Source organism: Magnetovibrio blakemorei (assembly GCF_001746755.1).
GTDB classification, from domain to species: domain Bacteria; phylum Pseudomonadota; class Alphaproteobacteria; order Rhodospirillales; family Magnetovibrionaceae; genus Magnetovibrio; species Magnetovibrio blakemorei.
The window spans coordinates 1-56,567 of record NZ_MCGG01000078.1; the positions used below are offsets into that span (position 1 = coordinate 1).

The window sequence follows — 56,567 nt, forward strand, 5'->3', positions numbered from 1 at the left end:
CAAATTTCTCAAAGCCTGCGCAATAGCCTTGGCTTTCCCCTCGGTGTATTGAGCGATTTGGGCGTCTTCCTTTAAAATATGACCGGATAACCATTTGCGCAAAAACCGCCTCAGGTGGTGGAGCACCTCAGGATTTTGCTTCGCGTACCACCCGCCAACGATTTCACTCACTTGAGAGGCAAGCTCTTGATGGAGACGGCGATGGTTTTCCAGGTCGGGATAACCGCAAGCTTCCATGACCGCTTCTTCGCGTCTGAAGTGGTACAAGGTGTAATCGATCAATTCCTGGGTGGCGTCGTTCAAACTTTGCATATTGCTGGATTCGTGGAAAATTTTATTCGCCAGTATAACGAGTTGATGATGATCCTCGTCTATGGCGTCGACACCGATCTGCAGGTTGTTGGCCCAAATCAAAACTTCCTCATTTGAGGCCAATGGCAGTTCGATCCAGAACGTGGTTCCGTGATCTTTTTTGCTTTCAAAACCGATTTGTCCGGACAGCTGCTCCACCAATTTCTTGGTCACCGTTAGGCCGATGCCGGTGCCGTCCTGCGCCACCATAGCGTCTTCGCCAAAACGATTGAACATTTTGAACACTCTGTAAAAATTATCTTCAGAAATCCCAACGCCGGTATCCGCTATGGAGAGATGGTAAAAACCGTCGGAGGTTTCTCGACCCGCGATGGTCACGGTCCCGCCCTCTTTGTTAAATTTTATGGCGTTGGAAAGAAGGTTCAAAACGATTTGCTTGAAGCGTATTGGGTCGGTTCGAAGACGAACCGGCAAACCATCTGCTATTTGATCGATGATCCGTATATCCCGCGGCGTTCCGAGGCTTGTTGTAAAGGACACACACTCCGCCACAATGGCATTTACGTCCGTATTCTTCAGATAAAGCGGGTTTTGGTTGGCATCAATTCTGGCCAAATCGAGGATATCATTGACGAGCAACAGAAGATGATTGCCCCCGGACAGAATGCATTCGATGTGTTCATTTTGGGACGGCGTGAGAGGGTGCCTGGGGTCAAGCTGCATCATCTGGGCAAACCCCAAAATGGCGTTCAAAGGCGTTCTCAACTCGTGGCTCATACTCGCCAGAAACTCCGACTTTGCCTTATCGGCGCGTTCAGCCTCTTCCTTGGCCTGCACCACCATTTTCTCCGCTTCCCTGCGTTCGGTGATATCGATAAAGGTCACCACGGCGCCAACCAACTCCGTATCTTTCCACAAGGGATATGACCAATACTCTACGGGAAAACTGGTTCCGTCTTTACGCCAAAAAACTTCCGTGTCGTTGTGAACGCTCTCACCCTCTTGAAACGCCACAATAATATGACAGCCTTCTTCGGGGTAAGGTGTTCCGTCCGCGTGGGTATGGTGGATTATATTGTGCAAGCTTAGACCCAAAAGGTCTTCTTCCCGCTCGTACCCCAGCATTTTGAGACAGGCTGGATTGCAAAACGTGCAGTGACCCTGGCTGTCGAGACCGTAAATACCTTCCGCCACTGAAATGAGAAGACGCTGGTAGTCCTGTTTGGATTCCTGAACAAGCCGCATCCTGACATGGGCGTCCTGCGTCAGGTATGCCGACAAACCCAGCGCCGCCCCAAGCAACACACCAAATGCCAAGATGAGGTACTGCGCCAAATCACGTATTTGCACCGAGACCCCGGCACCTTCTTCAAGGCTGAAGTTCATCGCCTGCTGCAGGGCGATGGTCGCCGTTATAACCCCGATGACAAGTGCCCCCGAAAACCACCGTGGAAAAAGGTGGCGCGCGGCGCCTTCTCTTGTCCAAGACGCCGCCATCAGGCCACCACCAATGACCATGAACGCAACGGCGGTATGAACCGCCATACTGGTCATATGACCCCACCCATAGGCCGCTTCGAGATGAAAGAAATAGCCTGTGTAGGCAACCGTGCCGAGCGCGAGAACAAGCGTGCCAATAATACCGCCCGCAAAATTATTCAAAAATGCATTGGGCGCGCGCCCGACCACCACCAGCGCAGCCCCCACAAGAACAAAACAAAGCGCCGTGTTGGGGGCCATTCGACCGGGATTTGAGGTCTTGAGCGTGATGTAGTGTTCCATGAACAACTCGTCGATACCAAGGTTCATGCCGCTCATATATTGGATGAGTGCCAACGCCCCGATCACACCGACAAGACCGCCAAACACCATGGTTACCTGATGCTTGTGGAAAAAGAAGGCCACCACCGCGAAGCCGGAAAGACAAAAGCCCAGTGCCGTATTGAACTGCATGGGAACAAAAGCCGGGGAAACCTGAATGAGGAGGATATTGTGGCTGTACCAACCAAACAAGACTATGGCGCCCAGAAACAGCGACAAGACCCCCGCAACAAGGGCCACAATACGCGAAGGGTCGTTATAGGAAACTCTAACCGGACCAGGCAACGCCCACCCCCTTATATTCACCCTGCTAAGTTTCTCAATCAGTTGTGAGATAAGTTGGGCATTTTACTATGATCGACAACACGATGAGCCCTTACATAGCTCTTCATTCGTCTCGACTGTATCATCTTTATTGGGCAACGTTCCAGCAACTTTGGCGCGGCGGTCTTCATTGATTTGGATTGACCGGCCCCAATTCAGCCGGGAACCAAAGCGTTACCGTCGTCCCCACATCGGGTTGGCTGTCGAGGATCATTTTGCCGCCGTGGAGCTCCATAATTCTTTGCGACAGCGAAAGTCCTAAACCCGTTCCCTGATAGCGTCGCGCATAGGCATGACCATGGATCTGCTGGAAGGGTTTTAAGGCCAAGACCATTTGCTCTTCGGTCATGCCGATGCCCGTATCGGCTATGGAAATTTTGTGCCCAGTGTCGTCGCAATGATTGAAGATCGTTATCGACCCGTTGTCGGTAAATTTGATGGCGTTGCCCAAGATGTTCAGAAACAGCTGCTTCATGCGCAATTCATCAACAAAGAGCGTGTGCATGTTTGTCGTCTGGTTCTTCACTTCAATATTTTTTGCCTTTACCAAGACATCCACGGTGGCGATGACATCATCGACAACCTTGCCCATGTTGACGTTTTCACATTCCAACTCCAACTTGCCCGCTTCGATCTTCGACAGATCCAGGATTAAGTTGACCGTCTCCAGCAACAAACGGCCACTCATCGTGATCAGCTTGGTGTATTCGTGATAATCGTCTGAGAGCGGCCCTTTGATTTCGTAATCCATCATTTCCGAAAACCCGATGATGGAGTTTAACGGCGTGCGCAGCTCATGGCTCATGTTGGCGAGAAATTCCGATTTGGCCTGGTTGGCCACCACGGCCTCATTCCTGGCTTCCTGCAACGCCTTTTCGGCAAGCTTCCGATTTGTGATGTCTTCTTGAACGGAAACATAGCCGCTGATGTGGCCGTCTTCTTCTATAATGGGAGATATGGACGCCGCACTCCAATAGCGCGTGCCATCCTTGCGCTTGTTGAAAAACTCTCCCTGCCACGGTTTTCCATTCCGCAAGACCTCCCACATGCGTAAGCTTTCATCGGATTCATCCAACTCACCATCCAAAAGGCTGAGATTTTGCCCGATGGCCTCAGTTTCCGAATAGCCGGTGACTTGGGTAAAAGCGGGATTGACGTAATCGATCTCGCCTTCAGCATCAGTCATGATGATGACCGCTGAACTGACTTCGATGGCCTGGCGAAGTTTGTGAAGTTTCTGTTCAGCTTGTTTTTCAAGATTTTGGTAGGCGACATCCAATCTTTGAAGGGTCGCGTTAAACGCCCTGGCGACACTGGCAATTTCATCGCCCCCACTTTCGGGCAAGCGCTCGGCGGCATTGCCCGAGAGCGTGATGGCGACGGCCTTAGTTTCCAATTCCATCAACCTCGAAGTGAGCAAACGTGAAATCAAAATCGCCAAAATAAGCGCAAGGAGCATGGCCGCCAGACTTATGGAGAGATGCCGACTGAGCGTCCGCTGTAAAAGAGCATCAAACGCTTTGGCATTCTCAAAAACATGGATGGACATGATGAAATTTTTGGCTTCGAACGGAAGCTTAAGGGGGTAATTGTGAAACATATCCGCATGTTGTTTCTGCGTGATACTGGTGTTGACGGAAGCCTGAACGCCCAAGACCCGATCCTCAACAACCAGTTCAAATCCTCCCACCAACGCGTTATCCAAATTTTCCAGATTACCCCTGGGATCTAAGATATCTTTCAGCGCCACTTGGTAAATCAGTGCGCCTTCGGCTAACCCGGTGTTGACGAAAAGAACCGGCTTGATGAAGGCGACAAAGTCTGCGTGGTCCTGACGAAACAGCATTGCGGCGGTCTGATTGTTGTCAACATATTGGGCGATCTGCTCTGATTTTATCAGCAAATCGGTATCCGCGAGATTGCTGGCGATCATGTTGCCCTTGAAATTCGTCAAAATCACCTGAACCGCTACACCATTGACGAGACGAAAACCGCTCAAAAAATTGGCCAGATAAACATTGCGCCCCAAGTCATCCACCAAGGCATTGCCGACAAGGGTGTTGTTCGACAGCCCGGTCAGGCTTTCGAAGAGCCCATTGATGGTGCCGGAAACTTCATTGGATGCGTATTCGCCGTGTAATTTGACCGCGTCATTCATGTTGGTCTGGAGGACCGCTCTCATGTCGAGATAGGAGAACACGCCAATGCTTGTGACGAACGTCATCACGACCAAAAGTATCGCCGTAGCAATGCGGTGCGATAGGGATATAAAGAACATGCTTCAGCGTGCTTTCACCAGGTCTATTCGACGTCAAGCGGGCGGATGATACCGTTTTCGTCATATCGCGCCATGAACACGTTATCTTGTTCCAAGGCATCGTAATCATTTGGTCCAAACGGCTTGTCGTAGGTCCGAACCAGCCCTTTAATGGCCGTTACTTTTTCCAGGGCATCGCGAACGGCGGGTCGGTTCGTGGAACTGGCAAGATCAATCGCACGGGCCAGAATCTGAACGATGTCATAAGCGTGACCGACACCGACGGGGGAATCGATGTCCTCAATCCGCTCTATGCCATAGAGGCGTTTTGCCCAGTCCATAAACGTGGCGCGGATGGTCGGCTCGGCCTTATAAAAACTGAAGGTCTGCACCACGGAAAAATCGACTTTGGCAAGGTCGCCTTGACAGGCCTCCACAAATTGACCGCCGGTGATCCCCCAGTGACTGATGATGGGCATGCGCTGATCTTCGGGCAAAGACGCGACATAGCGCACCACCAACGAGCCCTCGATATCGTTGGCGACCATGACCAATGTGTCGGCCCCCCAATCCTGAAAGATCCGGTAAAAACCGCTGAAGTCTTTATCGCCCCAGTTGTACCAAATGACTTTGGTTGTCATGTCGGATCCGATTTCACCGAGATAGCGCTCGGCGGCATTCACGTTGGACCGTCCCCACCCGGTGTTGGGCACCAACAGGGCAATGCGCTTTGCGTTGTTTTTTTGCGCATGACGCAACATGGCGGGCATGGCAAAGCGGTCGCGCAAGGAAACGCGGAAGGCATAGCTGGGGCTATAGGTGTGCTCTGTGATGCCGTCTGCCGACCCCCACGCATCCATCATGATGACTTTGAGGTCGTGAAGAATATCAATCTCGCTGAGGATAACCGGACTGAAGCGTCCGCCGACGACCGCCACCAAGCCTTCTTGCTGGGCAAACAGCTTGATGTTTTCCACGCCCCGCGCCGGCACCGAGCGGTTGTCACGGGTCAACAGCTTCAAGGGTCGCCCACCGAGCACGCCGCCACGCGCGTTGACCTCTGCGATGCCGATGGTCAAACCTTTTTCGATGGCCTGCGCAGAGGTGCTGTTTTTCAGACCGAACGCGCCATCAAAACCGATATAGACCGGTTTGATCTCTGCGCTCACAGCCGTCTGAGCCAACAGGATAAGGAGCGGAACAATGCAAAAAAAACTGAGTTTAGGAGAGATTGCGTTTCTAAAGGAGGTCATATCTTCGAGGCCAATCGGAATTATTAAACATACAATATAGCATGTTATACACTATATGGAATGTAATTACGAGATCGACAAACGCCCTTCCATTCCCCCTCATTTGCAACCAAAACCTATAGTTCTGACGTTTCGATACGGCGGGCGGGCGGGACCACCTCATGCAACGGCATTCAAATCTTCGCCGCGCGCCGTAATGTCGATGGATCTAAAAGTCGGCCAAACGCAGGGCAGCTATGGCCTGGGCACAAACCTAGAGAATCTTATTTGGTTTACGCTCAGCCGATTCGCCTGTACAACACAGCCAAATGAGACCGTTGCGCCGGGCACTTATGCGCGGCGACGTGTGTTCGTTGACGTAATCTTTCATATAAACAGACGTCGCCCGGCACACGAAACCCGCATTCCGAAAGAAAAGACATGACAGATTTTGAAGGCGTCCTCCCGGCGCTTGGCCAAGCGTTGACGAAGCGCGGCTACACCGTACTGACCCCGGTACAAAACGCAGTTCTGGCCCCTGAACTGAGAGACGCAGACGCCTTGGTGTCGGCGCAGACCGGCTCGGGCAAGACCGTGGCATTCGGCTTGGCGTTGGCCCCGACGTTGTTGGGCGATTCTGAGCGTTTTGAATACGCCAAAGCCCCCCTGGCCCTGGCCGTTGCCCCGACCCGTGAATTGGCGTTGCAGGTGAAGCGCGAACTGGAATGGCTGTACGAAAACACCGGCGCCAAAGTGGTGTCGTGCGTGGGCGGCATGGATATGCGTATGGAGCGCAAAAACCTCCAAAGCGGCGCGCACATCGTGGTTGGCACTCCGGGACGTTTGCGCGATCACATCGAACGCGGTTCCTTTGACACCTCCAACCTCAAAGGCGTGGTGTTGGACGAAGCCGACGAAATGCTTGATTTGGGCTTTCGCGACGATCTCGAATACATCCTTGATTCCGCCCCTTCCGAGCGGCGCACCTTGATGTTTTCCGCCACCGTGCCGCGCACCATCGCGACGCTGGCGAAAAAATTTCAACGCGACGCCGTGCGCGTCACCACCGCCGCCGAATCTGATCAGCACGTCGACATTGATTACCGGGCCTTGACCATTGCGCCAAACGACCGTGAAAACGCCATCATCAACGTGCTGCGCTATTATGAAGCCAAAAGCGCGATTGTCTTTTGCGCCACCCGCGCCACCGTCAATCACATGACCAGCCGCTTTAACAACCGCGGCTTTTCCGTGGTGGCGCTGTCGGGTGAGCTGAGCCAGAACGAACGCACCCACGCCCTGCAAGCCATGCGCGATGGCCGTGCACGGGTGTGTATCGCCACCGACGTGGCGGCGCGCGGCATCGATCTGCCCAATTTGGAGCTGGTCATCCACGCCGACATTCCCAAAAGCCGGGATCCGTTGCTGCACCGCAGTGGCCGCACCGGTCGGGCTGGGCGCAAAGGCACCAGCGTGCTGATCGTGCCGCACAACTGGCGCAAACGCACCGAGCGTCTGTTGGCCAGCGCCAACGTTTCCGCCACCTGGGCCACGCCGCCGTCGTTGGACGAAATCGCGACCCGCGACCATCAGCGTATTTTGGAAGCTCCGGTCCTGGCCGAGCCGCTGACCGAAGATGAAATCGCGTTCGCCAAAGAACTTTTGGCCAAGCATGGCGCGGAACAAATTGCCGCCGCATATCTGCGTTTGCAGCGCACCGACCAGCCGGTCCCGGAAGAGCTGATCGACTCCGTGCCCGAAGAACAGCAACGCCCGCCCCGCGACGATTTCAAAAACGGTGTGTGGTTCTCGCTTTCGGTGGGACGCAAACACAATGCCGAGCCCAGATGGTTGTTGCCGACGCTGTGTCGTGCCGGTCACTTGACCAAACGCGACATCGGGGCCATCAAAATTCAACAAAACGAAACCCACGTGGAATTGACGCCGGAGTGTGTGGATCGCTTCTTGGAAGCCATCGGACCGTCCCGCAAGATGGAAAAATCCATCACCGTGACCCGTTTGGACGGCGCGCCCACCGCACAACGCGAAGCGCCGCCCGCCAATCCGTACGCCAAAAAGCGCACCTTCAAAACCAAGATGTATGCGCCCGAACCTTATGAAGGCGGTAAGTCTAAACGGTCCGCGTCGTCTGACGACTCCGAGCGTCCCGCACGCGCGCGCCCAACCTTTACGGAAAAAGACAGCGCCGCTCCGGACGCCCCTGCATTTGAGAAAAAACCCTATGAAAAGAAGGCTTATGAAAAGAAGCCTTATGAGAAAAAACCATACGACAAGAAACCTTATGAGAAAAAATCGACCGATGGCGCACCCAGTGCGGATGCCAAGCCTTGGGTCAAAAAATCCAAGGCTGCGGACGATAAAAAATCTGCGGGCAAAAAGACCTATAAGGCCAAAACGGGTTCCGGTTTCGGCAAAGGCACGCCCAAGCCCAAGCCCGGTGGCAAAGGCGGGTCCAAATCCACGTTTAAGGGCGGCACTTCAAAACCCACCGCGCATTCAAGCGCAAAACCGGGTTCCGCCCCCATCAAACGCAAAAAGCTGCACTTAAAATCGGACTAAGGGGCCTTCTCCCCCATCAACCGGGCCGCGATCGCGTGGCCCGGTTTTTTTGGGTTCCGGTTTTTTGGAGTCCCGGTTTTTTTGCACACGCCTCTGGCGATCTGGTGCCCGTCACGCTAAATTCCCGTTAGCCCACTTTTCCCGTTTAGGACCTTGCCCATGCCCAAATGTTTTATCGATTCAACCCCCAAAGCCTTGCCCGTTCACACGGTTCGCGAAGACGCTTATGGCGCGTGGTTGGACGGCCAGTCGGACGGCGTCAAAGCCTGGTTGGCCAGCACTGGATTTAAAGGCAAAGGCGGACAAACGGCCCTGTTGCCGGGCGACGGCGCAACCGGAGCGATTGGAGCCGTCTACGTGATCGGCGGCAATGACGATCGCGGCGGGGCGTGGGCGTGGGCCAGTTTGCAAACGGGTCTGCCGGGCGGTGAATATCAAATCGTTTCCGAGCTTAGTGCGGATGATGCCCACGACGCAGCCTTGGGCTTTGCTTTGGCGTCCTATCGCTATGAACGCTACCAAACGCAAACCGATGACGGCAACGGCCCAGACAACGGCACAGATAACGGCGGCGCAAATATGCCGGTGCTGGTGTGGCCCCAAGGTGCAGACCGCGACGGCGTGCGCGGGGCCTATGGCGCCACCAAATTGGTGCGCGACTTGATCAACACCCCGGCGTCCGATTTGGGCCCTGCGGAATTGGCCAAAGCGGCCGAAGAATTGGCCCATGCCAGCGGTGCGTCCTTCAAAGGGGTGGTCGGCGTCGATCTTATTCGCGAAGATTTCCCGGCCGTCTACGCCGTGGGCCGGGGGGCCGAAGACAGCCGTGCGCCCCGCTTGATCGAATTCACCTGGGGCCGCGAAGACGCGCCGCGGGTGACTTTGGTGGGCAAGGGCGTCACCTTTGATACCGGCGGATTGGACCTCAAACCCGCGTCGGCGATGAAGTTGATGAAAAAGGATATGGGCGGTGCTGCTCATGCTCTGGGCTTGGCGTCCATGGTGATGGTGGCCGGGCTGGACGTGCGTTTGCGGGTGATCATTGCGGCGGTGGAAAACAGCGTCTCCGGAGCGGCCATGCGCCCCCAGGACGTGATCGCCACGCGCAAGGGCCTCAGCGTCGAAATCGGCAACACCGATGCCGAAGGCCGGGTCATTTTGGCCGATGCTTTGGCTTTGGCCAGCGAAGACAATCCCGAAATCATTGTCGATTTTGCGACCCTGACGGGGGCGGCGCGGTCCGCCTTGGGAACCGATTTGCCCGCCTTGTTTTGCAACGATGACGGTTGGGCCGAGGCCATCTTGAACGCAGGACTTAAGACCGCCGACCCCCTCTGGCGCATGCCCTTGTACCAACCCTACAAAAAGCAAATCAAAAGCAAGATCGCCGATTTGCGCAACGACACCGACACCCCTTACGGCGGAGCCATTACAGCAGCGTTGTTTTTGCAAGCGTTCGTCGGCAAAGACATCGCGTGGGCGCATATCGATTTGATGGGCTGGACGTTGGCGGCCATGGCTGGCAAACCCGACGGCGGCGAAGCCATGTCCATGCGCGCCCTGTTCGCCGCATTGACGGATCGTTACGCATCTTAAACGGATCAGGCCTGCACATTTGGCTTTTCTGTGTCCGTCTTTGCCCATGAGAAGCAAGACAGCGCTTGCCCCTTCACGCGCGCTCGGGTACAAATAGATCGCTATCGTAACGAATCGATTCGCACCTGCTTAATAACGTCGATTGATTTGTGCAAAAAGGAAACCCGTGCGCATGGCCGTAGAACTCTCCGAACTCGATGCTCTGGATTTGTGGCGACGTGCCCTGGTCAGCAGCGTGCGCTTGGACGCTCCGGATTTGACGGCCCGGCAAATGGCTTTGCTGTTGACCGTTTACCTGACACCGCCGCCCCACACCGTGCGCGGTTTGGCCGAAAGCCTCAAAGTTTCCAAACCCGCCATCACCCGCGCCATCGATCGTTTGGGCGATATGGAATTGGTGCGCCGTAAGGTTGATGAAGAAGACCGTCGTTCGGTTTTGATTCAACGCACCGTGCGCGGATCGGTGTTCTTGCGCGAATATGGCGAACTGATCGTTGCCGCCGCCCGGGGCCTCACCACTTCAGGCAAAGCCGCTGACCGTTAATTAGCCCCACCACAACACGACTTGTTTTCTTGAATGGGCGGACACGGGGTGTCGGCGTATGAGCAATATACGCAACAATCCCCAGCCTTAGGCTTCAACACCGCCCCACACCCTTTGCAGTCATAAAAATACTGACACGCGTCGGTGGGCATGACTTCCGTCTCCACGTGTCCACATTCGGGGCAGGTGAGGATCGAGGTCAGCTTGACGGTCATGACTTGCCTAAATCTCTTTGGGGCCTTAAGCCGCGCGAATGCGCACCCGACGCCCTGATGGTGGTTTGAAATTGTGCAAGTAGCCGGGCAGCACCGATTCGATGCCCTGGGGCGACAGTCCCAGATCTTTAAACGTGGGGTTTTCCCCACTCACCACGTTGTCGATTTTCAGCAGCTTAACTTGATCGCGGGTGAGCGGCTTTGAAGGCAAAAATTCCATAAAAAATGCTGCAATCGTTGCCAGGGGCAAGGGGAAGGGAACGATCAAGCGTTTGCGCCCGGTGTGTTTCAGCATCAATTCCATCAGATCGCGGAAGGTATAGGTGTTCGGCCCGGCCAGCTCAAACACCTTGCCGTGGGCTTGGGTGCTTTTCAAAGCCGTCAATGCGGCGTCCGCCACATCGCCGACGTAAACGGGCTGAAAACGGGTGCCCCCGCTGGCGCAGAACTCAAACGTCGGGAACCGCCACGCGGTATCGTTTCCGGGTTCCATTGTGTATGTGGGCAGCAGCGAGCAGCCAAAGATCGGCAGCACCGGGCTCCACCGCGCAATGGCTGCAAACAGGTTCATAAAGCCGTCTTCCGGGCCGATGATGACAGAGGGACGCAAAATCACCGCTTCGGGAAAGGCGTTCAAAACGGCGGCTTCAGCTTGTGCCTTGGTCTGCGCATAGAGAGACGGCGAATCCGGATTAGAGCCCAGCGCCGAGACCTGCACCAAGGCTTTGACACCTGCAGCCTTGGCGGCTTCGGCAATGTTGCCAGCCCCTTCAACATGAGCACGAGCAAAGGTGTTGCGTCCAAACGGGGCCAGCAGTCCAACACAGTTCACCACTTGATCCGCACCCTTAACGGCGCGTTCGACCTCGGCCTTGTTGGCGACATTGGCCTTCATCAGCACGATTTGTCCGGGATCGCCCAGCGGTTTCAAGAACATGGCGCTTTCCGGGTCACGACAGACCACCCGCACGCGATCACCTTGTTGGGCCAGCTTTTGCACGATGTGCCTGCCGACAAATCCATTTCCGCCAAAAACCGTGACCAGACGTCCTGCCATCGTGCTTCTCCAAATTAGCCTTTTGAAATGCTGTGAAGACTTAAAGGTATCTTCTGCGCCAATACTCAACCCTCTAGGCCCGTCGGGCAACCCCCTTATAGTGATAAGTGAGCAGTTTTGGACCTTCCAGATAACCTTCTTCCAGGCTTTCGAGGACAAAACCGGCATCTTTGATCAGCGTATCGGGGCCACGGTTTAAGTTACACCCCCCGCCAATGCACGACCACGCCGGATTGAGACGGTCTTGCCAGCGCGCCAAGCGCGCGTCCGGGGCACGTCCGTGTTCGACAAACAACAGCTGTCCATCTGGCTTTAAAACCCGGCGCATAGCCTGCAATGCTTTGTTTGGATCGGCGATGGAACACAGCGTCCAGGTGGTGACGATGGTGTCGATGCTGTGCTCGTCGAGGGCCAGATCTTCGCCGTTTAGCGCTATGAATTCCACTTCGAAGGGCGCGGCGGCGGCTTTGGGGGCGGCTTTGCGGCGGAGCTTTTCATTCGGCTCTAAGGCCAAAAGCGCGCTGACGTCGGATGTGTAGTGAGCGATGTTCAGGCCCGAACCCGCACCGATTTCCAAAACCCGGCCCCGCGCCAGGGGAATCAGTTGCTCGCGTTCGCGCGTCGCCATCGGTGCCCGCATGGCAACGTCGATCAGATGGGGCAAAATGTGACGGTCATAGTGTTCGCGCAAAGACATGGCGGCACTTTACGCCGATCCTGAGCCCGGGCCTAGAGCAAGAAAACGAAACCGCTCATCGTTATCTGTTGACAACTATCTTCCAGCGCTATAGTTCATGCGCCGGACGGCAAAGGCCGCAAGGTCGGTGTCTCGTCAGCCCAGGTGGCGGAATTGGTAGACGCGCAGGCTTCAGGTGCCTGTGACCGCAAGGTCGTGGAAGTTCGAGTCTTCTCCTGGGCACCACCCTCTCAATGCTTTAAAGTGGTTATGGAAAAGCTGAGGGGGCGGTTCGATTGACGAGCACGCGGCCCCCCGGAAACGGACGGAAAGGCCGCGATATGACGACCCCAACCATACATCTTTACAAAAACGATTTGCCTGATGGCTTGGTGTTTAAAGACGCCATCGCCGTTGATTCCGAAGCCATGGGGCTGGACCCCAAGCGCGATCGGCTGTGCGTGGTTCAACTTTCGGGCGGCGACGGCGTGTGTCACTTGGTGCAAATCGCCCAAGGTCAGAACGAAGCGCCCAACTTAAAACGCCTGATGGAAGACCCCAAGATCGTTAAAATTTTTCATTTTGCGCGCTTTGACGTGATGATCTTGAAGCACGCCTTAGGCATCCGCACTAATCCGGTGTTTTGCACCAAAATCGCTTCAAAGCTGGCGCGCACCTACACCGACCGCCACGGCTATAAAGACGTCTGCCGGGAATTGGCTCATGTGGAAATTTCCAAAGAACAACAGTCTTCCGATTGGGGCCATGCCACGCTGAGCGAAGAGCAGCTGTTGTACGCCGCCACGGACGTTTTATATCTGCACGAGGTGCGCGAACGTTTGATGGAGATGCTGGCCCGCGAAGGGCGCACTCAATTGGCGCAAAGCTGTTTCGACTTTTTACACACCCGCACGGATTTGGATTTGGCGGGTTGGGCAGAAACAGATATCTTCGCCCACAAGTAAACGCGATCTCGCCCCCGCCTGCCGGGGTTTTGCAACACACCGTTGGAGCCATCCCAAAATGGCGCAAAGCAAGACCAAAACCATCGCCTCGTCGGATATCGAGTCCGCGCGCCGCGTGTTGAAGACCGAATCTCAGGCGCTCGATGCGCTGGCCGCCAGCCTGGACGGTCCGTTTACGGACGCGCTGGATCTGATCGACACCGCCACCGGGCGGGTGGTCGTCACCGGCATGGGCAAAAGCGGCCATGTGGGCAATAAAATCGTGGCAACGTTGGCGTCAACCGGACAGCCGGCCTTTTTTGTCCACCCCGGAGAAGCCAGCCACGGCGATTTGGGCATGGTTCAGTTGGATGACGTGGTCATTGCCCTGTCCAATTCGGGCGAAACGTCTGAGCTGTCCGACATCATCGCCTTTACCCGACGACACCGCATTGGCTTGATCGCCATCACCGGACGCGCGGGTTCGACCCTGGCCGAGGCCGCCGATGTCGCCTTGGTCATCCCCGACAGCCCTGAAGCCTGCCCCATGGGCCTGGCCCCCACCACATCCACCACGGTGATGCTGGCGTTGGGCGATGCGCTGGCGGTTTGCCTGTTGGAACGCAAGGGCTTTACCGCGCAAGATTTTCAAAATTTTCACCCCGGCGGCAAATTGGGCCAACGCTTATTGAAAGTCGCCGATTTGATGCATGCTGGTGATCAGGTGCCGTTGATCGGGCAAAATGCCCCCATGTCCGAAGCCTTGATCGTGATGACGCAAAAAAGTTTTGGGGCCGTGGGCGTTTTGGATGGCGACGGCACGCTGGTTGGGGTGATCACCGATGGCGATTTGCGCCGCCACATGAGCAAAGACCTGATTGATCGACGCGCCGGCGATGTGATGACCAAAGGCTGCGTGTCGGCGCGTCCGTCGCAAATTGCCAGCGAGGCGCTGGCCATCATGAACGAACGCAAGATCACCTCGCTGTTTTGCGTCGAAGAGGGAAAACCCGTCGGTATCGTCCACATTCACGATTGTCTGCGGGCCGGTGTCGCTTAAATGAGCAGGCCGCCAGATGTTGGTCCTCGTTTCACACCCAGATCTGACCCGTCCGGAACTCTGACGGATCGCCATCGCGACGCCAGCCCGCTGGCGGCCAATCTGGTCGGCGGACGCGACGAGCGGGCGGCCGACGAAGATCACCGCGCACCGTTGCGTTCTGGCGGCAGCTATTCGCGTTTTGTGGCGTGGATGAAAGTGCTTTTGCCGTTTTTCGCCCTGGGCTTGATCGCCTTGATTGTGATCTGGCCGCGTCTGAAATCGGAAGACACCTTTCGCATCGGTTTTTCGTCTGTGCAGCTTTCGGGATCGGCTCAGTCCGGCGTCGACAATGCCCGCTATATGGGCACCGACGAAAACCGCCAACCCTATACCATCACCGCAGATTTGGCCCGCATCGATGATAAAATCGATGGCCTGATTCGGCTGGAAACGCCCAAGGCCGATTTGACGCTCGATGATGGCACATGGCTGGTGTTGACGGCCAACAAAGGGCGCTTTTTTGAAGGGCGCCAGCAATTGGAATTGGATGGCAACGTGAATTTGTTTCACGACACCGGCTATGAAATCGCCACCGAACACTTAAATGTGGATCTTAAAACCAACATCGCCGAAAGCACGACCCCGGTGGTCGGCCATGGTCCGTTCGGCGTGCTGAATTCCGCAGGTCTGAAATTGATTGACAAGGGTCGCATTATTTATTTTACCGGACCCGCAAAGTTGGTCTTGTACCCGTCCCAAAACGCGGAGCGCAGTGCGAAATGAAGTGGAGTCCATACACCATGCATGCCAAGAACCGGCTTGACGATCTTATTAACACCACCTTGCGTGTAAGCCGCGGCGTGGTTTGGGCTGGGGTGCTGAGCCTTTTAAGTTCCGGTGTGGTTCTGGCACAAGGCCTGGATCTGCGTGGTGGGGGCGACAGCCTGCCGATCGGCATCAACGCCGTCGGTGGAATTGAATGGAATCAAGACCAAAAAGTGTTCATCGCCTCTGGCCCCGCCGCCACGGCGACCCAGGGCGACATGGTCATCGATGCCGACGAGTTGCGCGCCTACTATCGCGATGCCGACACCGGCAACACGGAAATATTTCGCCTGGACGCCGTTGGCCAAGTGCGCATCACATCGCCTGGGCGCATCGCCACCGGCGGGCACGCGGTCTACGACGTCGATAAGTCCGTAGTGGTGCTCAAAGACGGCAACCCGGTCAAACTGATTTCAGGCTCCGACGTCATCATCACCAATGGTCAATTGGAATTTTGGGACCAGCGCAACTTGGCCGTTGCGCGCGGTGGCGCGCAGGCGGCGCGGGTGGACAAACGCATCCGCGCAGAAGTCCTCACCGCACACTTTGTCAAAGGCGATGCGGGCAAGTCGCAGATTGAATTGATTGAAGCTTTTGACAACGTCCGCATTGACACGGACAGCGAACAGGTATTTTCTGATCGTGCTGCATATAATGTGCCAACTGGACTTGCACGGTTGACTGGTTCGGTTAAGATTATCCGCGGCGGCAACCAAATTAATGGTTGCAGCGCTGATATCGACTTAAATACCGGTATCAGTCGTTTGAACAGTTGCGACGGTGCGGCAGTCAGCGGCACCACAGCCGGGGGTGCAGCAGGCGGCGTAAATGCCAAACCGGATGCATCCGGGCGGATTCATGGCGTGTTAGAGCCGAAGGATCGAAAAAAATAAACCCGCGGACGCTCCAAGCCGCGTCATATATGACCTAACGCATTTAAGATCAGGACGTTTCAATAGACCCATGAAACAAACGCGCTCTTCCAAAGATCATCCGACCATCAAGATGGTGGCAGACGCTGATACCGCGCCTGCGCGGGGACTGGTGGCGCAGACCTTGGGCAAGCGCTACAAAAAACGTCCCGTTGTCTCGGACGTGTCGATGATCATCCAGCGCGGTGAAGCGGTCGGATTGTTGGGCCCCAATGGCGCGGGCAAAACCACTTGTTTTTATATGATCACCGGTCTTGTGCAGCCCGATTACGGACGCATTGTGCTGGATGGCGATGATATTACGGGACTGCCGATGTATCGTCGCGCCCGTTTGGGCATTGGTTATCTGCCGCAGGAAGCGTCTATTTTCCGCGGTTTGAGCGTTGAAGAAAACATTCGCGCCGTGTTGGAAGTGGTCGAACCCGACCGCCATGTGCGCGAAGCGTCTTTGGACTCTTTGTTGGCTGAATTTTCCATCACCCATTTGCGCCGCACGCCGGCCCTGGCGCTCTCGGGTGGCGAACGCCGACGCGTTGAAATCGCCCGTTGCCTGGCCTCCAACCCCCATTTTGTGTTGTTGGATGAGCCATTTGCCGGCATTGACCCCATCGCGGTTGGCGACATTCGCGATTTGGTCGGGCATCTCAAAAACCGCGGTATCGGCGTGTTGATCACCGATCACAACGTCCGCGAAACCTTAGATGTCATTGACCGGGCCTACATCATTCACAACGGCATGATGTTAATGGAAGGCACGCCAGCGGCCATCGTCGGCAACGAAGATGTCCGCCGGGTTTACCTCGGTGAACGTTTTAGCCTGTAACAAACCCATGGTTTCGACTTTGAACAGACCGACAGTGCGATTTAAATCGTTTTGGATGTCCCGAGTTCGCGTGTTGGCGAAGGAGCGTTCGACATGTCCATGACGCCCCGCCTCGATCTCAGGCAATCTCAATCGTTGGTGATGACCCCGCAATTGCAGCAAGCGATTAAGCTTTTGCAACTCACCAACATCGAGCTCAGCGCCTATGTCGAGCAAGAATTGGAACAAAACCCCCTTCTGGAACGCGGCGAATCGGGCATCACGGAAACCGGCGAAGTCCGCGGCGAAGGCATCAATGAAGTCGCATCGGACGCCTTGCCGCAAAGTGAAATCGACGCCGCCCAAAGTGGCGACACCGCAGATACCTTGACCCGCAGCGGGGAAACGGGTCAAGACATCGACGGCGGACAGTCCATGGATTCAGACATCGACAACGACTGGTCCAGCGATTCCCCCGCCAATGATGTAGGACCCAGCGGCGAAGGTGCTTACGAAAATTGGGGCACTTCAACGGGTACGGTGTCGTATGGCGGGGACGACCTTCCCGGCCTTGAGCAAACCTTGGCGTGCGAAGAGTCCATGCGCGATCATATGCTCCAGGAACTGGGCATCTTGATCGACACCCCCATGCAGCGCCTCATCGGCGTGCACCTGATTGATATGCTGGACGAAGCGGGTTATGTGCAGGGCAGTTTTGACGAATTGGCCGAAAGGTTGGGCTGTGACGTCAGCGAGATTGAAACCGTGCTGGTGATGCTGCAAGGGGTCGAACCCGCCGGTATGTTTGCCCGCGATTTGGCCGAATGCCTCGGCCTGCAACTGAAAGAAAAAAGCCGCCTGGACCCCGCCATGCAAGCGCTTTTGAACAATCTGGAACTGCTGGCCAAGCGCGATTTGAAGGGCTTGATGAAGGTCTGTGGCGTGGATGAAGAAGATATCCACGACATGGTCAGCGAAATTCGTGAACTCGACCCCAGGCCCGGCCGCGCCTTTAACCACGATGTGGCCCAACCGGTGATCCCCGATGTGCTGATGCGCACCGGACCCGACGGCAGCTGGCTGGTCGAATTGAACGCCGAAACCCTGCCCCGGGTGCTGGTCAACAACACCTATTATGCACAAATTCATCGCGCCACCCAGAGCGACAAAGACAAACGCTATATCCAAGAGTGTCTGCAAACCGCCAACTGGCTGGTGAAATCTTTGCACCAACGCGCCACCACCATTTTGAAGGTTTCCAGCGAAATCGTGCGCCAGCAAGACAGTTTTTTCCGTCACGGGGTGTCGGCATTGAAACCGCTGGTGCTGCGCGATATCGCCGATGTGATCGAAATGCACGAAAGTACGGTGTCGCGGGTGACGTCGAATAAATACATATCCACACCGCGCGGAATCTTCGAATTGAAGTATTTTTTCACCTCTTCGGTGGGCGGATCGGGTATCGGAGACGGACATTCTTCGGAGGCTGTGCGCCAAAGAATCAAGGATTTGGTCGATGCTGAAGACCCCAAAAAGGTCCTCTCAGACGATAAGCTTGTGACGATTTTAAAGGCCGAAGGCATTGAAGTTGCGCGCAGAACCGTCGCCAAGTACAGAGATTCCCTGAGCATCGCCTCGTCGGTTCAACGCCGTCGGGAAAAATCATCCAGGCTTTAGGGTCAAGGGCTTGGAAAAGGGGACAACACACGACATGACTTCACCCCTTGACTTCGCCAGGAGAGCGAACTAATTTCCGCTCATCTTAGGGTGCTCAGTAATTTTTGCGCATCCGGGCCAAACGGGTCACGCTCTTGGAGTGTTGCGTAAGAGGCACCCGGAGACGGGCCCAGGAGTGAACTGAGTCAAACCGATTGAATTGGTTGCGGACATGCGGGTAAAATAGCGCACGTCGGCACCCCAGAAAAAAACACTTAAGGATTTGCTTTTCAATGGACATCACCGTCAAGGGGAAACAGATGGACGTGGGCGACGCCCTGCGGACCCACACTGAAGAAACCCTTTCTACAGCCGTTAGCAAATATTTCGACCGCGCAATTGATGCGACTGTCGTTTTTTCCAAGGTGCAGAGCGGCTTTCACGCCGACATCACCGTGCACGCAGGACGCGGTATCACCGTGCAGGGTGCCGGCGAAGCCGGTGACGCTTACCCCGCACTGGACGTTGCGCTGGAACGCATTGCGAAGCAGCTGCGCCGCTATCATCGCAAACTGGTGAACCACCACGCGATCGCGAACAGCGAAGTCACCCAGGCACAATATTCTATTCTCGGCCAGACCGAGGAAGATGAAGTTCACGAAGAGCACCACCCTGCCATTGTTGCCGAAATGCCCCACGAAATTGCCACCATGAGCGTGAGCGATGCCGTGATGCGTCTCGATATGGGCAACTTGCCGCTGGTGATGTTCAAAAATGGCGGTCACGGCGGTTTAAACGTCGTATACCGTCGCCAAGACGGTAATGTGGGTTGGATTGACCCGCAAACGGCCGTTGCGGGCAAAGCCGCGAGCTAAGCAAGCAAGTGTTCGGGGGCGCACAGAGGCTTAAAGGGAACGGCGATGGAAATCAGTGACCTGATCTCAGTCGAAGGTGTGGACGCGAATCTTCGCGTCACCAGCAAGAAGCAAGCGTTGCAGGAACTTTCCAAGCGCGCTGCTGAAGTGACCGGCCAGCACGAACGCGCCATCTTCGATGTGTTGATGGAACGCGAACGTCTTGGCACCACCGGGGTCGGCAATGGTATCGCCATCCCCCATGGTAAATTGGCGTCGCTGGACCGACTGTATGGGCTGTTTGCCCGTTTGGAACAGCCGATCGATTTTCATTCCATCGACGAACAGCCTGTGGATTTGGTTTTTCTGCTGCTGGCACCGGAAACGGCGGGGGCTGATCACTTAAAAGCCCTGGCGCGGGTTTCGCGGCTGCTGCGCGATGCAACGGTGTGCGAAAAACTGCGCGGCACGGATGACGACGAGGCGCTTTTCGTGTTGCTGACGGAATCGAGTGCTTCCCAAGCCGCTTAATGCAGTTTGATGGATGACGTTCAGCGGTTTTAAGACGCTGGATCAAAGGTTTTCGGGGGAGGTTCCCGTGTTTGCGGGAACTCCACAAAACTCAGGCACGTGCTTTAAGCACGTGCCTTTTTTTTCACTTTGTTTGACCGTTATTTTGCGTCGCCAAAAACGTCGACCATTACCATCAGAGCAACTGAGCGTGTGCCGTTGCGGGGCCGCCGCCCATTTCGATGGCGATCAATTCCTTGTTCATTTTGGAAAGCGCCCCATTGCTGAAAGCAGCTTCTTCCCTGCCCAGGAAGGCTTTGTAAACTTTGGAGGCCATTTGCAAAACCTGGTATGCGCCGGCTTACGCATCGCGCTCATGTCACGCAGCTTGGACATACATTTACCTCTGGCGTTAACTTAGTGAACGCTCAGAGCTTCCAATTCGTTTTGGCGAATGGTGACGAAGGCTTCATCTCGGTTGTCGACGGTGGTGAGTTCGGTCCCATCGGCGGCAAAAATGCCGTATGCAGCTTCACCATCCACGTGGATGGATTTCACATACGCGACATTCTCCATTCCCCAAGCGGCTAAATCGAACTGAGAGGCTCGGTTCTGCTCGGAATCAATGCCAATAGAAGCGTAGGCGTGGGTCGGATAGCGGTTCATTGGTCCATACTCCGTGTTGCGCCTTAGACCTTCAGTAAACGCTGTTTTTCCTAACACTCGGTTAAGAGTCGTTATGAGAAATGTTTATTGCGAGTCCACATTGATGGTTTTTGCATCATCGCCGGGCTGTCCGCTGGCGGGTTTTATCTTGATGGTGCGCACTTCCGGTTCGTGGACGGGGCGCTCAAGATCGATATGCAAAAGGCCGCTGTCGAGCGCGGCGCCCATGATTTCGATCCCCTCCGCAAGCACAAAGCTGCGTTGGAATTGGCGTTTGCCGATGCCTCTGTGAAGATAGATGCGCTCTTTGTCGTCTTCCGACGGGCGCCCGCGCACAACCAGCTGGTTGTCTTCAACGGTGACCGCCAGATCGTCCATGGAAAACCCTGCGACGGCCAAGCTGATGCGCAGCTTGTATTCGCCAGTCTGTTCGATGTTGTAGGGGGGGTAGCCTTCGTTGGACGCCTTGGCGGCGCGGTCCAGCATCTGCTCTAAGTGATCAAAACCCAACAAGAATGGGCTGTTAAAGGCAATGCTACGCGACATAGTCGGGTTCTCCTCTGCGAGCGAGTCCGGTTTGTGAATGGCTGTTCGGTCCCCGCAACGGGGCACCGCGTTCCCGGCCCAGTTGGCACCGGGAAACGCCCTGATAATGTGGGCCTGAGATGTTGACCTGTCAACGTTTCCGGTTGTGAACACATTTGGCTCAGGACCTCTTCATTTGATGAAACTTGCGACCCTGCCCCATCATCTCTTCGCCTCCATACCGGCTACCTCTTGATAATCGTTCTAAAATAAAATAGACACTCATGCGAATTCTTTAAAATTCCAATTCTAGATGCCTGAAGTCCACCGTATTCAATCGCGAAGTTGGTGTTTATATGACAAAAAAAGCGCTACACTTAATATGCGCCGCGTTCATAGGGGGGATACTATGAGAAACCGATCGCATCGGATTTTGAGTTCCGTTCAGCTTCTCTGGCAGGGTCAGGCTTGGTTCGTAATCGTCTCCATTTTTACATTTACTCTGTTTGCCTTTGCCCCTTTGGACAACACCGCCTGGGCGGAGCGAGGCGCGGAGCCACAGACGTATGTCTTGAACACCAGCACCGGTGAACCCTATGCCAATGATGCGGGCACCGGGTTTCAGGATTTGGTGGTGGCCGAAGCCTTTAAACGCATTGGCCTGAAGGGCCGCGTGGAGCGTTATGTGGCGTCTGCGCGGGCCTTGATCAACGCCAACGAAGGCATCGACCAGGGCGTGGCGATGCGGGTTATGGGCTTGGACAAAAAATATCCCAATCTGGTCCGCGTCGATGAGCGGCTGATCGAAAATGATTTTGTCGCTTACTCACGCGATTTGAACTTTTCCACCGACAGCTGGCAGAGTTTAGAACCTTACGTGGTGGCCCTGATCAATGGCTGGGTGATTTTTGAGCGTAACTTAAGCCCGACACAAAGCAAAACTGCGGTTACGGAACCCGACCAAATGTTCGCCATGTTGGCAAAAAAACGAGTTGACGTTGTGCTGTATGAACGCTGGCAGGGCTTGTACCGGGCACGCCTTTCGGGCTTGGACGTGCGGATTCATGAACCCCCCTTGGCGTCCGTGAATATGTACATGTACGTACACCAAGACTACGCCCATCTGGCACCCAAACTGGCGCAAGCCTTACGGGATATGAAAGCGGATGGAACATATCAAGCTATATTTGATAAGGCTCTTACGCCTTTAATGCAGAAAATGGATGGACACTGAGATTGATGAAACGTCCATGGCACCAAAATAAAATTGCTTGGAAGCTGATTAAGGTCCTGGTTCTCTTCAGTTCGCTCATCACGTTGATAACGACGGGCGTACAGCTTTTATCGGAATACGACCGCGACCTGAGCACCATTGAAAAAAACTTTCAACTGGTGGAACGCAGCTACCTGGACAGCATCAGCGAAAACGTCTGGCAAGCTGACGTCGGGCGCTTGAATTTACAGGTCACCGGCATCGCCGAATTGCCCGATTTTCGTTACGTCGTAGTGCGTGACCAAAATGACGTTGTGTTGGCCAGTGCCGGCTTGCAAGCGCATCAGCAGTTCATTCATAAAGTCTATCCCTTAAGCTATACATTCCGCGATCAACATTTGGCCATCGGCAAGCTGGAAGTCGTTGCCAGCCTGGCTGCGGTTTATGAGCGCATTTGGGATCGGGTGGGTTTGATTTTAGTGGCCAACGCCATCAAAACGTTTTTGGTTGGATCGTTTATGTTTGGTGTTGTGTATTGGCTGTTGACCCGCCATTTGGGCGATATGGCGGCCTTTGCCCGGCGACTGGATTTCACCGCTACCCCTGAGCCTTTGACGTTGGTGCGCAAGCCCTTTAGCGGTCAGCCCGATGAGCTAGATCAGCTGGCAGAGGCGTTAAATGAGATGCAGGTGAAACTGTATAAATCTTATGACCAGTTGAACCGTTTCAACAGGGAACTTGAAAACCGCGTGCTCCAACGTACCCAGGAACTCACCATAGAAGCGGAAGAGCGCCGCTGGACGGCAGAACGTTTGGGACAAAGCGAAGCTCGCCTGCGCGACATTGTTGACGCCGGGTCCGATTGGGTGTGGGAAATGGATTCAGATCTCCGCTTCACCTATTTAAACGGCAAAGGTTTGCCACTGGGCGAAGATAGCCGTCAAAACATTATTGGACAGCGGCGCCAAGACATCACGTCTGACGATTGTACCTCCGAAGCCTGGCGGGCGCATTTGGACACCCTGGAAAACCATCGCGCCTTTCGCGACTTTGAATACAAGATCTTATCTGAAGAGGGAAATGAAAGGGACTTCCGCATCAGTGGCAAGCCCATTTTTGACAAGACCGGAGACTTTATAGGCTATCGGGGGGTGGGCACGGATATCACCCAAGAGCACGAAGTCGAGCGGACTATTGCCAAGGTCCAACAAGACTTAGCGGTAATGTCGTCCGCTATTCAGCAAAACCCTTCGATGATTTTCATCACCGACCGAAACGGCGACATCACGTACGTGAATGAAAAATTTACCGACGTTACCGGGTACACCCTCAACGATGTTCTCGGGCGCAATCCGCGCCTGCTCAAATCCCCGGACACCATTGCCCAAGTTCACAATGAAATGTGGAAAAGGCTCAATTCCGGCAAAGCATGGCGCGGAGAGTTAAAAGATGTGCGCAAGGACGGCACAACGTTTTGGGCCTATGCGACGATTGCGCCGGTAAAAAATGAGTGCGGTGAGATAACCCATTTTGTCGCCACCCATGAAGATATAACCGCTCGAAAAGCTGGGGAAATTCGGCTGCGCGAGGCCACCAAGCAAGCCAAGTTGGGCAGCCGGGCAAAGTCCGAATTGATGGCCAATATGTCCCATGAATTGCGCACCCCTTTAAACGCCATCATCGGTTTTTCAGATTCCATATTGTCCAGTGTGTTTGGTCCCTTGGGTCATGACCGTTATGAAAGTTATGTGCGAGACATCTACAACAGCGGCCACCATCTGTTGGACCTGATCAACGATATATTGGACGTATCCGCCATCGAGGCGGGCAAAATGGAGCTGCGCCCAGAGCCCTTGGACATCATCGATCTGGTGAAGGAGAGCATGAAGCTGATTCAGCATCGCGCCGATGCTGCGGGCGTGACGGTAGACCTGCACATCGATAACGATATACCCGGCTTTCTGGGTGACGAACGGCGCATCAAACAAATTTTGCTGAACTTGCTGTCGAACGCCGTCAAATTTACCCCGGAAAGGGGTCAGGTGACGTTGCGCGTGCAGCATGGGTCTGACGGCGGGCTGTGTTTTGAGGTCGAAGACACCGGCATCGGCATGGACAAAAAGGGCATCGAAACGGCCCTGTCGCAATTTGGCCAGGTGGACAGCACTTTGGCGCGTAAATACGAAGGCACGGGCCTGGGGCTGCCGTTGACAAAAAGCTTGGTCGAAGCGCACGGGGGGTTTTTGGAAATCCATTCCCGCCTGGGTCACGGCACAACGGTTATGGTGCAATTTCCCAGCCAGCGCTCCATCGATCTTGTGCCTCAAGCACATGAGGCACAAGTGAAATCACCGGACCAAAACGCCGGGGGGGAGCTGGCGGTTGTGTCCGGTGATCACGTGGACAAGAAAATCCCAATCGTGCACTAGGCACATTCGGAACCGTCTTGCCCGAACGGGCAAGGGTGTTATTCAGCCGCCGAATAGTGGTGGTGCGGCTGAACCGTCTTTTTAAAAATCTTTTTGAGCAAACGCATGTTGTTAAAAAGTACCGGCGGTAAAAACGCCACCGCGCCGACAAACAACACGATCACAGCCCCTGACGGATTGGAATTGAGCACTTGGGGGACGGTGTACGCCAAGGCACCCAGCACCGCCAAGCCCAACACCACCACGCGGGTGTTGGAACACGCCTGACAGTCCATGGACCGCTTTTTCACGTAATGAATGGCGTAATCATCAAACGTCTCGGCCCCTAAATAAATATTGCCGGAGCTTTCACAATAGTCGCGCAGATGAATCCCTGCCTGAACGTGGGTGGATTTGACGCCGAACAGCGCATGGTTTTGCGCCTTTTTCAGTTGGGCTTGTAATTGAATAATATGCTCATCGCCCTGGGCTTCAATCAGCGTGCTGGTAGACGAGAGGGCATCGAAAGAGAGGGGAGTCATGGGGGAGGTCCGCTTTCATGTGCTCTGATTACAGTCGTAGCCGTTGAGCTTAAGCCTTGCCGGAAGCGTCAATTCTGAACACGTCCCAGAAACTCGCCAAAGCCGTTGCTATGTTGCAGTGCACAATACAAAACTCAAGTCTCCCTGTCTACACTTTAGTGTGGGTTTTTTTACATGCCGTATCAATAAGAATATCAGAGAGTTAGGTGAAACCCGTATCGCGGGATGCGATTATTGCCCGAAAACATCATGTCAATGACGGCCCAAAAGGGTGTGGAGCAAAGCGCGTATGGCACCGCGTGTCGTCAACCGGATGGGGACATGGCAAATTGTCAATGGCGCAGACGTTGCCGGTCCGCGCGCTTAGCGTGATCGAATAATAGCCCGACAAATGGACCGCAAAAATGTTGTGTATGTGGAATCGCGGCGCGTTCACCACATCAATTACCGCCCTGAGCGTCCACAACCTTGGTACTGGCGCTAGGGGCATGCCGCGAAACGGAAACATAAAGCCCGACAGCAGGAGCGACGACACGCTGGCGTCCTGCGAAAATCTAGGCTATTGCTCCCCCCTTAAATCGATGCGCTCCGCGTGGAACGCACCAGACAGATCTCACCGGGGGGAAAAACCATGAATGCCGCAGACCTGAACACCAAATTTGCCATCGACGGACGCGTGTGTGTGGTCGAAGGCCCCGGCGGTTTGCCGATGATTGACATCACCACCGACAAGGCTCAAGCGCGCATTTCGCTTTATGCCGGTCAGGTGTTGTCGTTTAAGCCCACCGGACAGAGCACCGATCTGATGTTCTTGAGCGACACCGCTTATTATGCGCCGGGCAAGGCGATCAAAGGCGGTGCGCCCATTTGCTGGCCGTGGTTCGGCCCGGACCCCGAGGGCAAAGGCCGCCCCGGTCACGGCTTTGTGCGCAATCGACCGTGGAACCTGTTGGCCACCGAAGAACTTTCCGACGGCCGCATCCAAGTGCACGTGGGGCTACACGACACCCAAGAGACCCGCGCCATCTGGGATCAGGCTTTTGAATTGGAGCTCTGCGTCACCATCAGTGAGACGTTGGACGTGGCTCTCATCACCCGCAACACCGGCACCACGGCGTTTGCCTTGTCCCAAGCCCTGCACACCTATTTGGCTGTCGGCGATATTGCCAAGGCTCAGGTGATTGGGTTGGACGGCACGACCTACATCGACAAAATGGACGGCGGCGTCGAAAAAGTGCAGCACGGACCTGTCAAAATCGATGGCGAAACCGACCGTATTTACACGGGCGTCAGCGGCATGTTGCAGGTGGAAGACGCTGCCTTAAGTCGGTGCATCACCATCACGCCCCGGGGCAGCGCCAGCGCCGTGGTATGGAACCCCTGGGCTGCCACGGCGGCCTCCATGGGCGATTTGGGTGATGACGATTATAAGATCATGCTGTGCGTGGAATCCACCAACGCCGGACCCGACATCATCGACGTGGCCGCCGGTGGCGAACATAGCCTGGGCGTCACATACGCATTATCCCAGCTGTAATCGACGGTCTAATACGCTTCCAAATCGCCGCCTTTGACGTTTAGGGAATGACGCCAGAACTGGTCTTCCCGATCAAACAGGCGATAGGTGCCCCGTGGCCCCCAGGACCCGGCGCTGTAGGTGTTGATGAAATCGCGTTCCATGGCCCACACCTTCAAGATGGGATCGACCACGCGCCAAGACCATTCGACCTCGTCAAAGCGCAAAAACAGCGAATGATCGCCTTCCATGGCGTCCAACAACAGGCCTTCATAGGCATCGTACTCGTCCTCGCCTTCTTTGCGATAGGTGGCGTCCAGGCTGATGGTGCGGGTTTGCAGCTCAAGGCCCGGAATCTTCACCTGGATTTCCATCTTCAGGCAGTCGTCTGGCTGAATGCCCAACATGATCCAGTTGGGGCGCGGCGGTTCATGGCGGGTGGCGCGGAGCAAATCTTGGGGCGGGTTTTTAAAGCGGATCATAATGGCGGATGCATTTTCCGCCATGCGCTTGCCGGTGCGCAGGTAAAACGGCACCCCGGACCAGCGCCAGTTATCGATAAACACCTTCATGGCCGCATAGGTTTCGGTGGTGCTATCTGAGGCAACACCGGTTTCTTCCAGGTAGCCCGGAACCGGCTTTCCATCAATCGTACCGCTGGCGTATTGGCCGCGAAAGGCGTGGGCATGCACCGCGCTTTGGGAAATGGGACGAATGGTTTTGAGCACCTTGACCTTTTCATCCCGGAGATGTTCGGCAGCCAAAGACACCGGTGGTTCCATGGCGACCAGAGCCAAAAGTTGCATCAAATGGCTTTGGATCATGTCGCGCAACGCGCCGGAGCCTTCGTAATAATCGGCGCGTCCACCAACCCCTAAATTTTCCGAATGGGTGATCTGCACGTGATCGATGTAGTGCCGGTTCCACAACGGTTCCAGCAGCATGTTGGCGAAGCGGAACACCATCACGTTTTGCACCGTACCCTTGCCGACATAGTGGTCGATGCGAAAAATTTGCGGCTCGTTTAAGTGTTTGTAGAGGCTCTTTTGCAAGCTTTGAGCGCTCAACAGGTCATAGCCGAAGGGCTTTTCAATGACCACCCGCCGAGTCCCGGCGGTTTGTTTGAGCAAGCCGACATTGCCCAACGCATCGATGATGACGGGAAACTCAGACGGGCGCACCGCCATGTAAAAAACCACATCGGTGGGGTAATTTGCGTCTTCGTCCAAAAGCACCTTGAGGCGGTTATAGGATTCGGCGTCGCCAATGGGCGTAGCGTGATACTGGTGACGGGTTTTAAACTTCTCGAACGTGGCCTTGTCGTAGCCTTTGGGGTACTTGGCCTTGATGATGCCTTCGACTTCACCGACCCATTCGTCGCGGCTGCGTTCTTCCAATCCGGCGGACAGAATCACCATCTTTTCCGGTAACACGTTGGCCTGCTCCAAGCGAAACAGCGCAGGGATCAGCTTCAACCGGGACAAGTTGCCGTTGGCGCCGAAAATCATCAAGGTACACGGGGCGAGGGTTTTCATGGGTCAGTTCCTCACTTGGCTTTGACGGCGTGACCGCCAAAGGCATTGCGCATCAACGACAACAGCCTAAATCCGTAACCTTCTTCATCCTGACTGGCGAAGCGCATTTGCAACGCCAAGGTCAGCACCGGTGCGGCGACGCCTTGTTCGACAGATTCCATCACCGTCCAGCGGCCCTCGCCGGAATCGGCAACGTATGGGGCAACGCTCTTTAAATCCTGATCACCCTTCAACGCTTCGGCGGTTAAGTCCAACAACCAACTGCGCACCACCGATCCATGACGCCACAGCTCGGTGACTTCGCCCAAATCCAGGTCGAATTCTTTTTTGCCTTTGAGCAGATCCAACCCTTCGGCCAGGGCCTGCATCATGCCGTACTCGATGCCGTTGTGGATCATTTTGGTGAAGTGACCCGAACCCACCGGGCCAACATGGGACCAGCCCGTGTCGGGGGCCGGAGCCAGGGCTTTGAGGAACGGCTCGACGGTTTTGGCCACGGCGGGTGCTGCGCCCACCATCAGACAATAGCCGTTGTCCAAACCCCACACGCCGCCGGACGTTCCCGCGTCCATAAAGCCGATACCGTGTTCCGCCAACCAAGCACCATGGCGTTGAGAATCTTTGTAATTGGAGTTGCCGCCATCAATGATGATATCGCCTTTGGACAGCATCGGGGCTAAGGCTTTGATTTGGGACTCGGTTGCTTCACCGCTGGGCACCATCAGCCAGACAATGCGCGGGGCGGACAGTTTGGACACCGCGTCTTCAACGGATGTGGCCCCGACCATGGCGCAATCTTGGACAAGACCGTCCACCACCTGGGCGTCGCGGTCATAGCCAGCCACGTCGATCCCCGCGCGGCGCAAACGCCGCACCATGTTGCCGCCCATCTTGCCTAAGCCAATCATAGCAAACTGCATCCTGCGTCTCCCTCTGTCCTTGTGCCCGCGTGTCCGCGTGAAGCTGGAATCACCCCCTTAAGCGGTGTATAAGAACCCTCTTAACCTCTTAAGTTTTAGGATGATGCGCCTATTTTGTTCACGGCTCAAGTTTCCCAAATGTTACGCTGGCACAGCTTCACGGACGGCGCTCATCTAGAGCACGCTGCCCTGAACATGATCCAGGACGCCGCTCAGACGGCTCTGACCCAGCGGGGCGCATTTCACATTGTCCTGGCGGGGGGGCGCACGCCCCAGCGGGTCTATGGCGCGCTGAAGGATTTGACGACCGATTGGTCGGCTTGGCACATCTATTTCGGCGACGAGCGATGCCTGCCCCCAGACAACACGGAGCGCAACAGCTTGATGGCCGCCGACGCCTGGCTGGATCACCTCGCCATTCCTCCTGCCCACGTGCACGTCATTCCCGCTGAGTTGGGCGGCGAAGCGGCGGCGCGCGCCTACAGCCAAACGTTAGCAGGCGTGGACGCATTTGATTTGGTGCTGCTGGGCCTGGGCGAAGACGGCCACACGGCCAGCCTGTTTCCGGGCCAAGATTGGGGCGAAACCCAAACCGCCCCCGCCGCCTTGGCCGTTTCCAACGCCCCCAAACCCCCACCTCATCGCGTATCGCTGAGCGCCCAGCGCCTGTCCAACGCCCGCCAAGTGGTGTTTTTGATCACCGGAACCGCCAAAATCCCCGCCGTCACCGCCTGGCAAAAGGGAGACCCACTTCCTGCCGCCGCCATTAAGCCGGCCGCTGGCGTCGATGTGTTGGTGGATTTTGCGGTGTGATGATTTGTTTGTGCCCAGAAAATAAGAAACCCCGCAAACCCTTGCATGGCAAGGACTTCCGGGGCTTCTGTGATTATGGCGGAGAGGGCGGGACACTCCGTCTTTACGGATTAAGTCATTTAAAGCATTGTGTTTATTGTCAAAATGCCTACATTGTAGGTGGTAAACATAGGTGGTAATAATGACTAAAAACATCCTTAAACAGCACCTCAAGTGGTATGCAGTTCTCGAAATTCCAAAGGACTTACGGGGGCATTTTGGAAAGGCCCGGTTCAAGGAAACCCTTAAAACTGACAGCGAGGCAATTGCCCGCCGCCGTGCTGCACCTCTCATTGCGACGTGGAAGGGAAAGATTGAAGCGGCAAGAACGGGAACCGACGATTCGGTCCTTCAGGACATTAAATTCTGGCAACATGCCCTATCCACCACGACCACTGAAGATGAGGAAACCATCATTCGGGACTTTGCTGTTGAAGCTGCTGAGAAGCTTGAACTTCAAGAGGAAGGCGCTGGGGTTCGTATGTACAAAACGATCATTGGTGAACTCATTCCCACTGATCAATACATTGATGAATGGCTGGCTTCCCTTTCCGATACATCCAAGACAAAAGACATGAAGCGCCGTGAGGTCGAACGGTTCGCCGTGGTCTTCCCTACACTCGACACCATCACAAAGAAGGCCGTGAAGCGTTGGTGTGTTGGGTTGATGGGCGAAGGCGGATTGAAGCTGAAGACCATCACCAAGAATTTATCATTCCTGAGAAGCTATTGGTCCTACTTGGAATCTGTCGAGGTTGTGAGTGATGAATACGAACCCTTGCACAATCTTGGCTTCAGTACCAAATCAAGCAAAGCATCTAAGCAGGACGAAACCGTTCCCTTCAGTGCTGGGGATGTGGTGAAGCTTCGTGCTGAAGCTGAGAAGAAAAAAGACACGAAACTTGTGGACCTGATAACGCTGGCAATGTGGTCAGGTGCTCGAATCGAGGAACTGTGTTCCCTGACCGAGGCACTGGACCAAATGAAGGGCGGAAACACTTGGGAACCTGTTGATTACCATAGTGATTTCTGAGTGCTGTTAAATTTTAACACTTGTAGTCAACGCGGCTCCCGGCAGTAGCCTGAAAAACCAGCAGAAAACGACTGAGCGCGAACCAAATGAATTTTCAACACGTTGCCTCATCAGCCAGTTTGGCATGAGGCCAGTATTTCGAAGAAAGACACGATTATGACAGAACAAACACACATCATCATTCATACCGATGGTGCTTGCAGCGGCAACCCCGGCCCCGGTGGCTTGGGGGTCGTGATACAAGGTCGCATCCCTTGTGGTATGGTTGGGGCTTTATCGTTTCCGGATACTTTTGTGTTGGGTAAAGAGACCTTGTAATCTCAATATGTGGCTGGCAACCGTAGCTACCACCAACCATTCTTCACAACAACAAGAACACCATAACTTAAAATTGCACTTGATTGAAGATTGTTTCCCGTTGAGTATCTCAACCATATATTTACCACAAAGTCGTCTATAAATCTTGTGGTTTACAATAAGTTATAGGGGGAGCCGATGAATAATAAGGGGGCGATAATGAACCGTGAACTGATTGGTGGCCTGTTCGGCTGGGGTTCGATAATCGCCAGCTTTGCTTCAGTGTATTACCTCTATCAGCTGATGATGAATGATGGTCCAGCCAAGCCCCTAATCATTGCCACCGTTGTGGCGTTCGTATGCAAGGGGTTTGCTCGCAAATATACAAACGTCGAACAGGTTAAATCATCTCGTCAGGTATCATCCCCCGCCTTGGACATCGTCGGGGATTATGCTGACTACATTGCCGAGAACTCGATTGGCGATGAAATCCGTGATGTGTCAGCCCTTCCCCATCCGAAGGAGGACATTCTTCAAGCAATGCTCAACGAAGCGCGGGCTGATATAGACGAAAATCGGCGTGAGGCGCTTATTATCTGCACGATGATGCTTGCCGATTTCCAAGAAGGTGTTGGAGAGAAGCCCCTAACACGCTTGGGCATAAACCTGTCAGCCCCGTTGGCGGAAGGCGAGGATATCCGTGCGCTCGCAAGCAGGATTGCGAATAACCCTGACAAGGGGCGGTTCGATGAGTTCGAGGCACGAGCCAACGCCGAACGGCTCCAGATTAGTGACCAGCTTCATGCCGCAATAGGAGGTTAACTTCCAGCACTGTTACTGGAACATCATCAGAGCAATGATTTGATGCCGATGACACACGGAAGAGACCTGGGCACAGATGTCTCTTATTGGGATGGTCTATTTAAGCATAATCGGTAAAATGTAGGTGGTAAATATAGGTGGTAACCAGAAATGAGAAACCCCGCAAACCCTTTATTAATAAGGACTTGCGGGGTCTTCGTGATTATGGCGGAGAGGGCGTCCGCTAAAGTAATGTTTTAATTAGATCATATTCGTATATATGTTATATAATTATCAGTAAGTTATATACATATTTGTCTATCTTTGTCCAATGCTATCAGGGTATAATTTGTACTCCATTTTGTACCCCAACCTGTACCCCACATCAAAGAGGCTAGCAATGGCACAAGGAATCCACCGCCTAACGGATAAGCAGATCAAGAACGCCAGCAAGGACCTCAATGATGGCGGAAACCTTTGGCTTCTAATCAGACGTGAAACCAAGGTCTGGGCGTTTCGCTATATGCTTAACGGCAAATCCAGAAAGGCAGGTCTAGGATCTTATCCTACAGTTTCACTTGCTATGGCCCGCGAAACAGCTTCCCAGTACAGGCAATGGCTCTCTCAGGGCATTGATCCCTTGGATCAAAAGGACAAGCAACAAGCAGAAGCCAGTAAAGTGATGCCCACTTTCACCTCAGCAGCAGCAAGGTTCATTTTAACCAACCGCCATGAATGGAAAAGCAGGAAACATGCTAGGCAATGGATTTCCACCATCAGAACCTACGCCAAGCCAAAGATTGGTAAGAAGCTGGTCTCAGATGTCTCAACTGAAGACGTACAGGCCATTCTATCGCCCATATGGACCAGCAAGACCGAAACCGCCAAACGTGTTCAGGGGCGCATTGAGAGAGTCCTAGATTGGGCTACAGCGATGAAATACCGAACTGGAGAAAATCCTGCCAGGTGGTCAGGTAATCTTGATCAGATCTACCCTTCCCCGAACAAGGTTAAAAAGCTGAATAATGGTGGCAATGAGAATCATCAGTCAGCTTTGCCCTATCAGGACCTGCCAGCATTCTACGATGGCCTTAAAGACAAAGACGGAAATTCAGTCAAAGCCCTTAAATTCCTTATCCTCACAGCCTGCAGATCAGGTGAAGTGCTAAACGCCACATGGGATGAAATCGACCTAGCGAACAAGACCTGGACCATCCCAGCTAGCCGTATGAAGGCTGGATCTGAACACCGTATTCCATTGACCGATAAGATGATCGGCATCTTGGAATCAGTCCCACGATTTAGCGACTTTGTTTTTGCAGGAAACAGGCATAACAGACCCCTCTCAGGCATGGCAATGCTGACCATGATGCGTAAGATGGGATACGTTAAAGGAGGCCAGCACCCTGCCTATGTGCCTCATGGCTTTAGGTCATCATTCAGGGATTGGTGCGAGGAACAATCCAGCGCACCCCATGGCGTTATTGAGAGGGCTCTGGCACATACGATTAGGGATGCCACAGAGAGGGCTTATAACCGTGGTGATCTGTTCGATAAGCGCAGGTCTCTTATGCAATCTTGGGGGCAGTTTGTTGCAGATCAACGTAACAACGTCATTACTATGACTAGGGACGTATCCTGATGGCCCCGCAAAACAAGCCCCCTACAAATCCCATCGCACCACTGCATGGAAAAATGCCAGATTTAGACATTCCGTCTGAGTTATTTGCACCAAACCATTCGACCAAGTCCTTCCAATCTCAGTGTTTGAGCATTCAGGGAAATGTCGCCTACGCTGGGGAGGTCTTCGAGAAGGTTAGGGTAAACGGAAAGGGCAACCCACTTTTCGACAACAAAGAGGAGTTCCTTCAACAGCTTGACGCTGCCCTCTTGGAGTTCCAAATGTCCAGGTCCAGTGTCGTCCCGGACGCATCTGGAGACCTCAATGATCAACGGAAATTCTTCACGCGCCTTCAGAAGGCTGTGAGCAAACTGAATGATGTCTTGGATGAAATGCATGAGAACCATTCAAGGCAGTTGGCTCATGCAGGGTTTGTTCTACCTCAACACCTCACTGGCGAAGGGCTAGACAATGATTTTATTCGGCAAGCAAGGAACCTTAATACCGCAGCAGTTAAGGTTCGTGAAGATTTAACGAACAAGAACATTGGGCGGCATGCTGAACTGTATTTGCTAATCGAGCAGCTGGCTGAGATGCACAAAGACTGGCCGACCATAACGACCAGCCACCACAATAAGGATAACAGTGGGGTATTCTTCGACCTGGTCAAAGCGGTTTACCCTTTGGTCAACCTCTCAAACGCAGAGTCCATCACCGACAATACAATCGTTAATGGGATAAAATTAGCCCATAAATCGTAAATTTATACCCATTATCCGCCTACTCCACCTTGCTTTATTCATCGTACTTCCTGAAACGATATAGGACTACGAACGATGAAAAAAGAAATCCAGCCACGCCTGATGCGCATGCGTCAACTCACCGACTACACCGCCATGTCCAGGGCGCATCTATACCATAAGATAGCAGAAGGCGACTTGAACCCGGGTTATATGATCAGCCCCGGTATTAGGGTATGGGAAAAATCGGAGATCGATGCCTGGCTTGATAAACGAATGGGGAGAGCCTGAAATGGAAAACCCCACCACCGCCAAGAAGGCAAATGCTGAGGCTCTCGATATTGACAGCGAGATCATAGCACAAGATGAGCACCAGAGCACCCAAAAAGCCCCTAACCAGGCAATCCAAAATCCAGCCATTACGGATTACAAAGCACTGTTGCTAAAAATTGAGAAAACCATTCAGGCATCGCCCGATTCAATTATCCCCAATGGCGAGATACATCGATTTGATGTTGATAAAACTGGCGACCAGAAAGGCTGGTATGCTTGCCATACCAAAGAAGCATATTCATATGCCTTCTATGGCGATTGGAGCAAAGGTGAAACTCACCGTTGGGATTCCGTGGGGAGCACAAGTGTCAGCCAGGCACAAAAGTCTGATATAAAAGCCGCCATGGAGGCATCTTTAAAGCAACTTGATGAGAAGCGCAGCACAGAGCAAGCTGAGATTGCTGACAAATGCCAAGAATTATGGAATGCCCTTGATGATGCATCTGATGACCACCCATACCTTAAAGCCAAAGGTGTGAAAGCCCACGGCATAAAAATTCACCCAAACGACAATCTCCTCATCATCCCGGTCTTTATTGGCGGAAAAATATCGTCACTTCAACGCATTGATGCCACTGGCAAGAAGAAATTTCGCCCAGGCGGCAAAATTTCAGGCGGAGGATACTTGATAGGCAAGGTAGGTCCGCTGATGCTGCTCTGCGAAGGCTATGCAACAGGAGCAACATTACATGAAGCCACAGACTTGCCAACCATCGTAGCCTTTAATGCTGGCAACCTTCCAAAGATCGCAACGTCGTTAAAGACAGCGTATCCAGAAACTCGCTTTGTCATCTGTGCTGATAACGACCAATTCACATCTGGGAATCCAGGCATCACAAAAGCCCGTGAAGCAGCAGAAATTTTATCTGCTCCCGTCGCTTACCCACGTTTTAAAGGCCCAGATATTCAAAAACATGGGAGGCCTACCGATTGGAACGATTATCATCAGATTTACGGGTTGGAGGCTGTTCAAAACGCACTAAAGCCCAAAATCAAAAAAGCTGAACATTCGGGCAAACTCTTTACCGACCTCACCGATCTAACCAAAAATCTCGCACCACCTGACTACCTCATCGATGATCTAATCGAACGCGATACTATTGGGGGCTTTATTGGCTCTTCAGAAGTAGGCAAGAGCTTCATGGGGGTTGATATTTCTAGTGCTGTCGCAACAGGTACTAAGTTTGCGAACAAAGGGGCCAAGCTAGGATCGGTTCTTTACCTGGCTGGAGAAGGCCAGTATGGAATCGCCAGACGTTTCAAAGGGTGGGAGCAGCGCACTGGAATTCAAATCGATCCTGGCCGCATTCACATCAGCGCTAAAACGGTTACCTTGGATTCTGCGGGAGCTAAGGAGATCTTGTCCGCTTTGGAAGAAATGGGATTAGGCATTGATCTTGTGATCGTTGATACCTTGGCTCGACATATGTGTGGTGAAGAAAACAGCAATACTGCAATGGGCGATTTCATCAAACAGCTTGATAAGGTCCGTGACGAATATGGGTGTACTTTCGCTATTATGCACCACACAGGCCACAGCTCAGATAATTCAAACCGTGCACGCGGGGCCAGTGCCTTTTATGCATCGCTTGATTTTGAGTTTCTGTTAAAGGCCCCTAAGAATGGTCCACGGACATTTGAAGGGACCAAGAATAAGGAAGGCCCGTTATACCCAAAGCGAACCTTCAACCTCACTCCAATTGAATTGGATGGCCTCAATCAAGACAATGGCGACCCTGTTACAACAGCCATTATCGAGTGGGGCGATTTTGTCTCAGAGGCCAAAGGGACTGACGCAAACAATGGTTCAAATGCCGCCTATCATAGCTTGAAGGGTGCCTTAGCCAATCAGGCTATCTTCAATCAAATCTCCCTGGACGACTGGCGAGAATATGCATACCAGAATAGTACCCGTGCGAACCAAAACTCTAAACGTGCTGAATTCAACTCTTTCAAGACGAAGCTCATAAATGACGAGGTTATTGCAATGTCTGATGAGGATAAAATTGTGCGGGTGTTGGACCAAGATCTAATTGATCTTGGAGATATCCAGGGTGTTGAAAAACCTGGAGCAGATGGTTGATACACTTCAATTGGTAGTACCGAACCGTACGTACTCCCACCCCCGTAGGGGGTGGAGTACGCTACGGTTCGTGTACCAAAAAGAAATAAAAAACACCCTGTAACAAACCACCCCATATTCCAGACTCACCCCAACTGAATCCCCAGCCCCACCTTCATAGATACCATGTTAAAACATCATCAAGCACTGGCCATTCGGCATTAGATGCGACACTTAACATCCCAGTGTCCCTACGGCTGAACAAGGCTCAGGTTTAAAACCATCTTCAATGATGTTATTTGCAGCATTTTCAAAGCAAACCCTATTCCTTCCACTAGAGATGCACCCTTGGCGATCTTCAGGCCGATAGCATGGGCCATGAGCATGCGGGCCAAACGTGGTTTGACCTTCGTCTTAATGTTTAATGAAATAAAATCCCCATAACCAATCAGAACTTTTGCTTCGCCTTCATTTGCTCAAGCATGCGATCTGAGGCATCGTTAAATTCCTCTATGGAAATATCAACACAGTTCTTTAGTTTGATTGGTTCTATGTCCTCAGATCTTCCAAAATCGATAACTTCAAGAGTTTGTCTATTGATCACAAAATTTTCAAATCCTAAATTTTCATATCCAAAATAATAGTGGGTGGTTGTTGCATCCCTTAACCAACCACTCAATACAAAGTCATCATGTCGAGTGCTGGCTGTTATGGATGCCGAGTATGTGGCTGGATGGAATAGAGCGGCAGGGTCATCCGAATAGAATTTTCTTTTTATAAGGAAGTAGCGTTCGTTTTGCCCTGCAGGAACAAACTTAGCAGCGTATGAAGGGTTTGACGTTTGACATTTGATAGATAACATCGACACTAAATAAAGCAGATATCTATCAACCAACCACACAGAACCCTGTATAATAACTACTGCAACGGACAGAATTACTGCCCGGTAGTAAAAGCTTCTCATGGTTCCCCCAGGAAAGTCGACAAACACTATCTTCAATTTATCATGCTAAAGAGCCGCTTGCAAAACTCAAAAAGCAGCCGAATTAAGCTGCTACGGGGCGAAAATATTATTTGCAAACGATTTCTAGAAGAGCCCCAGCTACTGACTTTAGGCGAGGATGCTCCCACTTTGACGGAGGGGTGTAAGGAGTAGGGGATCCCTTAGCCATTGGTTCCGTGTGAGCAAGCCTATGTAAACGAATGAACTTAAACGACTTACAGTCTGCCTGTTTATAATCCTGCACTGAGAGTGCCCCCCCTTGGGGGTGTAAAAAGTCAGTCAAATCCCAGAAATAAACATACCCATTCTGTTTTTTAATTCTCTCAAAATCGATATAAAAAGTATCCCCAATATCATTACCACCCACTTTTGACCAATCAGCAAAACTGGTGGATGGAAACATCACAGCCATAAATATTGCTAACGTTATTTTTTTCATTCTGCTTCCCGTTTACTGCCTGAATACCAGCTTCGGTTGATGTTAAAAATACGCATATTTATAAATACATCTAGTGTCCGGGAATATTAGGACAAAGATCAGAAATACCAATTCGAATTTGATATCCGTCTGAATAAACGCAAACCTTATTTACACCATCAAGATAACTATCAACTGCCGAACCAGCAGTAGCTGCAAATGGTGCAGTCAATAAAGCTAAAAGGAAAAATAATCTATACATGCATATCTCCAGTTACAGTAAGAAAAATTACAAATGATGCTTTGAAGTAAGTTGCTTTTTAATACCCCCTAGGGATATTAAATAATCACAGTAATTATTGACGTTTTCATCTGGTTCCCCCTTGGCAGATATATGCTAATGGCACGAACGTACACCAAATTTCACCAATTATAAGTAGTCTTTATGCGCTATCAGCTCACTCAAATATTGTTGCCTGTGACGATTTTTTAAAATTGGGTACGGGTGCAGTAATAACCAGCTGGGCTAGCCCCATTGGAAACCACCCCCCCCCCCCGACTAATCTGCAAACGATCTTTCACACACCAGGCAAGCCTGGTCAGGTTCCAACAATGCTATCCTATAGGAGACTTATTTATGCGTGATACCATCAAAGCTCTGTTCGCATCCATCCGCAACCTTTTGGGCGTTTTTGACGCATCCACTGAAGGTCTGCATACATTTGCTAAGGGCATTAATCCTTACGGCCAAGCTTTCGCAAGTGTTGGAGAAATGGTAAATGATACTGTTGCACAAGCTCGCGAAGTGCAAATTCGCGAGCATGCCAAACTTCTCGAAAACTTGTAACCACTATCACCCAGGAGCCCTCCGGTTCCTGGTCTTTTTGTACACTTCACCAGAAAGTGGCTGTAAAGACCTTATCCTTTACAGCCGATAAACCACGGGCTACCAGTGTTCAACAAACTACACCCTATTAAGGCTAGGACATTTGCCATGGAAATTAACGGAAAGATCATCGAAATCCTCGAAGCTAAATCAGGGCAGTCCGCCAAGGGTACATGGCGCAAACAACAATATGTTCTTGAAACCGAAGACCAGTACCCAAAGAAGATTTGCTTTATGGTCTGGGGTGACAAAATCGATGAATTCGGCATCAAGCAGGGCGATAAACTTATGGTCTCAATAGACCTGGAGAGCCGTGAATTTAACGGACGCTGGTATACGGACGTTAAGGCCTGGAAGATTTCACGGGGCGACAGCAAGGCTGATGATACACAGTTCTCAAGTTCTGGGGATTACGGCAGTACACAGTCCTCGAATCCACCACCTACATTTGATGATGACGAAATCCCCTTCTGAATCAAACACCCTCTAAAACCGCCTCAGAGACTCGTACGGAATCGTTAGCTAAACACACCAGCCCCATATCCTCTACATCGCAGTTGATTCTCAGAGGGCTTTGCTCGGGCTTACAGGGCCTGTTAGATAAAAATTACATACCTTTGCAATCCGATAGACCGTCGCTAAGGGGCTTTGCCCCTACCGCGCTCAACCCTGCGGCCACCCCATCTTCGTTCGCTACGCTCCCTGCAGACGGGTCCCCTGAGCCTCAGGTTGACCTTGGCTCCCCATTCTCGCCGAAGGGCAGAAGGCCAAATGGGATTTGACCTTAAATATTTAAGAATCTTGTTGAGTTCAAAATAGGACGTCTACATTGGGGTGTTTGGCTAACGTTGTTTCAGCCCTATAAAAAGGTCTGCTTATGGCTCATTACTTGTATTTACCAATGATGAAAAATTAACGTGAATATATGGCATCTAAGATTGAGGCCACAAACTCACAAGAACATGGGCAGTTTTGTGGATCGTATAAATCCAGCTCATGTTCTTCCTTTTTAGGTTCTGTGCATGTGGCACAGTGGTCCCGAATGTCCTGCAACAGAGATTGCCGCAATTCTTCGAACTGCTCACGCGTGAACACAATCACATCCCCCAGCCGCCTTAGTTAGAATCAGAGGTAAGCACAATCAAAAGATGTCTGTCAACATGACAGGCAACTAGCCGACGACATGACGAGATGCATTGTTCATTTTGGCCCTGCACAGAATACTGAATAACCAATAAAACCAAGAAAACCGCAGAACTATAAGGTTTATTCGGTTTTATTGGTTTTAGAGGGGAGGTATGGATTAAATGGTGTTTATTCCGGTCGCATGCCTGTAGCACTCTCCCTCACTCGCTCCTTCGGGCTAACGCTAATAACACTCCGCTGCGCTGCGCGTTATTAGCTTACTTAGCCCTCAGTTACTCCCTCAGTCGGTACTACTGCATGCACCCTGGAGCAGGGTAGGTTAAATGCTGAATTGCAATGTAATTAAGGGGCTACAAGCCGTAAGGCTTAGGTTTGGTTTGCACCCCATTTTGTACCCCACAAACAAATAACCCACCGAAAACATAATGTTTCCAATGGGTTATTCATTGATTATGGCGGAGAGGGCGGGATTCGAACCCGCGGTACGGGTTAACGCACACACGCTTTCCAAGCGTGCGCCTTAAGCCACTCGGCCACCTCTCCTTAATCATCGCGCGCAAACTAGCGAACCGGAGGGGGAATTACAAGCGCTACCCGCATAAAATCGAAAAGCTTTTTTTTAGCGCGTTTTAGATCGTTTTTTTTGACACCTGTGAGCTTTGTCAATGACCGCCCGAAGCGGTTCTCGTAAGATAGGGATATGAAACGCTTTTTATATCTTATTGGCATGGCCTGTTTGGCGCTGGCGTTCTTGACCACCAGCGCGGAATTGGCCGTGCGCATGATCGACGCTGGCCAAGATGCGGCCTCAGGCGCCCCCTCCGGCGAGGGCGAGGGGTTGTTGGTTTCGACCCTCTATGTATGGAAAACCGTGGCCCCGCGCAGCCTGTACGCCCTGACCAACAGCGCCGTGTGGCCATTTGTCCAGCCTTTGCTACACTTACCGGGGTGGCTGCTGTTTGGCGTGCCCGGCATCTTGCTCAGCATGACGTTTCGCAGACCGCGCGAAGACGAGCCCGATCCCCTCACCACCAAGGCCTTGGCCCAAGCGCACGAAGACTCCCTGTTTTTGTTCGATGAACTGGCCCGCGCGGCGCACAAAGACGGCTATACGCTGACCCAAGACGACAGTTATCCCAGCAATCCGCTGGACACCATCCCCGCCGAGGCCCACTTCGCCGATGAGGACATCGAGGCCCAATTGCTGCCCGAGCGCGATTATTTGCTGGGCCCCAATCCCAAACAACCCGCAAAAGACTCCGAGCCTGATTCGGAACCGAATTAAACGGTGCAAACAGCCTTGCTGAAGCTTAGTCGTCGCTCATTTTCAACGCATTGATGAACGCGCTTTGGGGGATTTCCACCTTACCGAACTGGCGCATCTTCTTTTTGCCCTTCTTTTGTTTGTCGAGCAATTTGCGCTTGCGCGAAATGTCGCCGCCGTAACATTTGGCGGTGACGTCCTTGCGCATGGCGGCGATGGTTTCACGCGCCACCACTTTGCCGCCGATGGCCGCCTGGATGGGAATTTTGAACAACTGGCGCGGGATCAGGTCTTTCAAGCGCTCACACACCTGACGGCCGCGATTTTCCGCTTGGCTGCGGTGCGCAATAAACGCCAACGCATCCACCGGTTCGGCGTTGACCAAAATCTGGATCTTCACCAAGTCGTTGGCCGCGTAACCCGCCATTTCATAATCGAAGCTGGCGTAGCCGCGCGAAATGGATTTCAAGCGGTCGTAAAAATCGAACACCACTTCGTTCAGCGGCAAGCGATACACCGCCATGGCACGGTTGCCCACATAGGTGAGTTCCACCTGTTCGCCGCGCCGTTCCGTGCACAGCGTCAAAACGGAGCCCAAATATTCATCGGGCACCAAGATGGTGGCCTTAATCCACGGCTCTTCAATGGAGGTGATTTGCGTGGGTTCGGGCATGTCGGCGGGATTGTGCAGGTCGATGACCGTGCCGCCCATCATGTGGATCTTGTAAGCCACGCTGGGGGCCGTCGTGATCAAGTCCAGATCGAATTCGCGTTCCAGACGCTCTTGGATGATTTCCAGATGCAGCAAGCCCAAGAACCCGCAGCGAAAACCTTGGCCCAACGCGATGGATGTTTCCGGGACAAATTCAAAGCTGGCGTCATTCAAGCGCAGCTTGCCCATGGAATCGCGCAAATCGTTGTAGTCTGCCGCATCGAGCGGAAACAGCGAGCAAAACACCACCGGAACGCTGGGCTTAAAACCGGGCAGCGCTTTTGCGGTGGGCAAGCGGTCGTCGGTCACCGTGTCGCCCACGTTGGTGTCGGCAACGGTTTTGATGGACGCCGTGAAAAAGCCCATTTCGCCGGGACCCAGTTCCGCCAAGCGGGTGATTTTGGGGGTAAAAATACCGACCTGATCAACTTGATGGGTGGAACCCGACGACATCATGCGGATTTTCTGGCCTTTTTTGATGGTGCCATCAACCACGCGGATCAAAATCATCACACCCAGGTACGAATCGTACCAACTGTCCACCAGCAACGCTTTTAAGGGCGCATTGCGCTCGCCAACCGGGGCGGGCAAGCGATGCACGATGGCTTCCAAGGTCTCAGTAATGCCAATGCCCGATTTGGCCGAGGTCAAAACCGCGTCGGACGCATCCAAACCAATCACATCTTCAATTTGCGCGCGCACCCGTTCGGGTTCTGCGGCGGGCAGATCGATTTTGTTCAGAACCGGGACGATTTCCAGATCGTTGTCCATGGCCATGTAGACGTTGGCCAAGGTCTGCGCTTCTACGCCCTGGGACGCGTCCACCACCAGCAATGCGCCTTCGCACGCGGCCAGGGAACGCGACACTTCATAGGCAAAATCCACGTGACCCGGTGTATCCATCAAATTCAGCTGATACTCTTGGCCGTTAAGCGCCGTGTACTTCAAGCGCACGGCCTGGGCCTTGATGGTGATGCCGCGCTCGCGCTCAATGTCCATGCTGTCGAGCACTTGCTCCGTCATTTCCCGCGCTTCCAGCCCACCGCATTGCTGAATCAAACGATCCGCCAACGTCGACTTGCCATGGTCGATGTGCGCGATGATGGAAAAGTTCCGAATGTGAGTTAAATCAGTCATGGCGGGGCTTGTAGCACCGTTGAGCGGACTTGAGAAGATGGGGAATTCGCGTTTTGGTGCTTTACAACGGCAACGGGCTAACGCCGATGAGCCAGGGGTGGAGGCCTAGGAGGGTGGCGTAGATCGCCAGGGCGATGGCGATGCGGGGGAGGCCGATGCCTTTTAGGTCGAGCCGAGTTTTGCCGCTGAGGATGGCCCAAAAGGGGATCGTGGAGGTGGCGGCGCTGAGACGCTGCCATTCGTCTTCGCCCAGCTCATGACGCTTTTTGATATCTAAGCTTATGGGCCCCATCAGAGCCAAGGTGGCGAACAGGCCAAACAGCAAGATCGACGCGGTGTCGCCATTTGGAAACAGATGCGCGCCCGACCACAGCAGCAACGCCCAAATCAACGGGTGGCGGGTGATGGACACGGTGCCGGGATGGGCGGAATCGAATTGCTTGGCCTTCACCCCCACCGACAGGGGGTTGGGTTCTGAAAATGTGGCGACCAAAAACAAACACACCCACGGCATGGTGAGCAGCGGCACCCACCGCGTCCACGGCCATTGCGGCCAGACGATGTCTGTATCGGCGTGGGCATAAGCCATCGCCACCCAGGTGAGAACCAGGATCGACAGAACTGAATAGCCGACTATATAGACTTCCATGCCCAGCTTCGCCACCAACGTGCGGCGCACCGGGCCGATGGCGGGTACGGCGTGAAAGACGATGAACACCGCCAACGCGGTTAGCAATTCACTCATGACGTTGGCCCCTTATCGGCAAGCGGTAAAAGCGTGTGTCCACGGCCATGCGGGGGAAGCTTGACGGCAAGTCGTTGCCCTCCAGAGCTTCAAAACCGTGCTTTTCATAAAAGCGGTGGGCGGCTTTGAACGCGTCGGTGGTGCCGAGAAAAATTTCACGAAGCCCCGCCATACGCGCATGGCCGAGCAGGGTTTCAAGCAATTCTTTGGCCACACCGATTCCTTGGCCCCGGTGGCTCTGGGCGACGAACATTTTGCGCAGGGCCGCTTGGTTGTTGCCAATGTCTTTGAGCGCGATGGTGCCGACCACGCGGCCGCCGTCCAACGCCACCCAAAAATTACCCGTACCGTTTTGATAAAAGCCGGGAATGTCTTGCAAGTCGGGCTGGTCTTCCAAGGTGATGTCGATGGCAAATTCTGCGCGCTGAATAGACACGATCAAATCGACGACGCCGCCCGAAAACACCGGAATATAGCCCATGACGTCCATAAGCGCGCCCCGTCCAATGTGGCCTAAAGGTCCGGTTCGTCCAAACCCAAAATGCGACAGCACGCGATGACGGCGCTGGTCAGCAGCACCGCGATTGTCATGGGGCCGACGCCGCCGGGCACCGGGGTGATGGACCCGGCCACAGACTTGGCCGAGGCAAAATCCACGTCGCCGGTCAGGCGCATTTTGCCTTCGCCGCGTTCCGGGGCCGGAACCCGGTTCATGCCCACGTCGATGACGCACGCGCCGGGTTTAATCCAATCGCCCTTGATCATTTCCGAACGCCCCACGGCGGCCACCAAAATGTCGGCGCGGCGGCATTCTTCGGGCAGGTCTTTGGTGCGCGAATGCGCGATCGTGACGGTGCAGTTGGCGTCCAACAACAATTGCGCCATGGGCTTGCCGACGATGTTGGAGCGCCCCACCACCAAGGCCCGCTTGCCGCTCAAATCCGCGCCCAAAACATCGTGGATCAACATCATGCAGCCGCTCGGCGTGCACGGGACCATAGCTTGCTGTCCGGTGGCAAGCAGGCCTGAATTGATGACGTGAAAGCCGTCCACGTCTTTGGCCGGGTTGATGGTGTTGATGACTTTGGGCTCGCTGATGTGGCTGGGCAGGGGCAGTTGCACCAAGATGCCGTGCACGCTGTCGTCGCCGTTGAGCCGTTCCACCAGCGCCAAAACATCCGCTTCCGGGGTGTCGGCGGGCAGTTTGTGTTCAAACGAATTCATGCCGCATTCGACGGTCTGTTCGCCTTTGTTGCGCACATAAACTTGCGACGCCGGATCTTCGCCGACCAACACCACCGCCAAGCCGGGGGTGACGCCGTGCCGGGCTTTCAGCTTGGCAACTTCAGCGCTCACGCGTTCACGCAGTTTTGCGGCGAAGGCTTTGCCATCAATCAGTTGGGCGTCGGTCATAAATCGTCTCCGTTTAGGCGAAGTCTTGGCTGTGCGCCCAATCGCCGATCTGTTTGTTCAGCGCGTCTGCGTCTCCGCGGATCAGCACCACTTTGTTGCGGTTGGTTTGGCCTTGGATCACATCGAGCAAAGACTTCGCAACCTTCCATTCCTTGGCCAGCATCTTGATCAGGGCCTGATTGGCCTTGCCGTCTTCGGGGGCCTTGGTGACGCTGGCCTTCAAGACGCCATTGTCGTCCGCATCCAGCATCACGCCGTCAAAGCCATCGCGACGCCCGGACGGCGTCAAGCGAATGCGCAGGCGCAGGCCTTCCGGAGTGATTTGGGCGAATGACACCGCGCCCCCCATCAGACCGCCTCCCCTTAAATCAGGCGCATAACCAGCTGGTTGAGGAAGCTCTGCGTAAACATAATGATCAAAATCAAAGCGATGGGCGACAGATCCACCGTGCCGAAATCGGGCAAAATATTGCGAATCGGGCGCAACACCGGCTCGGTGATGCGATAAATAAAGTCGCTGATCATATAGACGGCTTTGTTGCTGGTGTTGACCACGTTGAACGCGGTCAGCCAACTCAGCACCACGCCGGCAACAACCACCCACACATATAGATCCAAAACGATATTCACCACTTGGATGAAAGGAATAAGCACCACGTCCATAAAAAATCCACCGATCCGTTTGTCTAATTTCCCCAAACTTATGCCCCCGAGGCGCTCGGCGCAAGGGGGGTGCGCGACGGCCCCGGGATCAGGCGAGGAGATACAGTTTTAAATAAAGTGTATTGCCCTCACACGCCCAATTGAAACCTGGCTGCGACTTTGCTATGACACACTACACGGCGCCGCAAAGACGCCTGTATGGGGCCGTAGCTCAGTTGGGAGAGCGCGTCGTTCGCAATGACGAGGTCGTCGGTTCGATCCCGATCGGCTCCACCATTTCTTCAGTGTTGACGTTCAAGGCGTTCGGTATTGACGTGGCCCGGGTTTACGCCGCGTTGGGGACCTGGACTTGCCTTTGCCAGCCCCCCAGCATCCACCATATGGCCATCGTCATCACCACAGACACATAACCATCAATTGCATAATGCCAGCCCAAATGGATGGAGCCGATGAGAATAAGCGTGGCGTATCCCCAGGCCAGCGCCCCGGCTATCCGCCCATAGCTTTGCGCCAGACACGCCACCAACACCGCCTGGGCAACATGCAGTGACGGCATTGCCGACAAGCCTTCGTATTTCCCAACCCCCCCTTGATAGGCATCCAACAGGGTTTCTTGAAGCACGATGGCGGTCAAAGGGGACGTTTCGTTTATGGCGTACAGTTTGTCCATCAACGGCGCAAAGCCTGCATCTACGCCATAGATCGGCTCCAAATAGCACGGGCCGACCGAAAAAAATGCCCATGCCATAGCCGAACCCAAAACCATCCACAGTAACGCGTGAGCGGTTATAAACCGGACCCGGCGGCTGGCGTTGTTGTCAAAATACAAACAGGCAAAGGGTGCCGTGAACACGACCAAAAACCAACTGCTGTACACTTGGTCTAAAAAAACCGTGCCCGATGGGGAGCCGAACAGCGCCCAAGTCACGTGCCATGGATCTGTCTGGCCATGAAGCGTTCGATCAATCTCTGCAAACGTGAAGTCCCATTCCCTCACAGCCAAATCCGGAATGGCGGCCTTGAAGGATGAAAACGAGGTCATAAACGGCATGAAGATCATGATAAAAATGCACAGCCGCACCAACCGTTCGGGGGCCGTTGCAAATTTCAGCGTTTTTATAATCCGATGCGATAAGGATACACGTGGCAGCGGGCGATAAAAATGGGAAAACAAGATCCATACGGCCCCAACCATGGCCGACACAATCACAAACGGTCCAACCCGATGGATCAAATAAGGCAACAGATGGCCGTGCCAAATATTGGCAATGTTACCGTAACCGCTGAGCAGCCCTGATGTGCGGTTCGTCAACACCATCATGATCACTTCGACCGCCAAAACATAAGCCACGATTAAGGGTATGAGCAGCTTAAACTCCTTGACCGCATCAACAATCGGGCGCGCTGCCCGAAGCAAATAATTTAGACCTACAGATCGCCCTTCGATACGCTCTTGCACTGTCCCCTCCACTCAAAACCCATCCGTCACCCGTGAGCTGCCTTAAGGGGTGGACGAGTCAATCGAGCCAGCTTGCAGCATAAAGCTGCATCCGTGAAGGAAAACCTCCTTCTGCAGTCGGCGACTTGACCGACACGCTCACAACCACAAAACCTTGTAAAACGCCGTCTCAATCAAGCGGCCCTTGAGGTTGGATTTGAATTTGGGAATACGCTGCGGCTCACTCAGCCCTTGCGGACGTTTTCGACGAAGGTGTCGGCCTTTTCGGCCAGGGTGCCCATTTGGCGGGCCAGGTCGTCGACGGTGGCGAGCATTTCGTGGGCGGCGAAGCCGGTTTTTTCGATGGCGTCGCCGACCTCGCGGATAAAGCTCAACGATTGCCCGGTGGCGTCGGCGGTGCCGCGCGCGTTGACGGAAATTTCCGCGATGGTGTCGTTTTGCTCCTCCGCCGCACGGGTCACTTCGCTGGCGATGGTGTTGATTTCTTGGATAGCGCCGCTGACCGATTCCATGGCCGCGCGGGCGCGTTCACTGGCGCCGCGAATGGAATTGATGTGCGCGGTGATTTCATCTGTGGCTTTGGCGGTTTGATTGGCGAGGTTTTTAACTTCGCCGGCCACCACCGCAAAGCCTTTTCCCGCATCCCCGGCGCGCGCCGATTCGATGGTCGCGTTCAACGCCAGCATGTTGGTTTTGTCGGCAATGTCGATGATCAGCTCGGCGACATTTTCAATGCGCTCGGTGGCTTCGCTTAGCTCATCCACCAGGGCATCCGCTTGGCTGACCCGTTCAACGGCCTCTTGTGCCATTTCGTTGGAGCGGCGCATGCGTGCGCTCAATTCGCGCACCGTGTTGGCCATGGTTTCCGCAGATTGCGCCACCGCCGCCACGCCTTGCGCCGCCGCGTCGGTCAATTCAATAGCCGAATGGGCCTGAGCAAAACTTGATTCCGCACTTTCGCCCATGGCGCGGGCGGCGTCTTGCAGCGAGCGGGTATCTTTTTGCGCCCCGGCCATGGCCCCCTTCACACCGACGTCGAAATCTTTGGCCAGCGCTTCGCGCTCTGCCGTTTTGCCCTCTGCAAGGCGACGTGCGACTGAACTTTGGTTTTCTTCAAAGGCGCGTTTTTTCTCAATGAGATCGCGCAACGCCATCAAGGCCCGCGCCATCGCGCCAAACACGTCGGTGTTTTGCCCACACGGAACGTCGACAAAAACCCGCTCTTCGGCCAAATCTTGCAAAGCCGCATTCAAGACGTTGAGACGGCGACTGATTTGCCAGCGTGCCAACAAGAAGTTGAGCGTGCCCAACAGCGCCCCTGCGCCCAAGGAAGACACAAACACTTGAACCTGCATCGCCACGTCTTTTGAGACGCCCAAAAGCACCATAAACGGAGGGAACGCCAAGCCGACCAAAAGCCCCAGCCCGACCATTGAGGTGGCCAGCTTGGTAAATTCATTGCGTATGCTCATAAAGGTGAAGTCCCCAATGCGTCTCGTCAATTTGCGCCGATCTAAAATATGTCACGGCACCTGTCGCGCCCACGTGCAGTCTATCATAGCACCACGCCAAAAATGGTAAACCCACACACTCAAAATAGAGACGAATACCCCCCCGGCATTTCGGCATTGTGATGCTAGAAATATTCTAAAGGTCCAGATTAGGCCTTGTATTCAACTTCTATAAATTAATTTTGCCATTAAGCGAAGTCTTTTGCTCACAAACCACACATCGCCGCGTCTATCCCTTGAGCCTCCGTTTTGCAGGCTGAAGCACATTTAGACACCAAAACCCTGAGGCCCCCATGAGTTTGGCGCACGCCCTGTTGATGGCAGAACTGCTGCTGAAAGCCATCGACAATGGCTCCCCCTTAGCGCCCAGCCTTCACACCCCCGGGCCTCTCACCCAGGAGCCAAGCCCTATGGACGATCAAACTGCCGATCAAACTTCTCCCGCCGCACCAACGGACACCCCAGCAGACGTGGTGGCGAACACCACAGCGGGCGCAACAGCGGATGCCCCGCCAAGCCCCGCACCGGCCACAGACGCATCCACACATCCAAGCGATGCGCAAACCCTCATCGGCGAGATCACCCAGTTGGTTCAAATCCTCGACAAGAACCCGGACATTTTTGATTTCTTGCGCACGTTGATGGCAAAATGATGCCAGCGCTTAAATTTTAATGGTCCTCGCCGGGTGTAACTTTCAAATTGATTTGCGCCGGGGCTGGCGGTTGTGCCCGACCTTCGCCGAAAGCCCGCACTTTTGCCGCAAATTGGCGCAAGGTGCGCGCCACTTCGTAATTCACACTGCCCAACGGATAGTGTCCGTTGGCCCCTTGCTCGCCGGCTTTCAGTCCGGTCAGAATTTCAATGCCTTCATCAATGGTGTGAACCGCCCAAATGGAAAACAGGCCCGCTTTGACGGCGTCCACGACATCGTGGCGGAGCATCAAATGTTTGACGTTGGCGGCCGGAATGATGACCCCGTGCTCACCCGTCAGGCCGCGCTGCGTGCAGACGTCAAAAAAGCCTTCGATCTTGTCGTTGACGCCGCCGATGGCTTGCACCCGGCCGGTTTGATCGACCGATCCGGTGACCGCGATGGATTGCTTGAGCGGTATATTGGCGATCGCCGACAACAGGGCGTAAAGCTCGGTCGAAGACGCGCTGTCGCCTTCGATGCCGCCGTAAGACTGTTCGAACACGATGCGCGCACTCAGCGCCATGGGGCCGTCTTGGCCAAAGCGTGCGTTCAAGAAACTTTCCAAAATCATCACGCCCTTGGAATGCAGCGGCCCGCCCAATTCGACTTGACGTTCGATGTCCACCAATTCGCCTTTGCCGATGCTGACGTTCACCGTAATGCGCGAGGGCCTGCCGAAGGAAAAGCTGTCCAGCTGCAACACCGACAGGCCATTGATCTGGCCCACTTTTTTGCCTTTGGTTTCGATCACATAAGTGCCGCGGCGGATTTCTTCTTGGAGCAATTCCCGATATCTGTCGGAACGGTAAATTTTGGCGTCGATGGCCTCTTGAACGTGACGGGCGGCGATCACCTTTTTGTTTTCAACCCCGGCCCAATAATCGGCTTCGCGCACCAAATCGACGATGGAGCCCATGTGGGTGGTGAGCTTTTCCGCGTCTTCCGACAACCGCGCCGCTTGTTCGATGACCCGCGCCACGCCACCCCGGTCCAAATGACGCAGGCCTTCAGTATTGACTTGCGCGGCCATCAAGCGGGCCAAATCCATGACGCTGGAAGCATCACGATCCATGGAATTGGCAAAATCGGCGGCGACTTTAAACAGCTCCTTAAAGTCCGGATCGTGCATGGACAGCAAATAATACAGCATCGGTTCACCCAACATGACCACCTTCACGTTGAGCGGAATGGGTTCCGGTTCCAATGATACGGTGCTCGCCCAACCCAGCGATTCGGCAGGACTTTCAATGTTCACCCGCCCCGCACGAAGGGCGCGCTTCAAGGTTTCCCAGGCGTTCGGCTGCATCAGCACGCGGCGCGCATCGACCACCAAATAGCCCCCGTTGGCGCGGTGCAACGATCCCGCTTTGATCAAATTGAAGTCCGTCACCAAGGTGCCCATCTGGCTCAGATGTTCAACCCGGCCCACCAAATTGGGCTGGGTTGGATGATCGTCTTCCACCACCGGGGCGCCGCTGGGACCGGGGTTTGCTGCACAACACCCGGCGTTGTCGACCAACACATTGACTTGATAGCGACGAAACGAATTTCCGGTGCTGCCGGGACGATGATGGGCGGTCAGGCCCACTTGCATCTCCGGCCCATCCGTGGACGGCAGAAAATCGGCGGCATGCTCGATCACGTCTTCGCGGACTTCTTCCAAATAGGTCAAGACATTGGCGGTGTCCTGCCATTGCTGTTCCAGCGCTTCGATCAAGTGTCCGACGGCGCGTTTGGTGACGTCGCGGTTCAAGGCGCGCACCTTATCGCGGTGATCTTTTTCCCATTTGGGGATTTGCGCCAAAATGCCTTCCAGTTGGATTTGCAATTGGGCCAGGGCCTCTTGACGTTTTTTCTGCTCTTTGGCGGGCAAGGCTTCGAACGCCTGGGGGGTCAGCACCTCGCCCTTTTCGACCGGAGCCAAGCCCAATCCCATGGGGGTGCGCACCAACGCGATGCCGCTGGCATCGGCGCGTTCTTGCAATTTCACAAACGCATTTTCGTGGCGGGTCTTGAGTTCCGTCTCCAACGCTTCTTTGCGCTGGGCGTATTCTTCGCCTTCAAATGCGGCTGGCAGTGCGCCTTTCAATTCATCGACCAAGCGCGCCATGTCGTCGCGCAACGGACACGCTTTACCCGCCGCCAACGCCAACGCGCGGGGCTTTTGCGGGTCTTCGAAATTGTTCACATAGCACCAGTCATCCGGCACCGCTTGGGTTTCGGCTTGTGTGTGCAAAAAGCGCATCACGGTGCTGGATTTTCCGGTCCCTTCCGGGCCAAACGCAAACAGGTTATAGCCTTCGTGACGCATGCCGATGGCAAACCGAATAGCCTCGACCGCGCGCGCCTGACCGATCACGCCATCCAAAGGTTTCAGCGTTTTGGTGGTCTTAAAATCCAGCTCCGTTTTGGCGCAAGACGTATACAGGGCTGAGGGCTTCAACGGACTCACGACGGTTTGGCTCATCTTTGGTTCTTTCAAAGCTACGTGTGTTTTATGGACGCGTCTTCAGGGTTTGACGTGTCTATGGTGTTTTCAATGCGCTCCATATCGTCGTCACTCAGACCAAAATGATGGCCGATTTCATGGATCAAGACGTGCGCGATCAAGGTTTGCAAATCTTCTCCGCTTTCGCACCAGTAATCCAGTATGGGCCGACGATACAAAAAAATCATATCCACATCGCTGGGCGTGTCGCTGAGACTTTTGTCCCCCATCGCCACGCCTTGGTAGAGGCCCAATAGATCAAAGGGGCTTTCAAGCTCCAATTCATCTTCAATTTCGGCGGACGGAAAGTCGTCGACGCGTATAATCACCCCTTCAACGCAGTGCACCAGCTCGTCGGGCAAGGTGGCATAAGCCGCCTCGGCCCTTATGGCGAACTCATCAAGGGACGGTGCAACAGATGGAGAAAGAGCATGTGATCCGTTCATAGCGCCACCCTAACGCGCCTTGATCGATCCGCCAAGAGATACCATATGCATTTTAAGGGGTTAACTCACTTTTAGGATCACCGATGAAACCTTTGCTCGATCTCGCCACCGTGACGGAGCAGCTCGCTCGACGTTCTGGATGGTGCATCTCTTCAAATCATAAAGTGATTGAAAAAAGCTTTGTGTTTGACACCTTTCCAGCCGCGTTTTCATTCATGACCCGGGTTGCCTTTTGGGCTGAATGCAATGACCACCACCCCGATTGGCGCAATGTCTATAACCGGGTTGAAGTTCGCCTCACCACCCATGACAGCGGCGGGTTAACGCAAAACGATTTGGATTTGGCCCAAATGATGGATACCCTCATTGAGGCGTAGCGCCAACTTTGCCTTGCAATTCATTGACAGACTTGAACTTTCCGGCGTGTTGGCCGATAGTTATAGATGGGGCACAAAAGACTGTTTAACGGGCATAGGACGCGGCGGGCTCAGCGGCGTACATATGCTTGAGGGCACATAATGGATTTTGCCACTTTGATTGGTTTGGTGGTTGGAATCGGGGTTGTTCTCGGCGCCATCTTGGTGGGTTCGAGCCTGGACCTGTTTCTCAATTTGCCCAGTGTGCTGATCGTTGTCGGTGGCACGCTGGCGGCGACGTTTGTGAAATTTCCTCTGCAAAACGTATTTTCCGCCTTCAAGATCGGCGCGTCTTCGGCGCTTAAAAATGTCCGCCAGGACCCGCGCGGCCTTATTGAAGTGTCCTTGGAACTTGCCGAAATCGCCCGCAGAAATGGCATATTGGCGCTGGAAGGCGTTGAGATCAGCAATGTGTTCTTCAAGCGCGGCATCAAGTTGTGTGTCGACGGACACCCCTTGGAGGTCGTGCGCAACGCCCTGATCCGCGATATGGAGCTGTCCATTCACCGCCACGACGAAGGCTCGCACATCTTTAAAGCCATCGGCGATTCCGCCCCGGCATTCGGCATGATCGGCACCTTGGTGGGGTTGGTGCAGATGCTGGCCAATATGTCCGACCCGCAATCCATCGGCCCGGCCATGGCGGTGGCGCTGTTGACCACGCTGTATGGCGCTGTGATCGCAAATTTGATTGCCCTGCCCATTGCCGACAAGCTGGAAAGCAAAACCGAAGAAGAACGCCTCACCAAAGAGCTGATCTTGGAAGCCATCACGCAAATCCATGCCCGCCAAAGCCCCATGATTTTGGCCGATATCTTGGAAGGCTTTTTACCGGAAAACCAACGTAGTCGTGGCGATGATGAAGACGACGTTGATGAGGCCGCCGAATAATGCCGCCCCCCCCACCCAAAAAATGTGCCGAAGGCGCGCCGACATGGATCGTAACGTTTGCTGATCTGATGAGCCTGCTGTTGACCTTTTTTGTGTTGCTGTTGTCCTTTTCCGTCATGGAAATCGATAAATTCAAGAAAATTGCCGGCGCCATGCACGATGCTTTTGGCCTGCAGTCCATGGACCGAAAATCAGGCGTCATTGAACTAGACGGCAGCGCCGCCGCCACCGCCAACAAATACGTGGTGCCGATCCCCATCCCCGAAGCCGACGCAAGAAAGGAAATCGTCCCCGACGAAACCGACGTCGAAGAAGGCCAGGACAAGCCCGTTCAAGCCGTGCCCGAAGTCGACAAGGCCGCCGACAAAGCCAAGCGCACCTTTAATGATTTGAAGACCGTGATGGCCAACGAGATTGCCAGCGACGTGATGGACATCATCCGCGCCGGCAACGTCACCGTGGTGCGGTTTCCCGATGAAGTTTCGTTCCCGTCCGGCAGCAGTGACATGAAGGACGAATTCTTACCGATTTTGTCGAAATTTCTCACCGTGCTGCAAAATTCCGAGGGCCAAATCATTGTTTCCGGGCACACCGACGACATCCCCATTTCGACGGATCGCTTTCACTCCAACTGGAGCTTGTCGTCCAGCCGCGCCATTTCCGTCGTGCAGTATATTTTGGACCACACCAACATCAAACCTGCCCGCATAACGGTGCAAGGATTCGCCGATTCCCGCCCCCTGGTGCCCAATGACAGTGCCAAAAACCGGGCCAAAAACCGGCGTGTCGAAGTCACCATTCAGTCCGTTGCAGATGGCCCGAGCACAACCGTCACCGTGCCAAGCACGCCGAATGCGGACGCTCAATTCAAGACCGAGGCCGGTGGCAATGGCGCTGTAAAAACGGATGCGCCGTCTGTGCCAACGCCGGCCCCTATTGGCGAACCCCTCTACAACACCAACGGAACCGTCACGCACCGGCCGCCGTCCATATTGGGCGATTGAGCTTAAACGCGTGGTTTGCCGATGCCTTCAATGGCAACGTTGGTGACGCCCGGCACCGGCGGTGCGGCGACAGCCTTTGAGCGTTTGGCTTCACGTCGCGCGGTATAAATGCCCGACGCGATGATGGCGGCTGTTCCCAGCCACGTCCACAGATCAGGCGCTTCGCTGTAAGCGACAAACCCCAAGCCCGCCACCACAGGAATTTGCAAGTATCCAAACGGGGCGACAAACGAGGCGTCTGCCGCGCGAAACGCCCGATTCAAAGCCAAATGCGCCAACGTGGCGACCGCGCCTAACGCCACCAGCCAAATCCACAAATGTCCCGTACTGGGCCATGTCCACACCATCAGCGCGGGCGGCAGGGAAAACAAGCTCATATACACCCCCATCCACACCACCATGGCGTTGGGGGTTTCGCTTTTGGCCAACGATTTGTTCGACAACATAGACCCGGCGATGAACACCGCCGCCGCCAACGCCAACAGTTGCGGCGTGCCCACCACGTGAAATCCCGGACGCACAATCAACAAAACGCCCATGAAGCCGAATACGGTGGCAAGCCAACGCCGATAACCGACCTCTTCGCGCAAAAACACCGCCGCACCGATGGTGGTAAACAACGGTGCGGAAAAGCTGATCGCGGTGGCCTCGGCGATGGGCATCATCGTCACCACCGAAAACCACGTCAGCATGGCGCAAATGCCGAACAAGGAGCGTCGCACATGCGCCCAGGAACGGCGCGTTTTGATGACTTTGGCCCCCATAAAAGCCAACCACGGGAGCATAAAGGCCAACTGTCCGAAGTTGCGGAAAAAGGCAATTTCAAAGGGATGCAGTTCCCCTGAAATTTCCCGCACCATCAAGCTTAACGTGCCCAAAAAGCATGCCGCCACGCTCATCCACAGCGCCCCGATGGCGGGGGCGGGAAGGGCCTGAACGCGCGCTTGAAACGCTTTGGGTGACATAAGATGTCTCTGTGAAATCTCGGTGCGAGAGCGGCGGAAGCTTTTTTAAGAAACGTCGCCGT

Annotated in this window: 56 protein-coding genes and 3 tRNA genes (1 of these 59 running past the window's edge); 31 read left to right on the top strand and 28 right to left on the bottom strand. The window is 54.0% G+C overall.

The features are described from left to right. From BEN30_RS18440 to BEN30_RS16215, 3 genes are all read right to left on the bottom strand, one after another. Positions 1-2,418, bottom strand: a 2,418-nt coding sequence (locus tag BEN30_RS18440) for a bacteriohemerythrin (protein ID WP_139135094.1), incomplete at its 3' end; no start/stop codon positions are given. Positions 2,419-2,584: 166 nt separating this feature from the next. After that, positions 2,585-4,735: a PAS domain S-box protein gene (locus BEN30_RS16210; RefSeq protein ID WP_084005652.1), complete on the bottom strand. Its 2,151-nt coding sequence runs from the start codon at positions 4,733-4,735 to the stop codon at positions 2,585-2,587. 23 nt (positions 4,736-4,758) lie between these two features. Continuing rightward, entirely contained in the window at positions 4,759-5,883 is a 1,125-nt protein-coding gene (locus BEN30_RS16215; protein WP_170827097.1) for an ABC transporter substrate-binding protein, read from the bottom strand. 504 nt (positions 5,884-6,387) lie between these two features. Between BEN30_RS16215 and BEN30_RS16220 the strand changes: the two genes are divergently transcribed. The 3 genes from BEN30_RS16220 to BEN30_RS16230 all read left to right on the top strand — a co-directional run bounded on the left by BEN30_RS16220 (position 6,388) and on the right by BEN30_RS16230 (position 10,666). Beyond that, entirely contained in the window at positions 6,388-8,526 is a 2,139-nt protein-coding gene (locus BEN30_RS16220) for a DEAD/DEAH box helicase (protein WP_069959355.1), read from the top strand. A gap of 159 nt (positions 8,527-8,685) precedes the next feature. Continuing rightward, positions 8,686-10,122 (top strand): leucyl aminopeptidase family protein, encoded by a 1,437-nt coding sequence (locus tag BEN30_RS16225; protein ID WP_069959356.1) that lies wholly within the window; start codon positions 8,686-8,688, stop codon positions 10,120-10,122. 172 nt (positions 10,123-10,294) lie between these two features. Then, positions 10,295-10,666 (top strand): MarR family transcriptional regulator, encoded by a 372-nt coding sequence (locus BEN30_RS16230; protein WP_069959357.1) that lies wholly within the window; start codon positions 10,295-10,297, stop codon positions 10,664-10,666. On the opposite strand, the gene BEN30_RS19155 is transcribed toward BEN30_RS16230, so the two are convergent. The 3 genes from BEN30_RS19155 to BEN30_RS16240 all read right to left on the bottom strand — a co-directional run bounded on the left by BEN30_RS19155 (position 10,663) and on the right by BEN30_RS16240 (position 12,635). Beyond that, on the bottom strand, positions 10,663-10,881 hold the full coding sequence (locus tag BEN30_RS19155) for a GDCCVxC domain-containing (seleno)protein (RefSeq protein ID WP_084005654.1): 219 nt from the start codon (positions 10,879-10,881) through the stop codon (positions 10,663-10,665). The two genes, BEN30_RS16230 and BEN30_RS19155, sit on opposite strands and share 4 nt — an antisense overlap. A gap of 25 nt (positions 10,882-10,906) precedes the next feature. Further along, on the bottom strand, positions 10,907-11,938 hold the full coding sequence (locus BEN30_RS16235; protein ID WP_069959358.1) for a complex I NDUFA9 subunit family protein: 1,032 nt from the start codon (positions 11,936-11,938) through the stop codon (positions 10,907-10,909). Between the two features lie 73 nt (positions 11,939-12,011). Beyond that, positions 12,012-12,635, bottom strand: coding sequence for a class I SAM-dependent methyltransferase (locus tag BEN30_RS16240; protein WP_069959359.1), 624 nt, complete (start codon positions 12,633-12,635; stop codon positions 12,012-12,014). Between the two features lie 138 nt (positions 12,636-12,773). Here BEN30_RS16240 and BEN30_RS16245 point away from each other — a divergent pair. The 9 genes from BEN30_RS16245 to ptsN all read left to right on the top strand — a co-directional run bounded on the left by BEN30_RS16245 (position 12,774) and on the right by ptsN (position 20,200). Next, positions 12,774-12,860, top strand: a tRNA-Leu gene (locus BEN30_RS16245). 95 nt (positions 12,861-12,955) lie between these two features. Continuing rightward, positions 12,956-13,579 carry a ribonuclease D gene (locus BEN30_RS16250; protein WP_069959477.1) on the top strand — a complete coding sequence of 208 codons (624 nt, stop codon included), beginning with the start codon at positions 12,956-12,958 and terminating at the stop codon, positions 13,577-13,579. A 58-nt stretch (positions 13,580-13,637) separates the two neighbouring features. Further along, entirely contained in the window at positions 13,638-14,618 is a 981-nt protein-coding gene (locus tag BEN30_RS16255) for a KpsF/GutQ family sugar-phosphate isomerase (protein WP_069959360.1), read from the top strand. Beyond that, complete coding sequence (lptC, locus tag BEN30_RS16260; RefSeq protein WP_069959361.1) at positions 14,619-15,383, top strand: LPS export ABC transporter periplasmic protein LptC; 765 nt, start codon at positions 14,619-14,621, stop codon at positions 15,381-15,383. Between the two features lie 17 nt (positions 15,384-15,400). Beyond that, the gene (locus BEN30_RS16265) at positions 15,401-16,318 is read left to right on the top strand and encodes an LptA/OstA family protein (RefSeq protein WP_170827098.1); all 918 of its coding nucleotides are present in this window, start codon (positions 15,401-15,403) and stop codon (positions 16,316-16,318) included. A 112-nt stretch (positions 16,319-16,430) separates the two neighbouring features. Then, positions 16,431-17,180 (top strand): LPS export ABC transporter ATP-binding protein, encoded by a 750-nt coding sequence (lptB, locus tag BEN30_RS16270; RefSeq protein WP_069959478.1) that lies wholly within the window; start codon positions 16,431-16,433, stop codon positions 17,178-17,180. A 93-nt stretch (positions 17,181-17,273) separates the two neighbouring features. Then, positions 17,274-18,836 carry an RNA polymerase factor sigma-54 gene (gene rpoN, locus BEN30_RS16275; RefSeq protein ID WP_069959479.1) on the top strand — a complete coding sequence of 521 codons (1,563 nt, stop codon included), beginning with the start codon at positions 17,274-17,276 and terminating at the stop codon, positions 18,834-18,836. A 272-nt stretch (positions 18,837-19,108) separates the two neighbouring features. Continuing rightward, positions 19,109-19,690, top strand: a complete 582-nt coding sequence (gene hpf / locus BEN30_RS16280) for a ribosome hibernation-promoting factor, HPF/YfiA family (protein ID WP_069959363.1) — start codon at positions 19,109-19,111, stop codon at positions 19,688-19,690. A 45-nt stretch (positions 19,691-19,735) separates the two neighbouring features. Continuing rightward, positions 19,736-20,200 carry a PTS IIA-like nitrogen regulatory protein PtsN gene (gene ptsN, locus BEN30_RS16285; RefSeq protein WP_069959364.1) on the top strand — a complete coding sequence of 155 codons (465 nt, stop codon included), beginning with the start codon at positions 19,736-19,738 and terminating at the stop codon, positions 20,198-20,200. A 175-nt stretch (positions 20,201-20,375) separates the two neighbouring features. Here the strand turns inward: ptsN and BEN30_RS18735 are convergent, their stop codons facing one another. From BEN30_RS18735 to BEN30_RS16295, 3 genes are all read right to left on the bottom strand, one after another. Then, positions 20,376-20,516: a hypothetical protein gene (locus BEN30_RS18735; RefSeq protein WP_170827099.1), complete on the bottom strand. Its 141-nt coding sequence runs from the start codon at positions 20,514-20,516 to the stop codon at positions 20,376-20,378. Positions 20,517-20,596: 80 nt separating this feature from the next. Next, positions 20,597-20,845, bottom strand: a complete 249-nt coding sequence (locus tag BEN30_RS16290; RefSeq protein WP_069959365.1) for a DUF1150 family protein — start codon at positions 20,843-20,845, stop codon at positions 20,597-20,599. An 84-nt stretch (positions 20,846-20,929) separates the two neighbouring features. After that, positions 20,930-21,391, bottom strand: a complete 462-nt coding sequence (locus BEN30_RS16295; protein WP_069959366.1) for an Hsp20 family protein — start codon at positions 21,389-21,391, stop codon at positions 20,930-20,932. A gap of 388 nt (positions 21,392-21,779) precedes the next feature. Here BEN30_RS16295 and BEN30_RS16300 point away from each other — a divergent pair, with 388 nt between their 5' ends. Both BEN30_RS16300 and BEN30_RS16305 read left to right on the top strand, forming a co-directional pair. Then, the gene (locus tag BEN30_RS16300) at positions 21,780-22,604 is read left to right on the top strand and encodes a substrate-binding periplasmic protein (protein WP_170827100.1); all 825 of its coding nucleotides are present in this window, start codon (positions 21,780-21,782) and stop codon (positions 22,602-22,604) included. 5 nt (positions 22,605-22,609) lie between these two features. Beyond that, positions 22,610-25,012 (top strand): PAS domain S-box protein, encoded by a 2,403-nt coding sequence (locus tag BEN30_RS16305; protein ID WP_069959368.1) that lies wholly within the window; start codon positions 22,610-22,612, stop codon positions 25,010-25,012. 38 nt (positions 25,013-25,050) lie between these two features. On the opposite strand, the gene BEN30_RS16310 is transcribed toward BEN30_RS16305, so the two are convergent. Beyond that, on the bottom strand, positions 25,051-25,533 hold the full coding sequence (locus BEN30_RS16310) for a hypothetical protein (protein WP_069959369.1): 483 nt from the start codon (positions 25,531-25,533) through the stop codon (positions 25,051-25,053). Positions 25,534-26,164: 631 nt separating this feature from the next. On the opposite strand from BEN30_RS16310, the gene BEN30_RS16315 reads away from it, so the two are divergent. After that, a complete protein-coding gene (locus BEN30_RS16315) occupies positions 26,165-27,070 on the top strand; it encodes a D-hexose-6-phosphate mutarotase (RefSeq protein ID WP_069959370.1) in 906 nt (301 codons plus the stop codon). Positions 27,071-27,078: 8 nt separating this feature from the next. On the opposite strand, the gene zwf is transcribed toward BEN30_RS16315, so the two are convergent. Together zwf and gnd are read right to left on the bottom strand one after the other, a co-directional pair. Then, positions 27,079-28,584 carry a glucose-6-phosphate dehydrogenase gene (zwf, locus tag BEN30_RS16320; protein WP_069959371.1) on the bottom strand — a complete coding sequence of 502 codons (1,506 nt, stop codon included), beginning with the start codon at positions 28,582-28,584 and terminating at the stop codon, positions 27,079-27,081. A gap of 11 nt (positions 28,585-28,595) precedes the next feature. Continuing rightward, positions 28,596-29,504, bottom strand: coding sequence for a phosphogluconate dehydrogenase (NAD(+)-dependent, decarboxylating) (gnd, locus tag BEN30_RS16325; protein ID WP_069959372.1), 909 nt, complete (start codon positions 29,502-29,504; stop codon positions 28,596-28,598). 138 nt (positions 29,505-29,642) lie between these two features. On the opposite strand from gnd, the gene pgl reads away from it, so the two are divergent. The 8 genes from pgl (at position 29,643) to BEN30_RS16360 (ending at position 37,264) form a co-directional block, all read left to right on the top strand. After that, positions 29,643-30,317 (top strand): 6-phosphogluconolactonase, encoded by a 675-nt coding sequence (gene pgl / locus BEN30_RS16330; protein ID WP_069959373.1) that lies wholly within the window; start codon positions 29,643-29,645, stop codon positions 30,315-30,317. 181 nt (positions 30,318-30,498) lie between these two features. Next, the gene (locus tag BEN30_RS16335; protein ID WP_069959374.1) at positions 30,499-31,389 is read left to right on the top strand and encodes a DUF6538 domain-containing protein; all 891 of its coding nucleotides are present in this window, start codon (positions 30,499-30,501) and stop codon (positions 31,387-31,389) included. A gap of 156 nt (positions 31,390-31,545) precedes the next feature. Continuing rightward, the gene (locus BEN30_RS18890) at positions 31,546-31,707 is read left to right on the top strand and encodes a ribonuclease HI (RefSeq protein WP_211563460.1); all 162 of its coding nucleotides are present in this window, start codon (positions 31,546-31,548) and stop codon (positions 31,705-31,707) included. Positions 31,708-31,905: 198 nt separating this feature from the next. Beyond that, a complete protein-coding gene (locus BEN30_RS16340; RefSeq protein WP_139135095.1) occupies positions 31,906-32,508 on the top strand; it encodes a hypothetical protein in 603 nt (200 codons plus the stop codon). Positions 32,509-32,887: 379 nt separating this feature from the next. Beyond that, positions 32,888-34,129, top strand: coding sequence for a tyrosine-type recombinase/integrase (locus BEN30_RS16345; protein ID WP_069959480.1), 1,242 nt, complete (start codon positions 32,888-32,890; stop codon positions 34,127-34,129). Beyond that, the gene (locus BEN30_RS16350; RefSeq protein WP_069959376.1) at positions 34,129-34,869 is read left to right on the top strand and encodes a hypothetical protein; all 741 of its coding nucleotides are present in this window, start codon (positions 34,129-34,131) and stop codon (positions 34,867-34,869) included. Before BEN30_RS16345 ends, BEN30_RS16350 begins: the two co-directional genes overlap by 1 nt. A 75-nt stretch (positions 34,870-34,944) precedes the next feature. After that, the gene (locus tag BEN30_RS16355; RefSeq protein WP_069959377.1) at positions 34,945-35,139 is read left to right on the top strand and encodes a helix-turn-helix transcriptional regulator; all 195 of its coding nucleotides are present in this window, start codon (positions 34,945-34,947) and stop codon (positions 35,137-35,139) included. A gap of 1 nt (position 35,140) precedes the next feature. Next, entirely contained in the window at positions 35,141-37,264 is a 2,124-nt protein-coding gene (locus BEN30_RS16360; protein ID WP_069959378.1) for an AAA family ATPase, read from the top strand. A 427-nt stretch (positions 37,265-37,691) separates the two neighbouring features. Here the strand turns inward: BEN30_RS16360 and BEN30_RS16365 are convergent, their stop codons facing one another. The 3 genes from BEN30_RS16365 to BEN30_RS18740 form a co-directional block, all read right to left on the bottom strand. Next, on the bottom strand, positions 37,692-38,207 hold the full coding sequence (locus BEN30_RS16365) for a hypothetical protein (protein ID WP_139135096.1): 516 nt from the start codon (positions 38,205-38,207) through the stop codon (positions 37,692-37,694). A gap of 106 nt (positions 38,208-38,313) precedes the next feature. Further along, positions 38,314-38,685: a surface-adhesin E family protein gene (locus BEN30_RS16370; RefSeq protein ID WP_069959380.1), complete on the bottom strand. Its 372-nt coding sequence runs from the start codon at positions 38,683-38,685 to the stop codon at positions 38,314-38,316. Between the two features lie 70 nt (positions 38,686-38,755). Further along, a complete protein-coding gene (locus BEN30_RS18740; RefSeq protein WP_170827101.1) occupies positions 38,756-38,926 on the bottom strand; it encodes a hypothetical protein in 171 nt (56 codons plus the stop codon). Positions 38,927-39,301: 375 nt separating this feature from the next. Here BEN30_RS18740 and BEN30_RS16375 point away from each other — a divergent pair, with 375 nt between their 5' ends. Together BEN30_RS16375 and BEN30_RS16380 are read left to right on the top strand one after the other, a co-directional pair. Next, on the top strand, positions 39,302-39,511 hold the full coding sequence (locus BEN30_RS16375) for a hypothetical protein (RefSeq protein ID WP_069959381.1): 210 nt from the start codon (positions 39,302-39,304) through the stop codon (positions 39,509-39,511). Positions 39,512-39,658: 147 nt separating this feature from the next. Next, positions 39,659-40,024 (top strand): DUF3127 domain-containing protein, encoded by a 366-nt coding sequence (locus tag BEN30_RS16380; RefSeq protein ID WP_069959481.1) that lies wholly within the window; start codon positions 39,659-39,661, stop codon positions 40,022-40,024. A gap of 1,125 nt (positions 40,025-41,149) precedes the next feature. Here the strand turns inward: BEN30_RS16380 and BEN30_RS16385 are convergent. Continuing rightward, positions 41,150-41,239, bottom strand: a tRNA-Ser gene (locus tag BEN30_RS16385). 157 nt (positions 41,240-41,396) lie between these two features. On the opposite strand from BEN30_RS16385, the gene BEN30_RS16390 reads away from it, so the two are divergent. Then, complete coding sequence (locus tag BEN30_RS16390; RefSeq protein WP_139135097.1) at positions 41,397-41,981, top strand: hypothetical protein; 585 nt, start codon at positions 41,397-41,399, stop codon at positions 41,979-41,981. 25 nt (positions 41,982-42,006) lie between these two features. On the opposite strand, the gene lepA is transcribed toward BEN30_RS16390, so the two are convergent. The 6 genes from lepA to BEN30_RS16420 all read right to left on the bottom strand — a co-directional run bounded on the left by lepA (position 42,007) and on the right by BEN30_RS16420 (position 46,630). Beyond that, on the bottom strand, positions 42,007-43,809 hold the full coding sequence (gene lepA / locus BEN30_RS16395) for a translation elongation factor 4 (RefSeq protein WP_069959383.1): 1,803 nt from the start codon (positions 43,807-43,809) through the stop codon (positions 42,007-42,009). Between the two features lie 61 nt (positions 43,810-43,870). After that, entirely contained in the window at positions 43,871-44,554 is a 684-nt protein-coding gene (locus BEN30_RS16400; protein WP_069959384.1) for an NnrU family protein, read from the bottom strand. After that, entirely contained in the window at positions 44,547-45,044 is a 498-nt protein-coding gene (locus BEN30_RS16405; RefSeq protein WP_069959385.1) for a GNAT family N-acetyltransferase, read from the bottom strand. The genes BEN30_RS16400 and BEN30_RS16405 overlap by 8 nt, the downstream gene beginning before the upstream one ends. 23 nt (positions 45,045-45,067) lie before the next feature. Then, positions 45,068-45,967 carry a bifunctional methylenetetrahydrofolate dehydrogenase/methenyltetrahydrofolate cyclohydrolase FolD gene (gene folD / locus BEN30_RS16410; RefSeq protein WP_069959386.1) on the bottom strand — a complete coding sequence of 300 codons (900 nt, stop codon included), beginning with the start codon at positions 45,965-45,967 and terminating at the stop codon, positions 45,068-45,070. A 13-nt stretch (positions 45,968-45,980) separates the two neighbouring features. Beyond that, a complete protein-coding gene (locus BEN30_RS16415; protein WP_069959387.1) occupies positions 45,981-46,316 on the bottom strand; it encodes a DUF167 domain-containing protein in 336 nt (111 codons plus the stop codon). A gap of 14 nt (positions 46,317-46,330) precedes the next feature. Beyond that, positions 46,331-46,630: a YggT family protein gene (locus BEN30_RS16420; RefSeq protein WP_069959388.1), complete on the bottom strand. Its 300-nt coding sequence runs from the start codon at positions 46,628-46,630 to the stop codon at positions 46,331-46,333. Between the two features lie 200 nt (positions 46,631-46,830). Here BEN30_RS16420 and BEN30_RS16425 point away from each other — a divergent pair. Then, positions 46,831-46,906: transfer RNA gene (locus BEN30_RS16425), tRNA-Ala, on the top strand. Between the two features lie 49 nt (positions 46,907-46,955). Here BEN30_RS16425 and BEN30_RS16430 read toward each other — a convergent pair. Together BEN30_RS16430 and BEN30_RS16435 are read right to left on the bottom strand one after the other, a co-directional pair. Then, entirely contained in the window at positions 46,956-48,089 is a 1,134-nt protein-coding gene (locus BEN30_RS16430) for a phosphatase PAP2 family protein (protein ID WP_069959389.1), read from the bottom strand. A 224-nt stretch (positions 48,090-48,313) separates the two neighbouring features. After that, complete coding sequence (locus BEN30_RS16435) at positions 48,314-49,561, bottom strand: methyl-accepting chemotaxis protein (protein ID WP_069959390.1); 1,248 nt, start codon at positions 49,559-49,561, stop codon at positions 48,314-48,316. Positions 49,562-49,893: 332 nt separating this feature from the next. Between BEN30_RS16435 and BEN30_RS16440 the strand changes: the two genes are divergently transcribed. Continuing rightward, complete coding sequence (locus BEN30_RS16440) at positions 49,894-50,253, top strand: hypothetical protein (RefSeq protein WP_069959391.1); 360 nt, start codon at positions 49,894-49,896, stop codon at positions 50,251-50,253. A gap of 16 nt (positions 50,254-50,269) precedes the next feature. Here the strand turns inward: BEN30_RS16440 and BEN30_RS16445 are convergent, their stop codons facing one another. Both BEN30_RS16445 and BEN30_RS16450 read right to left on the bottom strand, forming a co-directional pair. Then, entirely contained in the window at positions 50,270-52,762 is a 2,493-nt protein-coding gene (locus BEN30_RS16445) for a Lon protease family protein (RefSeq protein ID WP_069959392.1), read from the bottom strand. A 17-nt stretch (positions 52,763-52,779) separates the two neighbouring features. Further along, positions 52,780-53,229, bottom strand: coding sequence for a metallopeptidase family protein (locus BEN30_RS16450; protein WP_069959393.1), 450 nt, complete (start codon positions 53,227-53,229; stop codon positions 52,780-52,782). 83 nt (positions 53,230-53,312) lie between these two features. Here BEN30_RS16450 and BEN30_RS16455 point away from each other — a divergent pair, with 83 nt between their 5' ends. The 3 genes from BEN30_RS16455 (at position 53,313) to BEN30_RS16465 (ending at position 55,540) form a co-directional block, all read left to right on the top strand. Then, on the top strand, positions 53,313-53,606 hold the full coding sequence (locus BEN30_RS16455) for a 4a-hydroxytetrahydrobiopterin dehydratase (RefSeq protein ID WP_069959394.1): 294 nt from the start codon (positions 53,313-53,315) through the stop codon (positions 53,604-53,606). Positions 53,607-53,747: 141 nt separating this feature from the next. Beyond that, complete coding sequence (locus BEN30_RS16460; protein ID WP_069959395.1) at positions 53,748-54,536, top strand: MotA/TolQ/ExbB proton channel family protein; 789 nt, start codon at positions 53,748-53,750, stop codon at positions 54,534-54,536. Further along, positions 54,536-55,540, top strand: a complete 1,005-nt coding sequence (locus BEN30_RS16465; protein WP_069959396.1) for a flagellar motor protein MotB — start codon at positions 54,536-54,538, stop codon at positions 55,538-55,540. The genes BEN30_RS16460 and BEN30_RS16465 overlap by 1 nt, the downstream gene beginning before the upstream one ends. Positions 55,541-55,542: 2 nt before the next feature. Here BEN30_RS16465 and BEN30_RS16470 read toward each other — a convergent pair whose 3' ends face one another. After that, positions 55,543-56,505, bottom strand: a complete 963-nt coding sequence (locus BEN30_RS16470) for a DMT family transporter (RefSeq protein ID WP_069959397.1) — start codon at positions 56,503-56,505, stop codon at positions 55,543-55,545. A gap of 45 nt (positions 56,506-56,550) precedes the next feature. Next, on the bottom strand, positions 56,551-56,567 hold the end of the coding sequence (locus BEN30_RS16475; protein ID WP_084005658.1) for a hypothetical protein. It continues 235 nt past the right edge of the window; only the last 17 of its 252 coding nucleotides appear in the window; its start codon lies off the right edge, out of view — the gene reads right to left on this strand; the stop codon is at positions 56,551-56,553.

Bases quoted from the DNA above. Each gene is read 5' to 3' on its own strand.
- BEN30_RS16210 (WP_084005652.1), bottom strand. From the start codon at position 4,735: ATGTTCTTTATATCCCTATCGCACCGCATTGCTACGGCGATACTTTTG.
- BEN30_RS16220 (WP_069959355.1), top strand. From the start codon at position 6,388: ATGACAGATTTTGAAGGCGTCCTCCCGGCGCTTGGCCAAGCGTTGACG.
- BEN30_RS16225 (WP_069959356.1), top strand. From the start codon at position 8,686: ATGCCCAAATGTTTTATCGATTCAACCCCCAAAGCCTTGCCCGTTCAC.
- BEN30_RS16230 (WP_069959357.1), top strand. From the start codon at position 10,295: ATGGCCGTAGAACTCTCCGAACTCGATGCTCTGGATTTGTGGCGACGT.
- BEN30_RS19155 (WP_084005654.1), bottom strand. From the start codon at position 10,881: ATGACCGTCAAGCTGACCTCGATCCTCACCTGCCCCGAATGTGGACAC.
- BEN30_RS16235 (WP_069959358.1), bottom strand. From the start codon at position 11,938: ATGGCAGGACGTCTGGTCACGGTTTTTGGCGGAAATGGATTTGTCGGC.
- BEN30_RS16240 (WP_069959359.1), bottom strand. From the start codon at position 12,635: ATGTCTTTGCGCGAACACTATGACCGTCACATTTTGCCCCATCTGATC.
- BEN30_RS16250 (WP_069959477.1), top strand. From the start codon at position 12,956: ATGACGACCCCAACCATACATCTTTACAAAAACGATTTGCCTGATGGC.
- BEN30_RS16255 (WP_069959360.1), top strand. From the start codon at position 13,638: ATGGCGCAAAGCAAGACCAAAACCATCGCCTCGTCGGATATCGAGTCC.
- lptC (WP_069959361.1), top strand. From the start codon at position 14,619: ATGAGCAGGCCGCCAGATGTTGGTCCTCGTTTCACACCCAGATCTGAC.
- BEN30_RS16265 (WP_170827098.1), top strand. From the start codon at position 15,401: ATGCATGCCAAGAACCGGCTTGACGATCTTATTAACACCACCTTGCGT.
- lptB (WP_069959478.1), top strand. From the start codon at position 16,431: ATGGTGGCAGACGCTGATACCGCGCCTGCGCGGGGACTGGTGGCGCAG.
- rpoN (WP_069959479.1), top strand. From the start codon at position 17,274: ATGTCCATGACGCCCCGCCTCGATCTCAGGCAATCTCAATCGTTGGTG.
- hpf (WP_069959363.1), top strand. From the start codon at position 19,109: ATGGACATCACCGTCAAGGGGAAACAGATGGACGTGGGCGACGCCCTG.
- ptsN (WP_069959364.1), top strand. From the start codon at position 19,736: ATGGAAATCAGTGACCTGATCTCAGTCGAAGGTGTGGACGCGAATCTT.
- BEN30_RS18735 (WP_170827099.1), bottom strand. From the start codon at position 20,516: ATGGCCTCCAAAGTTTACAAAGCCTTCCTGGGCAGGGAAGAAGCTGCT.
- BEN30_RS16290 (WP_069959365.1), bottom strand. From the start codon at position 20,845: ATGAACCGCTATCCGACCCACGCCTACGCTTCTATTGGCATTGATTCC.
- BEN30_RS16295 (WP_069959366.1), bottom strand. From the start codon at position 21,391: ATGTCGCGTAGCATTGCCTTTAACAGCCCATTCTTGTTGGGTTTTGAT.
- BEN30_RS16300 (WP_170827100.1), top strand. From the start codon at position 21,780: ATGAGAAACCGATCGCATCGGATTTTGAGTTCCGTTCAGCTTCTCTGG.
- BEN30_RS16305 (WP_069959368.1), top strand. From the start codon at position 22,610: ATGAAACGTCCATGGCACCAAAATAAAATTGCTTGGAAGCTGATTAAG.
- BEN30_RS16310 (WP_069959369.1), bottom strand. From the start codon at position 25,533: ATGACTCCCCTCTCTTTCGATGCCCTCTCGTCTACCAGCACGCTGATT.
- BEN30_RS16315 (WP_069959370.1), top strand. From the start codon at position 26,165: ATGAATGCCGCAGACCTGAACACCAAATTTGCCATCGACGGACGCGTG.
- zwf (WP_069959371.1), bottom strand. From the start codon at position 28,584: ATGAAAACCCTCGCCCCGTGTACCTTGATGATTTTCGGCGCCAACGGC.
- gnd (WP_069959372.1), bottom strand. From the start codon at position 29,504: ATGCAGTTTGCTATGATTGGCTTAGGCAAGATGGGCGGCAACATGGTG.
- pgl (WP_069959373.1), top strand. From the start codon at position 29,643: ATGTTACGCTGGCACAGCTTCACGGACGGCGCTCATCTAGAGCACGCT.
- BEN30_RS16335 (WP_069959374.1), top strand. From the start codon at position 30,499: ATGACTAAAAACATCCTTAAACAGCACCTCAAGTGGTATGCAGTTCTC.
- BEN30_RS18890 (WP_211563460.1), top strand. From the start codon at position 31,546: ATGACAGAACAAACACACATCATCATTCATACCGATGGTGCTTGCAGC.
- BEN30_RS16340 (WP_139135095.1), top strand. From the start codon at position 31,906: ATGAACCGTGAACTGATTGGTGGCCTGTTCGGCTGGGGTTCGATAATC.
- BEN30_RS16345 (WP_069959480.1), top strand. From the start codon at position 32,888: ATGGCACAAGGAATCCACCGCCTAACGGATAAGCAGATCAAGAACGCC.
- BEN30_RS16350 (WP_069959376.1), top strand. From the start codon at position 34,129: ATGGCCCCGCAAAACAAGCCCCCTACAAATCCCATCGCACCACTGCAT.
- BEN30_RS16355 (WP_069959377.1), top strand. From the start codon at position 34,945: ATGAAAAAAGAAATCCAGCCACGCCTGATGCGCATGCGTCAACTCACC.
- BEN30_RS16360 (WP_069959378.1), top strand. From the start codon at position 35,141: ATGGAAAACCCCACCACCGCCAAGAAGGCAAATGCTGAGGCTCTCGAT.
- BEN30_RS16365 (WP_139135096.1), bottom strand. From the start codon at position 38,207: ATGAGAAGCTTTTACTACCGGGCAGTAATTCTGTCCGTTGCAGTAGTT.
- BEN30_RS16370 (WP_069959380.1), bottom strand. From the start codon at position 38,685: ATGAAAAAAATAACGTTAGCAATATTTATGGCTGTGATGTTTCCATCC.
- BEN30_RS18740 (WP_170827101.1), bottom strand. From the start codon at position 38,926: ATGTATAGATTATTTTTCCTTTTAGCTTTATTGACTGCACCATTTGCA.
- BEN30_RS16375 (WP_069959381.1), top strand. From the start codon at position 39,302: ATGCGTGATACCATCAAAGCTCTGTTCGCATCCATCCGCAACCTTTTG.
- BEN30_RS16380 (WP_069959481.1), top strand. From the start codon at position 39,659: ATGGAAATTAACGGAAAGATCATCGAAATCCTCGAAGCTAAATCAGGG.
- BEN30_RS16390 (WP_139135097.1), top strand. From the start codon at position 41,397: ATGAAACGCTTTTTATATCTTATTGGCATGGCCTGTTTGGCGCTGGCG.
- lepA (WP_069959383.1), bottom strand. From the start codon at position 43,809: ATGACTGATTTAACTCACATTCGGAACTTTTCCATCATCGCGCACATC.
- BEN30_RS16400 (WP_069959384.1), bottom strand. From the start codon at position 44,554: ATGAGTGAATTGCTAACCGCGTTGGCGGTGTTCATCGTCTTTCACGCC.
- BEN30_RS16405 (WP_069959385.1), bottom strand. From the start codon at position 45,044: ATGGACGTCATGGGCTATATTCCGGTGTTTTCGGGCGGCGTCGTCGAT.
- folD (WP_069959386.1), bottom strand. From the start codon at position 45,967: ATGACCGACGCCCAACTGATTGATGGCAAAGCCTTCGCCGCAAAACTG.
- BEN30_RS16415 (WP_069959387.1), bottom strand. From the start codon at position 46,316: ATGGGGGGCGCGGTGTCATTCGCCCAAATCACTCCGGAAGGCCTGCGC.
- BEN30_RS16420 (WP_069959388.1), bottom strand. From the start codon at position 46,630: ATGGACGTGGTGCTTATTCCTTTCATCCAAGTGGTGAATATCGTTTTG.
- BEN30_RS16435 (WP_069959390.1), bottom strand. From the start codon at position 49,561: ATGAGCATACGCAATGAATTTACCAAGCTGGCCACCTCAATGGTCGGG.
- BEN30_RS16440 (WP_069959391.1), top strand. From the start codon at position 49,894: ATGAGTTTGGCGCACGCCCTGTTGATGGCAGAACTGCTGCTGAAAGCC.
- BEN30_RS16445 (WP_069959392.1), bottom strand. From the start codon at position 52,762: ATGAGCCAAACCGTCGTGAGTCCGTTGAAGCCCTCAGCCCTGTATACG.
- BEN30_RS16450 (WP_069959393.1), bottom strand. From the start codon at position 53,229: ATGAACGGATCACATGCTCTTTCTCCATCTGTTGCACCGTCCCTTGAT.
- BEN30_RS16455 (WP_069959394.1), top strand. From the start codon at position 53,313: ATGAAACCTTTGCTCGATCTCGCCACCGTGACGGAGCAGCTCGCTCGA.
- BEN30_RS16460 (WP_069959395.1), top strand. From the start codon at position 53,748: ATGGATTTTGCCACTTTGATTGGTTTGGTGGTTGGAATCGGGGTTGTT.
- BEN30_RS16465 (WP_069959396.1), top strand. From the start codon at position 54,536: ATGCCGCCCCCCCCACCCAAAAAATGTGCCGAAGGCGCGCCGACATGG.
- BEN30_RS16470 (WP_069959397.1), bottom strand. From the start codon at position 56,505: ATGTCACCCAAAGCGTTTCAAGCGCGCGTTCAGGCCCTTCCCGCCCCC.